This window comes from Oleiphilus sp. HI0067 (assembly GCF_001635735.1).
This window is the reverse complement of the sequence record NZ_LWFI01001033.1, coordinates 1-47,195: the sequence shown is the minus strand read 5'-3', so window position 1 is coordinate 47,195 and position 47,195 is coordinate 1. Positions and strand designations below refer to the sequence as shown.

General features: G+C 44.9%; 49 protein-coding genes and 1 pseudogene. 29 read left to right on the top strand and 21 right to left on the bottom strand.

Annotated features, from left to right (window positions below; genetic code table 11):
* The 4 genes from uca to A3739_RS14185 form a co-directional block, all read left to right on the top strand.
* A partial coding sequence (uca, locus tag A3739_RS14200) for an urea carboxylase (protein WP_068501835.1) occupies positions 1–2,819 on the top strand: 2,819 nt, incomplete at its 5' end.
* Between the two features lie 59 nt (positions 2,820–2,878).
* Positions 2,879–4,714: an allophanate hydrolase gene (atzF, locus tag A3739_RS14195; RefSeq protein WP_068501832.1), complete on the top strand. Its 1,836-nt coding sequence runs from the start codon at positions 2,879–2,881 to the stop codon at positions 4,712–4,714.
* Between the two features lie 156 nt (positions 4,715–4,870).
* Positions 4,871–5,503, top strand: a complete 633-nt coding sequence (locus tag A3739_RS14190) for an HAD family hydrolase (protein WP_068479009.1) — start codon at positions 4,871–4,873, stop codon at positions 5,501–5,503.
* Between the two features lie 137 nt (positions 5,504–5,640).
* Positions 5,641–6,237, top strand: coding sequence for a heme-binding protein (locus tag A3739_RS14185; protein ID WP_082878419.1), 597 nt, complete (start codon positions 5,641–5,643; stop codon positions 6,235–6,237).
* On the opposite strand, the gene A3739_RS14180 is transcribed toward A3739_RS14185, so the two are convergent.
* The 7 genes from A3739_RS14180 to A3739_RS14150 all read right to left on the bottom strand — a co-directional run bounded on the left by A3739_RS14180 (position 6,221) and on the right by A3739_RS14150 (position 11,343).
* Positions 6,221–7,354 (bottom strand): metal-dependent hydrolase, encoded by a 1,134-nt coding sequence (locus A3739_RS14180; RefSeq protein ID WP_068501828.1) that lies wholly within the window; start codon positions 7,352–7,354, stop codon positions 6,221–6,223. The two genes, A3739_RS14185 and A3739_RS14180, sit on opposite strands and share 17 nt — an antisense overlap.
* 63 nt (positions 7,355–7,417) lie before the next feature.
* Positions 7,418–7,807, bottom strand: a complete 390-nt coding sequence (locus A3739_RS14175) for a hypothetical protein (protein ID WP_068479003.1) — start codon at positions 7,805–7,807, stop codon at positions 7,418–7,420.
* A 10-nt stretch (positions 7,808–7,817) separates the two neighbouring features.
* Positions 7,818–8,351: a GNAT family N-acetyltransferase gene (locus tag A3739_RS14170; protein WP_068501824.1), complete on the bottom strand. Its 534-nt coding sequence runs from the start codon at positions 8,349–8,351 to the stop codon at positions 7,818–7,820.
* Positions 8,352–8,386: 35 nt separating this feature from the next.
* The gene (locus tag A3739_RS14165; RefSeq protein ID WP_068501820.1) at positions 8,387–8,836 is read right to left on the bottom strand and encodes an isoprenylcysteine carboxylmethyltransferase family protein; all 450 of its coding nucleotides are present in this window, start codon (positions 8,834–8,836) and stop codon (positions 8,387–8,389) included.
* Positions 8,837–8,948: 112 nt separating this feature from the next.
* Positions 8,949–9,992: a nickel/cobalt transporter gene (locus A3739_RS14160; protein ID WP_068501818.1), complete on the bottom strand. Its 1,044-nt coding sequence runs from the start codon at positions 9,990–9,992 to the stop codon at positions 8,949–8,951.
* Positions 9,983–10,669 carry a DUF1007 family protein gene (locus tag A3739_RS14155; RefSeq protein ID WP_068501814.1) on the bottom strand — a complete coding sequence of 229 codons (687 nt, stop codon included), beginning with the start codon at positions 10,667–10,669 and terminating at the stop codon, positions 9,983–9,985. Before A3739_RS14155 ends, A3739_RS14160 begins: the two co-directional genes overlap by 10 nt.
* The gene (locus A3739_RS14150; protein ID WP_068501811.1) at positions 10,660–11,343 is read right to left on the bottom strand and encodes a DUF1007 family protein; all 684 of its coding nucleotides are present in this window, start codon (positions 11,341–11,343) and stop codon (positions 10,660–10,662) included. Before A3739_RS14150 ends, A3739_RS14155 begins: the two co-directional genes overlap by 10 nt.
* A 144-nt stretch (positions 11,344–11,487) precedes the next feature.
* Here A3739_RS14150 and A3739_RS14145 point away from each other — a divergent pair, with 144 nt between their 5' ends.
* The 8 genes and pseudogenes from A3739_RS14145 (at position 11,488) to A3739_RS14110 (ending at position 17,318) form a co-directional block, all read left to right on the top strand.
* The gene (locus A3739_RS14145) at positions 11,488–12,609 is read left to right on the top strand and encodes a fatty acid desaturase (protein WP_068478987.1); all 1,122 of its coding nucleotides are present in this window, start codon (positions 11,488–11,490) and stop codon (positions 12,607–12,609) included.
* 45 nt (positions 12,610–12,654) lie between these two features.
* A complete protein-coding gene (locus tag A3739_RS14140; protein WP_068501809.1) occupies positions 12,655–13,296 on the top strand; it encodes a thioredoxin domain-containing protein in 642 nt (213 codons plus the stop codon).
* Between the two features lie 48 nt (positions 13,297–13,344).
* A complete protein-coding gene (locus A3739_RS14135; RefSeq protein ID WP_231877083.1) occupies positions 13,345–13,779 on the top strand; it encodes an OsmC family protein in 435 nt (144 codons plus the stop codon).
* Positions 13,780–13,808: 29 nt separating this feature from the next.
* Positions 13,809–14,186, top strand: coding sequence for an EthD domain-containing protein (locus A3739_RS14130; protein WP_068501807.1), 378 nt, complete (start codon positions 13,809–13,811; stop codon positions 14,184–14,186).
* 465 nt (positions 14,187–14,651) lie between these two features.
* Positions 14,652–15,902, top strand: a pseudogene (locus tag A3739_RS14125) (dicarboxylate/amino acid:cation symporter).
* Between the two features lie 209 nt (positions 15,903–16,111).
* Positions 16,112–16,447, top strand: a complete 336-nt coding sequence (locus A3739_RS14120; protein WP_082878418.1) for a hypothetical protein — start codon at positions 16,112–16,114, stop codon at positions 16,445–16,447.
* Positions 16,448–16,535: 88 nt separating this feature from the next.
* Positions 16,536–16,751: a TIGR02450 family Trp-rich protein gene (locus A3739_RS14115; RefSeq protein WP_068501804.1), complete on the top strand. Its 216-nt coding sequence runs from the start codon at positions 16,536–16,538 to the stop codon at positions 16,749–16,751.
* 42 nt (positions 16,752–16,793) lie between these two features.
* Positions 16,794–17,318, top strand: coding sequence for a dihydrofolate reductase family protein (locus A3739_RS14110; protein ID WP_068501800.1), 525 nt, complete (start codon positions 16,794–16,796; stop codon positions 17,316–17,318).
* A gap of 42 nt (positions 17,319–17,360) precedes the next feature.
* Here the strand turns inward: A3739_RS14110 and arfB are convergent, their stop codons facing one another.
* Both arfB and A3739_RS14100 read right to left on the bottom strand, forming a co-directional pair.
* On the bottom strand, positions 17,361–17,777 hold the full coding sequence (gene arfB / locus A3739_RS14105; RefSeq protein WP_068501797.1) for an alternative ribosome rescue aminoacyl-tRNA hydrolase ArfB: 417 nt from the start codon (positions 17,775–17,777) through the stop codon (positions 17,361–17,363).
* Between the two features lie 73 nt (positions 17,778–17,850).
* Entirely contained in the window at positions 17,851–19,041 is a 1,191-nt protein-coding gene (locus tag A3739_RS14100) for a DEAD/DEAH box helicase (protein ID WP_068501794.1), read from the bottom strand.
* Between the two features lie 301 nt (positions 19,042–19,342).
* Between A3739_RS14100 and A3739_RS14095 the strand changes: the two genes are divergently transcribed.
* On the top strand, positions 19,343–20,500 hold the full coding sequence (locus A3739_RS14095) for an endonuclease/exonuclease/phosphatase family protein (RefSeq protein WP_068501791.1): 1,158 nt from the start codon (positions 19,343–19,345) through the stop codon (positions 20,498–20,500).
* Positions 20,501–20,572: 72 nt separating this feature from the next.
* Here A3739_RS14095 and A3739_RS14090 read toward each other — a convergent pair whose 3' ends face one another.
* Genes A3739_RS14090 through A3739_RS14075 form a run of 4 tightly spaced genes read right to left on the bottom strand, consistent with a single transcriptional unit; the run spans position 20,573 to position 23,375 of the window.
* Complete coding sequence (locus A3739_RS14090; RefSeq protein ID WP_068478962.1) at positions 20,573–20,995, bottom strand: hypothetical protein; 423 nt, start codon at positions 20,993–20,995, stop codon at positions 20,573–20,575.
* Between the two features lie 49 nt (positions 20,996–21,044).
* Entirely contained in the window at positions 21,045–21,929 is an 885-nt protein-coding gene (locus A3739_RS14085) for a hypothetical protein (protein WP_068501788.1), read from the bottom strand.
* An 11-nt stretch (positions 21,930–21,940) separates the two neighbouring features.
* Positions 21,941–22,954, bottom strand: coding sequence for a PA2778 family cysteine peptidase (locus A3739_RS14080; RefSeq protein ID WP_068501785.1), 1,014 nt, complete (start codon positions 22,952–22,954; stop codon positions 21,941–21,943).
* 13 nt (positions 22,955–22,967) lie between these two features.
* Positions 22,968–23,375, bottom strand: a complete 408-nt coding sequence (locus tag A3739_RS14075; protein WP_068478953.1) for a PA2779 family protein — start codon at positions 23,373–23,375, stop codon at positions 22,968–22,970.
* A 214-nt stretch (positions 23,376–23,589) separates the two neighbouring features.
* Between A3739_RS14075 and rbsD the strand changes: the two genes are divergently transcribed.
* The 5 genes from rbsD (at position 23,590) to rbsK (ending at position 28,402) form a co-directional block, all read left to right on the top strand.
* Positions 23,590–24,009 (top strand): D-ribose pyranase, encoded by a 420-nt coding sequence (rbsD, locus tag A3739_RS14070; RefSeq protein ID WP_068501781.1) that lies wholly within the window; start codon positions 23,590–23,592, stop codon positions 24,007–24,009.
* Positions 23,972–25,555, top strand: coding sequence for a ribose ABC transporter ATP-binding protein RbsA (gene rbsA, locus A3739_RS14065; protein WP_231877082.1), 1,584 nt, complete (start codon positions 23,972–23,974; stop codon positions 25,553–25,555). Before rbsD ends, rbsA begins: the two co-directional genes overlap by 38 nt.
* Before the next feature lie 2 nt (positions 25,556–25,557).
* Positions 25,558–26,517 (top strand): ribose ABC transporter permease, encoded by a 960-nt coding sequence (rbsC, locus tag A3739_RS14060; RefSeq protein ID WP_231877081.1) that lies wholly within the window; start codon positions 25,558–25,560, stop codon positions 26,515–26,517.
* Between the two features lie 69 nt (positions 26,518–26,586).
* Positions 26,587–27,465, top strand: a complete 879-nt coding sequence (rbsB, locus tag A3739_RS14055) for a ribose ABC transporter substrate-binding protein RbsB (protein WP_068478945.1) — start codon at positions 26,587–26,589, stop codon at positions 27,463–27,465.
* Between the two features lie 10 nt (positions 27,466–27,475).
* Positions 27,476–28,402, top strand: coding sequence for a ribokinase (rbsK, locus tag A3739_RS14050; protein WP_068501778.1), 927 nt, complete (start codon positions 27,476–27,478; stop codon positions 28,400–28,402).
* A gap of 25 nt (positions 28,403–28,427) precedes the next feature.
* Here rbsK and A3739_RS14045 read toward each other — a convergent pair whose 3' ends face one another.
* Complete coding sequence (locus A3739_RS14045) at positions 28,428–29,774, bottom strand: hypothetical protein (RefSeq protein WP_068480967.1); 1,347 nt, start codon at positions 29,772–29,774, stop codon at positions 28,428–28,430.
* A gap of 223 nt (positions 29,775–29,997) precedes the next feature.
* The gene (locus A3739_RS14035) at positions 29,998–30,768 is read right to left on the bottom strand and encodes a hypothetical protein (RefSeq protein WP_068480973.1); all 771 of its coding nucleotides are present in this window, start codon (positions 30,766–30,768) and stop codon (positions 29,998–30,000) included.
* A gap of 481 nt (positions 30,769–31,249) precedes the next feature.
* Between A3739_RS14035 and A3739_RS14030 the strand changes: the two genes are divergently transcribed.
* A complete protein-coding gene (locus tag A3739_RS14030; RefSeq protein ID WP_068501775.1) occupies positions 31,250–32,260 on the top strand; it encodes an aldehyde reductase in 1,011 nt (336 codons plus the stop codon).
* Positions 32,261–32,299: 39 nt separating this feature from the next.
* Here A3739_RS14030 and A3739_RS14025 read toward each other — a convergent pair whose 3' ends face one another.
* Complete coding sequence (locus tag A3739_RS14025) at positions 32,300–32,653, bottom strand: hypothetical protein (protein ID WP_068501772.1); 354 nt, start codon at positions 32,651–32,653, stop codon at positions 32,300–32,302.
* Positions 32,654–32,758: 105 nt separating this feature from the next.
* The gene (locus tag A3739_RS14020) at positions 32,759–33,394 is read right to left on the bottom strand and encodes a MarC family protein (protein WP_231876520.1); all 636 of its coding nucleotides are present in this window, start codon (positions 33,392–33,394) and stop codon (positions 32,759–32,761) included.
* 171 nt (positions 33,395–33,565) lie between these two features.
* Between A3739_RS14020 and A3739_RS14015 the strand changes: the two genes are divergently transcribed.
* The 6 genes from A3739_RS14015 (at position 33,566) to A3739_RS13990 (ending at position 39,222) form a co-directional block, all read left to right on the top strand.
* Complete coding sequence (locus A3739_RS14015; protein WP_068480980.1) at positions 33,566–34,795, top strand: NADH:flavin oxidoreductase/NADH oxidase family protein; 1,230 nt, start codon at positions 33,566–33,568, stop codon at positions 34,793–34,795.
* Positions 34,796–35,059: 264 nt separating this feature from the next.
* Entirely contained in the window at positions 35,060–36,247 is a 1,188-nt protein-coding gene (locus A3739_RS14010; RefSeq protein WP_068501769.1) for an amidohydrolase, read from the top strand.
* A complete protein-coding gene (locus A3739_RS31175) occupies positions 36,231–36,593 on the top strand; it encodes an amidohydrolase family protein (protein ID WP_197472323.1) in 363 nt (120 codons plus the stop codon). The genes A3739_RS14010 and A3739_RS31175 overlap by 17 nt, the downstream gene beginning before the upstream one ends.
* A gap of 113 nt (positions 36,594–36,706) precedes the next feature.
* The gene (locus tag A3739_RS14000) at positions 36,707–37,324 is read left to right on the top strand and encodes a LysE family translocator (protein ID WP_068479993.1); all 618 of its coding nucleotides are present in this window, start codon (positions 36,707–36,709) and stop codon (positions 37,322–37,324) included.
* A gap of 19 nt (positions 37,325–37,343) precedes the next feature.
* Entirely contained in the window at positions 37,344–38,339 is a 996-nt protein-coding gene (locus A3739_RS13995; RefSeq protein ID WP_068479989.1) for a phosphotransferase, read from the top strand.
* On the top strand, positions 38,326–39,222 hold the full coding sequence (locus tag A3739_RS13990) for a 3'(2'),5'-bisphosphate nucleotidase CysQ (RefSeq protein WP_068479992.1): 897 nt from the start codon (positions 38,326–38,328) through the stop codon (positions 39,220–39,222). The genes A3739_RS13995 and A3739_RS13990 overlap by 14 nt, the downstream gene beginning before the upstream one ends.
* Positions 39,223–39,366: 144 nt before the next feature.
* Here A3739_RS13990 and A3739_RS13985 read toward each other — a convergent pair whose 3' ends face one another.
* On the bottom strand, positions 39,367–41,031 hold the full coding sequence (locus A3739_RS13985) for a GMC family oxidoreductase (protein ID WP_068480986.1): 1,665 nt from the start codon (positions 41,029–41,031) through the stop codon (positions 39,367–39,369).
* Positions 41,032–41,216: 185 nt separating this feature from the next.
* Here A3739_RS13985 and A3739_RS13980 point away from each other — a divergent pair, with 185 nt between their 5' ends.
* Positions 41,217–42,218 (top strand): AraC family transcriptional regulator, encoded by a 1,002-nt coding sequence (locus tag A3739_RS13980; protein WP_068480989.1) that lies wholly within the window; start codon positions 41,217–41,219, stop codon positions 42,216–42,218.
* Between the two features lie 34 nt (positions 42,219–42,252).
* On the opposite strand, the gene A3739_RS13975 is transcribed toward A3739_RS13980, so the two are convergent.
* On the bottom strand, positions 42,253–42,912 hold the full coding sequence (locus tag A3739_RS13975) for an OmpA family protein (protein ID WP_068480993.1): 660 nt from the start codon (positions 42,910–42,912) through the stop codon (positions 42,253–42,255).
* Between the two features lie 222 nt (positions 42,913–43,134).
* On the opposite strand from A3739_RS13975, the gene A3739_RS13970 reads away from it, so the two are divergent.
* Positions 43,135–43,464: a DUF1330 domain-containing protein gene (locus A3739_RS13970; RefSeq protein ID WP_068480996.1), complete on the top strand. Its 330-nt coding sequence runs from the start codon at positions 43,135–43,137 to the stop codon at positions 43,462–43,464.
* Here the strand turns inward: A3739_RS13970 and A3739_RS13965 are convergent.
* Positions 43,461–44,336, bottom strand: a complete 876-nt coding sequence (locus A3739_RS13965) for an alpha/beta fold hydrolase (protein WP_068480999.1) — start codon at positions 44,334–44,336, stop codon at positions 43,461–43,463. The genes A3739_RS13970 and A3739_RS13965 overlap by 4 nt on opposite strands.
* Before the next feature lie 187 nt (positions 44,337–44,523).
* On the opposite strand from A3739_RS13965, the gene A3739_RS13960 reads away from it, so the two are divergent.
* A complete protein-coding gene (locus A3739_RS13960; RefSeq protein WP_068481003.1) occupies positions 44,524–45,435 on the top strand; it encodes a DUF1295 domain-containing protein in 912 nt (303 codons plus the stop codon).
* A gap of 65 nt (positions 45,436–45,500) precedes the next feature.
* Here the strand turns inward: A3739_RS13960 and A3739_RS13955 are convergent, their stop codons facing one another.
* Positions 45,501–46,610, bottom strand: coding sequence for a polyamine ABC transporter substrate-binding protein (locus A3739_RS13955; RefSeq protein ID WP_068481006.1), 1,110 nt, complete (start codon positions 46,608–46,610; stop codon positions 45,501–45,503).
* A 171-nt stretch (positions 46,611–46,781) separates the two neighbouring features.
* Here A3739_RS13955 and A3739_RS13950 point away from each other — a divergent pair.
* Positions 46,782–47,195, top strand: a 414-nt coding sequence (locus tag A3739_RS13950; RefSeq protein WP_156502594.1) for a DUF3450 family protein, incomplete at its 3' end; no start/stop codon positions are given.

Sequence of the window (47,195 nt, the reverse complement as noted above, 5' to 3'; positions counted from 1 at the left end):
AGTTTCTTGTTGATGCCGATACGCACCAATTCTATTTCTTAGAAGTGAATACCCGCTTACAAGTTGAGCACGGTGTTACCGAAGAGGTCTTCGACATCGACCTCGTCGAGTGGATGCTAAAACTCGCATCTGGAGAAGACATTGATCTTGCCAATAAACGTAAGAATTTGAAGGCGCATGGGCATGCTATTCAAGTGCGTTTGTATGCGGAAGATCCATATCGCGACTTCCAACCTTGTCCAGGGTTGCTCAGCAAGGTGTCGTTTCCAGGCTACCCACATGTGCGCATTGATCACTGGATTGAGTCGGGCATTGAAGTACCTCCTTATTTTGATCCTATGTTGGCGAAAGTCATCGTTAAGGGGCATGACCGTCAGCATGCTTTGATTTGTTTACGCGATGCGCTCGATGATATTCGCTTGTACGGTGCAGAAACGAATCTTGCGTATCTAAAGCGTTTGTTACGCGACCCTGTTTTGGAAGGTGGTCTCGTTACGACACGTTATTTGAATGACTTTACATTCACACCTGCACGCATTGATGTGATCACTGGCGGAACGCAGACGACCATTCAAGATTTGCCAGGCCGAGTAGGGTATTGGGATGTTGGCGTTCCGCCATCTGGACCGTTTGATAGTTATTCATTCCAGTTGGGTAATCGCCTATTAGATAACCCAGATGATGCAGCAGGCCTAGAAATTACCGTTCAAGGTCCTGAGCTGCAATTCCAGACAAGCACACAAGTGGTCATCACTGGTGCCAAGATCGAGTCCACCCTTGACGATAAGCCCATTGAGCTAAATCAAGTATTAAGTATTAACGCGGGAGAAGTTCTAAAACTTGGCCGTATTACTGGTGCCGGCACGCGCGCTTATCTTTGCATTCAAGGTGGTTTGAATTGCCCAGCATATATGGGCTCTCGTTCGACATTTACCTTAGGACAGTTTGGCGGACATAACGGTCGTGCTTTGCGTATTGGTGATGTCTTACATCTAAATCAGATTGATCGCGCTGGGGATGAAAGTTCTTCAGATGACAATACTTCTCTTGATAGTAGCTCCCATGAGCAGGCGCCGATTGAACTTCTCCCTAGCATTGAAAACATGTGGGAGCTGCGGGTTATCTGCGGGCCTCATGGTTCGCCTGACTTTTTCACACGGGAAGATATTGATACCTTTTTTGAACATACCTGGGAAGTGCATTACAACTCAAGCCGCACGGGTGTTCGCCTAATTGGACCAAAGCCCAATTGGGCGCGAGAAAACGGCGGTGAGGCAGGGTTACATCCTTCTAATATTCACGATAACGCTTACGCCTTTGGTACGGTAGATTTTACCGGCGATATGCCTGTTATCCTTGGTCCAGATGGACCATCTCTTGGTGGATTTGTTTGTCCTGCGACGGTCATTCAAGCAGACCTCTGGAAATTAGGCCAGCTCAAAGCGGGTGCTAAAGTGCGCTTTAAGGCTGTTTCTGTCACGGATGCCGTCGAGTTGTACGCACGTCAGCAGCGTTGTTTGCGTTCTTTGCATTTTGAAAAAGAAGTGATCGAGCACGAGCCACAAACTACACCGATCTTAAAGACCTTATCTGCTGAAGAGTATGGCGTTGCGGTGACATATCGTGTCGCCGGTGATCAGTTCTTGTTGGTCGAATATGGTGAGCAGAGCTTAGATATTGCTCTACGTTTTCGAGCGCATGCTTTGATGCAATTCTTGCAAGATGCAGACATAGAAGGTGTGCTTGAACTCACTCCGGGAATCCGTTCTCTTCAAGTGCACTATGACAGTCAGACCCTGTCTTTAGGCGTGTTGATGCTGCACTTGCAGTCAGCAGAGGATGCCTTGAAAACACGACTTCAGTCTTTACGTGTACCATCGCGTACGGTTTATTTGCCGCTGTCTTGGGATGACGAAGCTTGTCGATTGGCGATTGAAAAGTACGATCAAACCGTTCGTGAAAACGCACCGTGGAGCCCAAGTAATTTAGAGTTTATTCGCCGTATCAATGGGCTAGAAAGCATTGATGATGTGAAGAAAATTGTCTTCGATGCCTCTTACTTGGTGATGGGTTTAGGCGATGTGTACTTAGGTGCGCCGGTTGCCACGCCTGTCGATCCCCGTCATCGTCTTGTGACCACAAAGTACAATCCAGCGCGCACGTGGACAGCCGAAAACTCTGTTGGCATCGGTGGCTCATATCTATGTGTTTATGGCATGGAAGGGCCGGGCGGTTATCAGTTTGTTGGCCGCACGCTTCAAATGTGGAATCGCTACAGGAAGACCGAGTTTTTCGAGAAACCTTGGCTTTTGCGCTTCTTTGATCAAATTCGATTCTATGAGGTTTCTCACGACGAATTGATGACAATTCGTGAGCAATTTCCTGTTGGCACTTACCCGATCAAAGTTGAAGAAGGCTCATTCAGCCTATCTGAATATCAAGCGTTTTTATCCGAGAATCAAGAATCCATTGATACCTTTAAGGGCAAACGCGAAGCCGCTTTTGAAGCGGAGTTGGCAGAGTGGCATCGTACAGGACAGTTTAACTTCGAAGTGGCTGAAGATAATCTCGATTTGAGTGAAACGAGCTGGGAGGAAGGGCAGATTGTTGTAGACAGCCCTGTATCAGGGAGTGTTTGGCAGAGCGAGATTACGTCGGATTCAGAAGTTGTTAAAGGTCAGGTCTTGATGATTTTAGAGTCCATGAAAATGGAAATTCCTGTTCATGCGACAAGCTCGGGCGTCGTCAAACAAGTGCTACTAGATAAAGGTCAGCGCGTGTCGCCAGGACAAGCCTTAGTAGTGATCGAAGAGCACTAAGGCGCAAAGGTGTGCCTGTCTAAAAAACGTGAACAGAATAATCAAAGAGAACAGTAGTAATGAATAGTTTAAACCTAGCGATTGCGGATCAAACCATCACACCATTAAGCATCGAAACACTCAAGCAGGCCTATGCCGCTGGAACCACAACGCCTAGACAAGTATTGGCAGATATTCGTGAGCGCACAGAGGCTTATAGCGATCGGAATATTTGGATTCACTTATTAAGCGACGCCGAGCTTGATCGCTACCTAAGCAAACTGGAAGCGGGTGACGTCAATTCTCTGCCTTTGTGGGGCGTTCCGTTCGCGATCAAAGACAATATTGATCTGGCAGGTATTCCGACCACAGCCGCCTGTGAAACCTTCGCCTACACACCCGATGAGTCTGCGTTTGTGGTCGATCAACTTATCAAAGCAGGCGCCATACCTGTTGGTAAAACGAATCTGGATCAATTTGCCACAGGGCTAAATGGCACACGCTCGCCCTACGGTGAATGTCGTAATGCCTTCGATGCGAAGTACATCAGTGGTGGCTCAAGCGCGGGTTCATCTGTGTCAGTCGCCTTAGGCCTAGCAAGCTTCAGTTTAGGCACTGACACCGCCGGTTCAGGACGCGTGCCGGCCTGCCTGAATAACTTATATGGCGTTAAACCAACACGAGGGTTGTTGTCTGCCAGCGGCATGTTGCCAGCGTGTCGTAGCTTAGATTGCATGACGATTTTTGCGCTGAACGCAGATGAATCGAACTTAGTTTTGTCGGTCGCAGAAGGGCTTGATGACAATGACGGCTATAGTCGTGCCAATCCTTATCCTAATCAAACACGGCAATATGGTGTGCGTGCAGGGGATTTGAAAATCGGAGTCATCCAATCAGATCAGCTCGAATTCTTCGGTGACGCAGCATACGAGCACGCGTATTTAGCGACTGTAGAACGCATTAAAGATGACGGTGCTCAGATTGAAGAGCTCGACTTCTCGCCCTTTGTTGAAGCTGCGAAATTGTTATACGAGGGACCTTGGGTAACTGAGCGTTACTTGGCAACACAACCTTTAATTGATGAGCAACCTGAAGCAATGTTCCCAGTTGTGCGAGAGATCATCGAACCAGGCAAGAATGCAAGTGCTGCGGCCTTGTTTACCGCGCAATATCGCTTGCAAGAATTGAAAGCAAAATGCGATGCGATTGTTGCACAATATGATTGTTTGCTAACGCCGACGGCAGGGCGCTTCTTTACAGTTGATGAGCTACTTGAAGAGCCTGTTTTGCGTAACAGTCAGTTGGGACATTACACCAACTATATGAACTTGCTAGACATGAGTGGCTTAGCCATTCCAACAGCCTTCACGGATCAAGGTTTACCTTTTGGCGTGACTTTAGTGGGCCCTGCCTTTGCTGATCGTGCATTGCTGTCCATCGCTAAACGCTTTGAGACATTGTTTGATCTTCCACTCGGCGCTTCAGATTTATCTCGCGAGCGCACAGAAGCCGCACAGGTATCGACAACACAGACGGTAGATGTACTTGTATGTGGTGCGCATTTGGAGGGCTTGCCATTGAACTGGCAGTTGAAGGAGCGCAAGGCAGTACTGAAGTTAAAAACACAAACCGCACCTGGATATCGAATGTATGCACTTGCTGGTGGGCCTCCATTTAGACCTGGCCTAGTGTTAGATGAAGAAAAAGGGGCTGCCATTGATGTCGAGATTTGGACTGTGCCCTCTGAACAGTTTGGGAGTTTTGTTGCAGGAATACCTGCGCCCTTAGGCATTGGTAAGGTCAAACTGGCAGATGGTTCGTTTGTTAGCGGATTCATTTGCGAACCTTACGGTTTAGAAGGCGCCGAAGAAATTACGCAGCTTGGCGGCTGGCGTGCTTACATGGCGACAAAATAAGCCTAGCCTGATCATTTTTTGATTAGGCTCTGGATGTTTTGGTATGTCAGGCAACCATTATGCAAGCTTCACGACAAGGCCAAAACTGTTATCTCATCGTAAGCTCACTCATACTAGTAAAAGTTCAATGTTCAATGCTTGGTGTGAGTGTGTTTTATGTCAGACAGTGTCAACGTCAAAGAATTACCTAAGGCAGTCATCTTTGATTTAGATGGCACCTTGGTAACGTCTAGTCTCGATTTTGTTCTCTTATGCAAAGAGACGGGATGTGTGCCGGGGCAGGATATTCTGCGATATGTCGAAGACTTGCCCGAGCATGAGCAATCTTCAGTCAAGGCAACGATTCATGACCATGAGATGCGCGACGCGCATAGCTCTGAAGTAATTGCTGGAGTGCCTGAGACGCTGCTCAAACTCAGTAATTCATCCATCAAAACAGGCGTTGTCACACGCAATTCGATTCCTGCAAGTCAACTGAAACTTGATCGTAGTCAGTTGCGAGTGGGAAGAGTACTTGCACGTGAGCACGCCCCTCCTAAGCCTTCACCTGACGCTTTATTGATGCTCGCCGACGAATGGCAAGTTGACCCCAAGCATTGTATCTACGTTGGCGATTTTCGTTACGATCTCGAAGCCGCGCACAATGCAGGTATGCATGCCGCTTGGTATGCCTCAGGGTATTCTTCTCAACCGGAATGGGCGCATCTCGCGCACTTTGATTTCTCTCATTATAACGATTTTATTCCTACATTAGCCGCGTATTGGCGAAAAGTTTCTGCGGGCGCGTAGCAAATTTAATAAGTCAGTCATCTGCAACTGATCACTTCAAACTTTCAATCCGTACACAATTAGGCATCGGTCGTTACGTCGATAAACTGGCTTTAGAGCTTAGCTTGATATTTTAGGTAGAGGACATAGATTGAACAATGGTTTGGAAAAACATTTTTGTTGCATTGATAGTAAGCACGTTTTTCTTAGCAAGCGGGTGTAGCTTGGTACGGCATACGATTGAACACGCACCGTATTCAGTTATTGAAACTAAGAACGCGGAAGAAGCGGAGTCTGAAAATATCGAAGTACGTGAATATCAACGTCTGTTGTTAGTGACTGCGCCGATGAACCCAGGCTCTAGAGAGGATGGGGCCTTTCGTAAGTTATTTGCTTATATCTCTGGCGAAAATAGCGAAGAGAAAGAAATTTCAATGACTGCGCCAGTGTTTATGGATCCGGCAAAGACAGAACAAATGTCTTTTGTGCTGCCCGAAAGTTTTGAGCTGTCGACTGCGCCGAGCCCGAGAGATGCTGCGGTCGAGGTTCAAGAGCTCCGTAACATGAAGATGGCGGTTATCCGTTTCAGTGGTACCTTGAGCGAGGAAAATATTTCAGATAACCGCACCATCCTAGAAGATTGGATTACAGAGCAGGGTTACGAAATGGATGGGCCTGTGCTGATTGCTGGCTATGACCCACCGACCTCCATTCCTTGGTTTCGGCGTAACGAAGTTCTTATTCCGATTCGCTAACTTCAGGCGCTGATCTTGCGCTTATTATAGGTTCTGGGTGCAAAGAGACTTCATTATCAAAGAAGCGATCCCAAAGTAGCGGTAGACGAGACATATCGCGCAGCGTTTCAGTACGGCGCGCGACCATCGGCTCGATGCTCACGTTTCCGTTCTCGCTACTCTCTTTATTCTCACTTCTATCAGTGGAATCGCTATCCGCACTTCTTTTTACTTGCTTTCCGACAGCGAAATTAAAGACATAACTATCTTCCAAACCCATACGAAGGTCAGTCATCACCACTTCATTATTGACGAGTTCCGCCCGGTAAAAGCCTTTGGTAAACCACTGTAGACGCTGCACGTTCCATTGATCTGCAATGTCGCTCAGTAGTTCTTCACCTTTTGGGTAGGCACGAAAATCAACAGACTCAGGAGAATCCCATACGGCGACGTGTGCGACATAATAGTCTTGGTCATTGATCGCCACTACGCGCCACAGCAAGGTGTTCAAGGGCATTGGCGTAGTCAGCACAGCGTATACGTTCATGTTTTGCTGAACGAGAGTCTCTTGCAAAATACTTTTCATGGTCGATTTTGCGACTAACGACCAAGCTAAATAACTCGAGCTAATAACGAGCGCACAGACACTGGCTATGCGTGCCTTACGGCTATTCCACCCTACATATGCAGCTATCCCTAAACCAATCAATAAAGGCAATGTGTAGGCTAGATCAATAATAAACAGACTAGAAATACCAAAAGGGTATTCGGTAATAGGCCAAAGCAGTTGCGTGCCATAAACGGTAAACGCATCTAAAAGTGAGTGGGTCCAAAAAATAGCCAAAATGGCTGCCCCCCATCGAAGTTTATGTTCGTGGGTTTGGGGGTGAATTTTAATGGCTAACCAAACTAGTAAAGGCGTTACGAGCGCTTGGACAAATAGGCTATGACTGAAACCTCTATGGTAGGTAAAGTCCTCGACGACTCCGCCATAAGGAATAAGTACATCTAGATCGGGTAGGGTGCCGAGCGCGGCTCCCCAAACGGGAGCTAGTCGACCGATCTTGCTCCCAACTTTCGTTCCAAGAATGGCATGACCAACGGTCGCCCCTAGTGCAGCTTGGCTAAGTGAATCCATTAAGTGTTCTCGTTGCTCTCGTTAGTTGCGTTAGTCGCGTTGATGCGGGTATCGAAGATAGATTTAATTGTTCCGCAAAGGTTCAGAATGGTTTTTGAAATACTGAATCACATCGTGGATATCAAAAACTAATGAGATGCTTAGAAAGCCGGCTAAGCCTACAAGGTAGCTATGAAACGCACCTGTGTAATCGCCAAGATAAACAAGAATGTAAGCGAGAAGAGGAACCCATAGAAGATGCGCTAAGCCTAAAATTTTCTGATAGCCGAAGTAGCAATACATACCAACCATAACGATGCCTTGGAACGCAAAAATACCAAGAATGGCTTGAGCCAGTTCATATTCTAAAAATGCAATGCTGCCCAGGTTGATCGCCATCAGCGCATTCACCCAAATAACGACCCAAGTTGGTTGTTGAAATAGCTCAATCATAAATCCGCTTGGTTTTTTCATGGAAAACTCCTCAGGCCTGTTTGTATTTTTCTAATTCGAGTAGGTAATAACATTTTGTGTAGGCTAAGCCTTCGAGCACTTCATCTTCTTGGTATTGGAATGTCGCGCCGAGCTTTTCAACCGCTCTACGTGAACGATGATTCTCACTACCAATATGGAACCAAATTTTATCTACGTAAGGCGCAATAAAGTTGATCATCAGATCCTTCATTTCGGTATTGGCGCCTGTTCCCCATTCTTCGCACGCGAGGAACGTGTAGCCAATCGCGATCTCTCTATGTTCTGGTTTGAAATCATAGAAGCGCGTTGAACCAACGACATTGCCTGAGCTCGTATTGATAATTGTATAGGCGCTATCGCTTGCTGCTGCACCATCGAAAAAACGCGTTTTAAAGCGCTCACGCTGATAGCGTTTTGAATCAGGATGTTGAGCCCAAACTTCTGGATTCGATGCGCTGGTAGCGAGTGCTTCGAAATCGTCGGCGGTGAGGGGTCTTAAGGTGATTTTTTTACCGATTAATTCAAGATCAAAACGAATGTTCATACTGCCTTATTAGAAGCCTTGCTCGCCCGATGAAGTTAGTAAACATAAGGCAGGATTAGTTTTGTTGTTTTTGTCCATTGTGCGTAAGGCTGAGGAAATTTGTCTGCAACCTGTTTGTCTTCGACTTTAGCTTGCATCACTAGTGCGAGAATGCCAAGCACAAAAATCAGTAAGGTAAGGCTATGCGCAGCAATCAGTACGTAACCCAACATCATGAACATCTCGCCGAAATACATTGGGTGACGAATACGTTTAAATAAGGCCGTTTGAGTGACGAGATATTCCATCTCTTCTAATCTTTTGTTATCGCGTTTGATGAGCCAGTAATGACTCAAAAAAATAGCACCGCCAACGAGTACAAGAATTCGCCCAGCCAGAGAATCGCTTGTGTTGATATCGGGTAGCCAGCTTGTGAACGCACTTATAATGATGCTCGCTATGAGCAGAATCGAACAAGTAAGCTTTGTAAGCCACCAATAAGACATGTTTCTTTCATCTTTTAATCATCTTAGAAGCAATACGTATTAAAGCTTAATAGGCGATTTACTTAGATGAGATCATTTTTTTATATGTCAGGGTACTTTTTGATTTAGTCTTTTAGCGACCAAGCAGTAATGGATGCTCCGCAACCGGAGTCAATGTGACAGATAATAATCCCCAGCCGAATGCAATAAGTAGTGCCCCGCCAGCTATTTGAAGATATAAGCCAAAATGACTAAACACCGCCGTCGAGCTCGATTCGCTAGCGTTTAGTAGGCGTTCAAAGAACCCTCTCGCGAATACGGTTCCTGCTGCAATGAGCGCGATAGAAATGCCAGTGCCTAGTCCCATCGCCAAGGTGGCGACGATCCCAAATCCATAGGCATTGACTAAATAGGCATAGGTCAAAACGATTAGTGCGCCAGAGCAAGGACGGAGCCCCATCGAGAACACGAGCGTTAGGTTCTGTAGCCAGGTGCTGTCGTCTTTGACTTCAATGGCATGGTTGCAGCCACAACATACATTATGTGCATAATGTTCATGGTGAGAATGATGTTCGTGCTCATGATGGTCGTGTTGGTGAGCGTGGGAGTGATGATCATGTGGATGGGCATGGTCATGATGCTCATGGTGCGAGTGTGCACTTGAATTTGAGATGCTCACTACTTTGCGTAATTTATTACCTGACTTCAGTAAAATATACAGACCCAAAGACATCACCAAGGCATAGCCTACTTGTGTAAGTTGTTCTCCCATCGTTTGCACTTCACCAAAGGTAAACTGGAGCATCTGGCCAATTACACTGACAAGAATAATCGCAACGATTGATTGCAGTAGTGCTGCGGCAAATGACAAAGCCGCGCCTTTCTTAACGCTCGCCCCTTGGGTACCAACGTAAGTCATGATCACAGCTTTGCCATGTCCTGGGCCAATGGCGTGAAAGACGCCATAAGCAAAGCTAAGGCTGATTAAGGCTAAGCCGTAAGTTTCAGGATGTTGCGCTACATTGGACATATGCTCTGATAACATACTGTGCAGCTCTTTCTGTTGGCTAGTGATGTAAATCATCCAGTCTGTCCAATTCAGCGTGGCCCAATAAATGCCGCCAGCAATGAGGCAAAGAAAGATTGCAGCTAGAAGCTTTGAGGGAGTTAAATGCATTGAATAACAGCTCTTTCAGCAAATTGATCGCCAAGCCCATCTGTGTCGCGACGTGACTGATCCAAGCTATTGGCGTAGGCGATGGTTTCTTCGGTAGGATTTGGAATCACGAGATCTTTACCGCACTCTAAGTTCAGTCCACCGACAATCGAGATATCGTCAACGGATTTGTGGTTCATCGCAATGTAATAGGTTGGATCGTACACAGACCAGACGACTTTTTTACCATCTAAATTAATGGGATTCTCGAAACGAATCGTAAAGTCGAGCGTCATAAAACTTACCGGTGGTTGAGGCTCAATACGCAGCGACGCTTGATTCGCTCTTGGTATATCGATGTTGTTTCCATCAACAATTAGGTTTGAGAAATAGTTGTGGCGAGCAAGGTTTTTGCGCATGTCTTCGGCCATCAGCTTTAGGCCGACAGTCTCGTCGTCATAAGCGTTTTTTAAACTTGCAGAGGTGATCATGGAGTAGATGGCATCGAACTCCCATGACTGTTGAATTTCGATTAAACGGTTGTCGGCATCCACTAAGAATTGTGTTTTTATACTGATCCAGTTGTGCGGGTGCGCGAGCGCGACAGTGCTACTCAGCGAACTAAGTAAGGCAAATACAAAGGCGCGTATCGAGAATGCTTTTAATCGGGTCTTATTATATTTTTGGACTAATTGCATTGTATCGTGACTCGTTCAGAAAATAGTTGTCCCAGACCATCACTATCTCGCTGCGTTTGATCAAGGCTAGCGGCATAGTCTATGTCTTCTTGTGTTGGCGAGGGCAGTTTAAATTGCTTCGCGCAACGCGTTTTCTCATTCGCAATCACATTGACTGCATCGGCTGAATGGTGATTCATCGCGACATAGTACGTCGGATCGAATACCGACCATGTGATTGCTTTTCCTGCTAATTTTACGGGAGTATCAAACGCAAAGATTTGCTTGAGTTTGAGTTTTCCTTGCTCTGAATATGGCTCAAACTTCGCGTAAACTGGCTTGCTCAGCGGTATGTCGATTTTGTCGAGCTGTAAACTCGAAAAATACTTGTATGGCTTAAGATTAGTAACCATATCTTGGGCCAACATTTCGAGTCCGAGCATTTCATTCTCGTATTCTTTCGTAACGGTTTCTAGTGCTATGCGTGAATAGACTTCATCAAACTCCCAAAGTTGCGTGATCTCAATGAGATTTCCGTCTGCATCAAGCGTGAGTGTTGTCTGCACATCTATCCAAGAGTGAGGGTGTGCATGTGCGACCGAAACCCAAATTACAGTGCTCAACAAAAAACGAAATACTACTTTCAACATGTCACGGCTTAGCAAGATAATCGTTAGGGGCACATCTTTACTCATGCCCTAGGCGGATGCAATCTCTTAAGTGGCCATGCAATGTGCATATTTAACAGTTCTAAACACTAAACATTTGTAAGCTGAATGTTATTGTCATCTTGCTCTGTTAATATGCGCATCGTCATAAATAAAACAAGCGGTATTTGAATGAGCGGTAAGCCAAAACTTCTTTGGGTGAATGTCCTGTTTTTCGTTATAACTGGGCTGTTTGCAGCAGTTGTTGTGCCTTGGTATGGCTTTGTTGAGGGCTACGATATATTCCAGGTCGTGGCAGCTCTCTTGTGTATGGGTTTTTGTGGAATGTCGATTACTGCGGGTTATCACCGTTTGTGGTCTCATCCTACCTATAAAACAAAACCTTGGATTCGTGTTGTTTATGCCATAGGCGGGGCTTTCTCGATTCAAAATAGCGCTTTGCACTGGGCATCTGACCACCGTATTCATCACCGCTATGTCGATCAAAACGATAAAGACCCGTATTCCGCAAAAAAAGGTTTCTGGTTCTCGCACATGGGTTGGATGTTGCGTGATTATAATCGCGAAACCTATAACGATTACTCTAACGTTCCTGATTTAAAGCGCGACCCTGTTGTGATGTGGCAGCACCGCAATTATTTGAAGTTAGTCGTGCTGACAAACTTCGGTATTCCTTTTGTAATTGGTGTTTGGCATGGCGATATTATTGGCACCATGTTGATCGTTGGCTTTTTACGTCTTGTGCTCTCTCAACAAGTGACTTTCTTTATTAATTCGCTCGCACACTATTGGGGTAGCCAACCTTATACTGATAAGAATACCGCACGTGATAACGGCATTGTGGCTTACTTGACCTATGGAGAGGGCTACCACAACTACCATCATTGTTTTCAAACAGATTATCGCAATGGCATCCGCTGGTGGCATTACGACCCAACTAAATGGTTCATATTTACCCTGAGTAAATTGGGTTTAGCGAGCAACTTAAAACGCTGTGACGAACATAAGGTCGCCAAAGCAAAAGCAGAAATGGCGATGAAAAATCTTAATGAGAAACTGCGTTTTCATGCCGATGCCGAAGAGATTAAAGCGAAGTTGCAAGCAAAGTTTGATGAACTAGTTGAAGTGATGCATCAAACCAAAATCGCACGACTTGAATGGCTTGAAGCTAAGAAGTGTGAAGTGCGCGAAGCCTACGAGAAGTCTGAAGCGATGAAGCGATATCAAGAACTTAAAGACGCGATGCAACAGCAACGTGATGAGTGGAAGTTACTTCTCGCACAATATGCGTAAACGCTCAGTTATTTTAGTCAAAGATGTACAAGGGAAAAATTGATCATGCTTATTTTGCGTAAACGCATTCGGTCTCTATGCCTATGCTTCGTTGCCTTGTTTGCATTGAGTGCGTGCAGTAATGATGAATCTACTTCTGCGAATACCTTACCAGAAGGTGCAGAGTTGGAGCGTGATTATTCTCCTAGTATGGGGCCTGCTGATGCGCCAGTGACGATCGTTGAATTTTTAGATCCCGCGTGTGAAGCCTGCCGAGCATTCTATCCATATGTAAAAGAAATTATGAAGCGCCATCCGCAAGACGTGCGTTTAGTGCTTCGTTATGCACCGTTCCATCAGGGTTCGGATACGGTAGTACGAATGCTGGAAGCTGCGAGTCAACAAAATGTATACGTTCCAGTTCTAGAGGCGCTATTGATACAACAACAAGAATGGGCATCACACCATGCACCTAATCTAGATCGCGCGTGGGAAATTGCTGCTGCCGCGGGGCTAAATATCGAGAAAACAAAAGCGATCATCGATTCGCCGGAAATGAATGCATTGATCGTGCAAGAGGGTAAAGATCTTCGCGCGTTCAAAGTAGATAAAACGCCAACCTTTTATGTAAATGGTCTCGCGCTTGAAAAGCACAGTCCAGATCATCTGTATCAGTTAGTATTAGATCAGCTTAAATCCGCTGAGTAATACGCCAGTTTTCATCTAAACTTCCAATACAAATCTTATTGGGAGTTTATGATGCAAACGATGCCTCATCACTATACGGTCTCTGCCAATTCAGAGTCTGATTCAACGGTAAATCTCGAAGCTGACGGTCTCAGCGCAATCGAATCGATGCCGCCGCCTGAATTTGGTGGGCCAGAGGGTTATTGGTCTCCTGAAAGCTTGCTAGTTGCTTCGATGGCGGATTGTTTCGTCTTGACCTTCAAAGCAATCGCGCGTGCTTCGAAGCTAGAATGGACTAATATCTCATGCGAGGTCGTGGGTACCTTAGGTCAGGTAGATCGCGTGACTCAGTTTACCCAGTTTGATTTGAAGGTTACGGTCGATGTGCCTTCTGGTACTGATTCTGAGAAAGTTGAGCGTATTGCCGAGAAGTCTGAAAAAGGGTGTTTAGTGAGTAACTCTTTAACTGCTAATAAAGTGCTTAACGTTGTGGTGAACGTATAAGTATTTAATTCAAGTGAAAGGAGATTCGCGTGATTAAGTTTATTTTCGTCGTTAAAAGAAAGCCTGATATATCTTCGCAAGAATTTCGAAAGTGTTGGCACGATGCAAACTTTGTCTCCTTAGTGACAGAGGTTGGCAAATTGTTGGGTGCAAGTGATTTCCACATGAGCTTGGTTTTGGATGTCGACTTTAATAAAGAATTAAACGCGGCAAGAGGCGTTGAAGAAACGGCCTTCGATGCGGTGATGGAATACGTGCTTCCTAGCTCGAAAGATCTGAATGCGATTATGGAGTCTGATGCATTTAAAGAGGTCTTTGCCGAGTTGGAAAAGATTGAAGCTGCATTCATTGATTTTCATCATTCGCAACGGTGTTTCATCGAACACCATGACCCCATCATTCCCTGATCAACAGAGAGGTAATATAGGCGCGTTTATAAACCATCTCGCCTTTCACGATGATTCACAGTCATCGACAATGTTTTACTATTGATTCCACTACTGAGGCGCTACATTCGCCACTGATTCATTTCCATTTATTTGTGGCATTGAGTAGGCAAGGAGAGACGCTCAGTCCTTCAGTTGCTTACTGCACTTATCTTATTTTGCTATCGAGTTTGAAGTAGTTTGAAGCTCGGGAAGACCACTACGCCAAAGGGCTCTTTATGCATCCGCAATGGATGTTTGCTTCGAGGGCGTACGTCAAAAGGTGCTATCAGCACTTTTTAAAGGAACACGAGAAATTATTCAGTAATGGCTCTGATGAGTTTTTCGAACTGCTTTATGTATTCATAAATTTCGATTGGCGCTGAACTGTCTGGCACGCAATGACCAGTCATTCTGAGCTAATTCCTTATTTCATGAGGTAAAGACGTGTTACTAAGCAAATATTTCATTGGGAATATCGGTGTTCAAGTGGTCATAGCGATGCTTGTCGGCACGATGGTCGGTATCGCAATGGGACCAGATGCCTCCATGTTTTCGCCGCTTGGCGCTATTTTTATTAATCTGATCAAAATGCTCGTTATTCCTTTAGTGGCGGTCGCATTGGTAGCCGGCGCAGCAGGTTTGGGTAAAAGTGCAAACGCGGGCAAAGTGGGCTTAAGTACGCTTGCATTTTTTGGTGTGACTTCAGCCTTAGCTGTGACATTAGCATTAGGCATGGGTGCGATATTTGGCCCAGGCTTAGGGATTGATGTCTCATCGATAGAAGGAATGCTTTCTTCCGAGTATGCCGATCAAGGTCAGTTGCCAACGTTCTGGGCAACGGTGATTGGAATGATTCCGACGAATATTTTCCAATCATTGAGTGATGCGAATATTCTTCAAATCTTGGTGTTTTGTTTGTTCTTCGGCATTGCTTTGTCAAAGCAAGAGGCCGAAAGACGCGAGCCCATATTGAATGGTGTGAATACAATTGTTGGTAGCTTGGTCTGGATGATTAACAAAATCATGCTCATCGCACCGCTCGGTGTATTTGGCTTGATGGCCGAAGCGGTTGGAACATTCGGCTTCAGTGCTTTGATGGTTGTGTTTAAACTGTTTGTTGTTTACGTGGCCGCGATTCTTATCTTTGGTTTTATTGTTTACCCATTGTTGGTGCATGTATTATCAAAAACGTCTGCTCGAAAATTCTTGGTAGCAATGAAAAAGCCCCAAGCGATCGCGCTATCGACATCATCCTCTATGGCGACTTTGCCTGTCACAATGGAGACAGTTGAAAACGAACTTGGCGTGAAAAATTCAACGGCATCATTTGTGTTGCCATTGGGCGCAACCGTGAATATGTCTGGTAATGCTATTTACTACGGCCTTGTCGCGATCTTCTTTGCGCAGTTATTTAATGTGGATCTTTCACTGACTGCATATGTGGCGATCGTACTCACATCTACCTAGGGTGCTGTTGGTCAAGCCGGTGTACCAGGGCCTTCATTCTTAGTGGTTGCGGTATTGCTAGCGGCGGGTATTCCTATCGAAGGTCTACCTTTGTTGTTCGCACTTGATCGCATCTTCGACATGATTCGCACTGCCTTAAACATAACTGGCGATGCGGCATGTGCATTGATTATTGATGCGATTGCGGAAGTAGAACCTTCAGCAGTAGTTGTCGAAGCATCTAAGTAATAAAACCTCCTCTGCGCTCTCATGCGAACATGGCTGTACAGTCTTGTCGTATGGGGCGCTTTTGCCTGTGATACATTTATTCTTATTAAATATTCAGATAGTGTTATCTACCTGATTAGATGATGATTTTTAATCTGGCGCATTTTTTAGCTAGACGGAACTGTTGGTATAAAATTTATACTCTTGTATAAAAAATAGCAGAGGAAGAGATGATGAAAGCACTAGGTATAACGGCGATGATTTTCGCGATAATCGCTATTCTCGTTCCAATTGCCGGTCCATACCTAACGTTAGTATGCGCATTGTTAGCTGCTTTTGCTGCAGGCCCAGGTTTAACTTTCGGTATTGTCGCTATCTTGCTTAATCTGTTGAACGTTATCTTTCTCTCTCCCTCTCTATGGCTCACCGCGGGTATGGTTAGTGCAGATCAGTCGAATAATAGCGACGCAGTATTAGCCGGTATCGGAGTGATTTTTGTAGGAGCTCAAGTTGTTGCGTTAATAATTTTATCGATAGTACATATGTTGTGGAAGAAATCTGTATAGAACTCAACATCACATTTATCAGCGATGTTGCTCGCCTTGAAAGTAGCTCGGTATTTTGTTTTTGATTTAATCCAGAGAGTTATTTATTTTGAATAAAATCGATCCCAAGAAACTTTTGAATAGTAAGTGGACAGCCGTCAGACCGTTAAATAAAGAGAAGCATTTTATGGTTGCGGAAGTTGAGTTTGATGAAGAGGGAGAAGTTATCCATTGTTTGCTAGAAGCTATCATTTCTAGGCGGACTGCAGCGATCGATTGGAGGCAGCTTCGAGATAAAACACTTTGGAAGCAGGGTTGGAAATAATCGTAGGGAGCCTTTTATGAGCGAGCAAAACATCACGGATTCATCGGTTTTATAGCAACGAGTTTGGATGGCTATATCGCACGAAAAGATGGCAATCTCGATTGGCTAGACAAGGCCAATGCTATCGTCCTCGAGGGCGAAGATTGCGGCTTCGTTGATTTTATTTCTACGGTTGATGTTTTGGTGATGGGTAGCAATACCTATGCGAAAGTGTTGTCTTTTGGTACTTGGCCTTATGAGGTCCCAGTGATTGTTCTAAGCCAACGAGATCTTAGCGTTCCTAATGAGTTATCCGACAAGATTACTATCAGTAAAGAAGCTCCAGAAGATCTGGTTCAGCGCTTATCTGCCGAAGGAAATCAGCGTTTATATATTGATGGTGCTTCGGTCATTCAAAGCTTTTTGTCTAAAGGATTAATCACAGATATGACGATCACAGTCGTTCCTGTATTAATTGGTGAAGGAATTAGTTTGTTCGGCCATACAGAGCAAGATATTGAGCTTGAGCATGTTTCGAGCAAGGCCTATGACTTTGGCTTTACCCAAATAAAGTATCTTGTGAAGTGATGAGTAGCTAAAAGGCTCTACATCAACTTTTCTTTTCAAATCTCAGTAATTCACTTTGCCACGCATGCTCTTCGTTTGTGAGCGTTGCGTTTTTTTATCCAAGCGTTTCTTTTGCGAGCTTCGTGTTGGCTTGGTGGCTCGGCGTGTCTTTTGAACTACTGTCGCTTTTTGAATGATAGCAAGTAGGCGGTTCAAGGCTTCTTGTTTGTTCTTTTCTTGGGTTCGAAATTCTTGCGATTTGATGATTAAGATGCCGTCTTTATTGATTCGGCTATCACTCAATGCGAGCAATCGTTCTTTATAAAAATCGGGTAGAGATGATCTTGGTATATCAAAACGAAGATGGATAGCGCTTGAGACTTTGTTGACGTTTTGCCCTCCAGAACCCTGTGCACGAATCGCCGAGAAATCGAGCTCGTAGTCAGGGATTTGAACATTGTGTGAAATGACGAGAGGCATAACTGAGCCATGAATTACTTGGGGTCAGAGCAAAAACACTCTGACCCCAATGCTGTTTCCAAGATTATAGGGTTTATTTTTTCTTTTTCTTCTTCTTTTTGCCTGCAGCTTTGCCCGAAGACTTGAGCTTTTTAGGGCCCTTATAGTTGCCTTCAAGATCTTTGATTTTGCGGCGATCAAAGCGTTGCTCTAGATAGCGTTCAATACTTGCCATAAGGTTGAATTCAGCCGCCTCAATGAGTGTCACGGCCGTACCTTTTTCGCCAGCTCGACCCGTTCGACCAATGCGGTGTACATAGATATCACCACGGCGAGGCATTTGGAAGTTGATCACTAAATCCATGCCTTCGATGTCTAAACCACGCGCGGCAACGTCTGTTGCAATCAGTACTTTGACTTGCTCACGACGCAGCTTGCTCATCACTAGATTACGCTGCTTTTGATCTTTATCACCATGCAGAATACCAGCACTAATATTTTGCTGTTGCATCACCCGATAAACTTGGTCGGCTTGTTCTTTTGAATTACAGAACACCACGCAGTGTTTGTATTCTTCGTTCTCGATTAGCCACTGAACTAGTTTAAATTTATGCGCCTTGTCGTCAGCAAAAATAATTTGCTGTGTGATGTCTTGGTGTTTGTCACTGGTTTGATATAGCTCAAGTGTTTCAGGGTTTGTTAGCAAAGCTTCGGCAAGACCGCGTAAGCTTTTGTTTGCGAGTGTCGCTGAGAACATAGAGGTTTGCATGCGCGCCAAACAATGTTCCGCAATCGATAGCACTTCATCGCTAAAGCCCATGTCGAGTAGTCGGTCTGCTTCATCAAGAATCAGCGCTTCAATACTGCTTAAATCAAAGTCGTCACGCGTGACAACTTCTGATAAACGACCCGGCGTCGCGATGATGATTTGAGGTGGATTTTTTACCAACTCAATTTGTTTATTGATGTCTGTTCCACCGCTGACGATACCGAAGGTAAGATCGGTAAAGCGGCCTAGCTGTTTAGCCTGACGAAGTACTTGCTGAGCAAGTTCGCGCGTAGGTACCAGAATTAATGCCAGCGGTTCGCCTTGGTCGCGTCCGAGCAAACGCTCAAATGTTGGGAGTAAGTAAGCCGCTGTTTTACCGCTACCGGTTTCTGCACTCACGAACAGGTCTTGGCCATCAAGGGCGGGTTCAAAACAGGCATCTTGCACCGCTGTCGGCGATTGAAAACCAGCTTCTTTTACTGCGTCGAGCAGTTGTTCGTCTAAGTCTAAAAACACGGTTAAAACTCACGTCATTGAAAGAAAGGCAGCGGCGCATGATGCGTTACTGTAGATGGGCGGAATACTAGCAGATAAACGGATCTGATGTGTGTTTAATCAAGATCGCGGTGCTCTTGATTCAATCTTTTTCATTGTTCGTGTTTCTCAAGACATTCTCCCATTTATTGTTCTGGTTGTTTTATGCACACCTTGTCGCAAAACATAAGCTTGCCTCTTCCATAACGTGTCCGCCCATTCCATTCTAATCATTGCTTTCTATTCGAAGGCTCGAATAAAAATAAAAGAATGGAGAATTATAATGAAGTCAAAACTATTAGCGGGTGTTCTCGCGCTAGGCTTAGCGGCACCTTTAGCCTTTGCTGACGACGAGAAAATCAAAGTCTTGTCTCGTAATGTTTACCTTGGTGCAGATATCTTTCCTGTACTCGCTGCAGCTCAAGATCCTGATCCACTTGCTGTACCTCTTGCGGTTACTGAAGTTTTTCAAACTGCACAAGCAACAAACTTCCCTGAGCGTGCTGGTGCATTAGCGGATGAAATTGTGAGCCGTAAGCCTCACGTCATTGGCCTACAAGAAGTATCTATTTGGAGTACGCAAATTCCGGGTGACTTTTTGATTGGGAACCCTGCTCAAGCTTCCGACGTAGTTTATGATTTTCTAGAAATTCTTATGGCGAATTTAGAAGCGCGTGGACTAAGTTACGAAGTGGCAGCGTCTGTCGACAATGCCGATATTGAGTTGCCATTCGTTGCGGGTATTACTGCGGAAGGCCCGATCTTGGGAGATGTTCGTCTACAAGATAGAGATATCGTTCTCGTGCGTAAGAAAGTTAGCTACTCAAATGCTTTAAGCGGAAACTTTACGGTCAATGGTGTGGTCGACATTAATGGCGTACAGGCCTCATTTACGCGTGGTTATAATATCTTAGATGTGAACGTGAAGGGCGCAGACTACCGTATCGTGAACACGCATTTGGAAGTCGGCGGTTCAGAGCCATTTAAGTCTTTGCAAGCCGTTCAAATGAATGAGTTGCTTCAAATTGTTGATGCGACAAGCTCAGACACTAACCCAATAATTATGCTTGGTGACTTTAATAGTGACCCTCGTGACACACCGTTTGTGTCTGCATCAGGTATTCCAGGCTTAGATGGATTGCCATTGGTACCTCCTTATCTTCAGGCTACTGGAACAGGCTATGGTGATACTTGGCTGATGCAAGATAAGATTCGTGGTGAAGGTCTTACGTGCTGCTTTGATGATGCTGTATCAGATGAAACGGCAACCTTATCATCACGTATTGATCATGTATTCTTGAAGCTTAATGGAAGTGAGCTTGAGCTTGAGCGTGTGAAGGTAAAAGTTTTGGGCGATTCATCGGCGGATATGACCGATACCAGTAACTTGTATCCTTCGGATCATGCGGGTGTATTCGCGAAGATTCGTTTCGACGACTAGCACCAATAAAGAGAGCGAGATTCCTCGCTCTCTTCTTAGCTTTCTATTTTTACCTTAATTTGATTAAACGCATTAGCCGATTAGCGTCGAGATTAGGGCGATCATCAAATACCCGTAACCTAGCGTGGCAGGAAGAAAACCCAGTAAAGTTTTGGCTTTGTCGGCAAAGGTTTTGGGGTTTGCGAGTTCAGGCTTAATCGCCAAAATGATAAAACCGAAAGGGTTGTAGAGTGAGCCAACACAGAGCAAGACGATGACCCAGCTCGGTAGCACTATCTCAAATCGTTCTTGTAAAAAGAATGCTGCAACTAACAGTATAAACATCAGCATGTAATCTATATGCGCACGAATGAGCTGATGGGTCGCAGGGAAGATCTTTTTCAGTGAGCTCATCTTGGCATAAAGAATCAGCGAGGAAAGCCATGCTAAGCCAAGAGACATGAGCATACAGATGGCGCCAGTGATGAGCAGTAAATTTGGATTGGATAGGTTCATTATTGTTATTCGCTTTTAGATAGGGTGCTTAGAATTTGCTTAGGGTTATTTACTCATACTCATCGCTTTTAGTTCTCTTATAAAAATTAATGAGCTGAGAAACGAAGAACGGTTTTTCAGAGATCGATATCAAATCGCCTTCCTGCGTAAAGGCAATGGCTTCAGCCTGTGGTTCAGGACTTGTGTCTAATAATTGTGGTGGAATCGTGAGTAAGCGTTCTTCAACACTCAAATCACTTACGGGCCAAAAATAAATCTGCGGGTAAGTGCGTAGGGCGATCTCACCATTTCGGATGTCTCCAGCCGTAATGTTTTTTATCGCGATCTTGCCAATGGATTCTGCAGTCAGCGACGAATTGCCCTTAAACTCAAAACGATAAAGAAGGTTGTTGTCTTCTCGTTTACTGAGTAGATACACGTTTTTTCCGTCGGCCATTAAGGTTTCTGCATCGCGCGGGCCCTCTTGATAAGAAAGCGTCATTCGCTCTGGCGCGAGCTGCATAATACTATCAGTCTCAAATTTTGGCTCTAGGATGCGGTAGATAAATAGCTCTGAGCGAACAGCGCGATTGTCGCCGATATCGGCGATCAAGATATAGGTTTTACCTTGGATCTGTTGGATCGCAATGTCTTCAAAGTCTTTGTTTTTTGTGTTTTTTAATTCAACCTCTAATTTGACTTCACCCGTTGAAGGATCAAGTAAATAGATACTTGGGTCATTGCCGCTATCGTTATGCGCCCAATAGAGCCCTTCATTTTTATGGCTTGCTACTAAACCTGAAAGCTCAGCCAACTTGCTTGATCGTACTTTCGAGAGCACCTTTGCCTTTTCAAAGCTCGGTGACCATTCAATCGTAGATTCATCCGCAAATGAATAAGCACTAAATACCAGTAAGGCGAGGATGAGTATTAAGGGTTTTGATGTTGTTCGCATATGAATCTTAACTACTGAATGGGACAGTTCGGAAGTACTGCGCACTGCACGGTTGGTTCAGAATTAGCGTTTAGCATCGCTTCAATGTCTTTGCTCGAGCTCTTGAAGTTCTGTTCTTTTGGCGCGAGTGCGAGAGCACATTGCACTGCTTGAGTTGCATTGTCGCAAGATAGCTCTGCCAAGGCATAGGCTAAGTTATTCCAATAACTTGCGATGTTCGGCGTTTTAAGGATGGCTTCTAAATACATGGTTTGTGCTTCTTCGAATTCATTGAGCTGGTAGAGCAGATTGGCCAAACCAAAATTGAATGTGCTTTGCCCGGGCCATACTTCCTTTGCATGGTAATACGCATCCACGGCAGTGGACGTCTGCCCAACTTCAATAAGTTCTTCTAGGGTCTTTTGATAAGGCAATGGTGACGCCGTGGCGGGGACTTTGTGCGGCGGCAAAATGACAATCGCCCAACTCGGCGCATTGTTGGCCCATGTGCGTTCAAATGTGCCAAGAGCAATAGTTGTGTTTGCTTCGAGCCCACTGTGCAAAGTCACTGTTTTATCATCAAGGTCATAACCAACTACTAAAGCGTAGTGCCATACAGGATGGCTTCCGAGCGCAAGGTTTTGTAGCACTAAAACTGGATTGCCCCTAGAAACCTCGTGAAATACGGATTTCATAGTTGGAGCGAGTTCGTAGGGAATTAACTCGAAGCGGCGAGCTGCAGCTTTAAGCTCTATTTGAAAGCTTCCTTGACGCTCTGGCACGTAGACCATATTCACAAGCGTTGAGAGTTCAGGGTTCAAGCCTTGAGCTTGTAGCATCATGCTCAGCGCGGCTGGGCCACAGAAATAATCTTCTTGGGTGACAAACGGCACATCAAGTTGATGCTGACGGGGAATGTCAGAGCTTATCTCAGACATAAGTGCGCGAGACTGCGGATAGCTAGCACAACCGCTTATTACTGCACTCAAGAACATAATCAAAAACGCCAGCTTTAAGCTGGCGTAAGAGGGGTGGCTTAAGGTCATTGGAGCCTACTGATTAATACTGAATCGTTTTAATTGCGGGGAAGAAATCGACTGTACCGAGTAAGTCCAAGACAATCATAAGCAATAAAACGAAGACAATTAAAGCGAATACACCAATGCCGCCAGCAGGTAATTCGTCAATTTGTGCATTAAATGCACTGAGTTCTTCTGCTGTCATGTTTGCGACGCGTTGCTCTAGTTCAGCCGCGTCGACACCAAGTGCCGCTAGCGCTTGTTTCGCATCATCTGCTTGAAGGCGATCTAGAATTTGGCTGCGCTCAATTTCCGCTGTTTGTAACTGAATAATTTGATCCGTTCCCACCATGCCTGCTGTTGCTGTGGAAAGCGGTAAAAACGAGACAATAAGAAGAAGGCATAGAGCCCGAACTGAGCGAACACTAAGAGAGCGAAAATACGACATAAATCACCTTGATAGACTTTTGTTTTGTTATAGCGTCCTAGAATAAGTCAGCTGAGGTGCGAATTAAAGATGAAATATGTTTCGTTGTTTTAAGGATCTTTCGTTTGTAACTCTCTCGAAAATTCTCTCAAACAAATTTTTACGTAAGAGCTAAGCAATACAAAAACTAACGACTACGCTTAAGGGCGCAAAAAAGCTTGCTTGGGAAAACATAATGAAGAAAAGCGCTCTTCTTAACTCTGACGTTTCACATCTCATTGCCAGTATGGGACATGGTGATGAAATGACGATAGCCGATGCCGGTTTACCGATCCCTGATGACGTAGAACGTATCGATTTGGCATTAACGCATGGCGTACCGAGCTTTGAGGATACAGTGCGAACGGTTCTATCGGAACTGCAAGTCGAGGCGGTGTTCATCGCGCATGAAATAAAAGAGCATAACCCTTCTGCCCACCAGATTTTGGAAGGCTTACTTGATGATGCAGAGCGTGATCAAGGCGCTGATATTTCTCGTCATTATGTTAGTCATGAGGAGTTCAAAGACATAAGTTGCGATAGTTTAGCGGTCGTTCGGACGGGCGAGTGCAGCCCATATGCCAATGTCATATTTCAATCAGGCGTTGTGTTTTGAGTGCAGCGCTCTTAGGGATGGGATGATGACTGAGGCTATTTTACAACTGAAAGATATTGAGAAGTCTTTCCCTGGAGTGAAAGCTTTAGATAAAGCTTGTTTGAGTGTTTACCCCGGGCGGGTGATGGCCTTAATGGGTGAAAACGGCGCAGGAAAAAGCACAATGATGAAAGTGCTAACTGGCATCTACCGCTCTGACGGTGGGAGCGTTCATTATCAAGGCGAAACGGTTTCTTTCTCTGGTCCACGTGAATCGCAAGAAGTGGGGATCAGTATTATCCATCAAGAATTGAATCTCGTTCCCGAGCTAACCATCGCCGAAAACATATTCTTAGGACGCGAACCGACCAATGCCTTTGGCAAAATTCAATGGAAGAAAATGTTTGAACATGCCGATCAGCTCTTGGCGCGTTTAAATGTTCCATACAGTTCCAAAGCCTTGCTAGGCACCTTGCGTTTTGGCGAACAGCAAATGGTCGAAATCGCCAAAGCGCTCTCGTTTGAGTCCAAGGTGATCATCATGGATGAACCGACGGATGCTCTTACCGATAAAGAAACCAAATCTCTTTTCAAAGTCATTGATGAATTACGCGCGCAGCAATGCGGCATTGTGTATATCTCGCACAGGATTAAAGAGATCTTTGAAATGTGCGACGACATTACGGTGCTAAGAGATGGCAAGTTTATTCGGGAACTTTTGGTGGTACAGACCAATGAAGATGAATTGATCGAACTAATGGTCGGCCGTAAGTTGGAAGAACAATATCCAAGGATTCCTGTACAGCACGATGGTGTTTGTCTTGAAGTTTCTGGTTTGAGCGGCGCTTATATCAAAGATATAAGTTTTCAGTTAAGAAAAGGCGAAATTTTAGGTGTGTCTGGTCTAATGGGCGCTGGGCGAACTGAATTAATGAAAACCATTTATGGTGCTGAATCTAAAAACGCTGGTGAAATGAAGCTCAATGGCAAAGTGGTCGAACCAAAGAGTCCGCAGCAAGCACTTGAGGCAGGAATTGCTTACATTTCTGAAGATCGAAAAGCAGACGGTTTAGTGTTGTGCCTATCGGTGAAAGAAAACATGACCTTGTCTTCTTTAAAAGACTTAACCAAAACAGGACGCATCGAAACGGCACAAGAACGTGCGCAAGTGGATGAGTTTATCAAAGCCTTCAATGTGAAAACGCCAAGCCAGTCGCAGATGATTGGTAATCTCTCTGGCGGAAACCAACAGAAAGTATCGATTGCAAAAGGCCTTATGACATCACCCGATGTGCTTATCCTGGATGAGCCGACACGTGGCGTAGATGTGGGCGCGAAGAAAGAGATTTATCAACTCATTAACCAGTTTAAAGAGCAGGGTATGAGCATCATCTTGGTGTCGTCCGAAATGCAAGAAGTACTAGGTATGAGTGATCGAATTTTGGTAATGCATGAAGGCAAACTGACTGGTGAGTTCAAGGCTGAAGAGGCTGATCAAGAGTTACTTTTGGCATGTGCGGTGGGTCAAACTCAACAGCAAGCGACAACAGCGGAAGTGGAGGCATAAACGTGGTCGATGCGGTGCGTAACAAAATTTTCAGCAAAGAATGGCTGATTGAGCAGAAGTCATTAATCGCTTTATTGCTCTTGATTGTAGTGGTGTCTTTTCTAAACCCGAATTTCTTTACGGTTGATAATCTACTCAACATCTTACGCCAAACATCTGTCAACGCGATTATCGCAGTGGGCATGACCTTTGTGATTCTGACCGCTGGCATTGACTTAAGTGTGGGCTCGGTACTCGCATTATGTGGTGCTATTTGTGCGAGCATGATTGGTTTAGAGGTGCCGGTAATGATCGCAGTTCCTGCGTCATTGCTCGCAGGTGCACTGCTCGGCGCTATTAGTGGTGTGATTGTTTCAAAGGGGAGGGTGCAAGCCTTCATAGCAACCTTAGTGACTATGACCTTGCTGCGCGGCGTAACCTTGGTTTATACCGACGGTCGACCCATTTCAACTGGCTTTACTGATACTGCCGATAGTTTTGCTTGGTTCGGTACAGGCTATGCGTTTGGTATTCCTGTTCCTGTTTGGATTATGGTCGTCGTTTTTGGTGCTGGTTGGTATGTACTCAACCACACGCGTTTCGGCCGTTACGTTTATGCCCTTGGCGGCAACGAGGCGGCAACAAGATTATCTGGTATCAATATTGATCGAATTAAAATCGGTGTATATGCGATCTGTGGTTTTCTCGCAGCACTTGCCGGCATCATTGTTACCTCGCGGCTATCTTCTGCGCAACCGACAGCTGGTATGGGTTATGAGTTAGATGCTATTGCCGCAGTGGTACTCGGTGGAACTAGCTTAATGGGAGGCAAGGGCCGAATTATAGGGACTCTGATTGGTGCCCTAATTATCGGTTTCTTAAATAACGCTCTGAATCTCTTAGATGTCTCGTCGTACTATCAAATGATTGCAAAAGCAGTCGTAATATTACTGGCGGTACTCGTGGATAATCGAAGTAAATAATCTGTTGTTAATGACGTAATAACGAGTCGAAATGTGCTGTCTCGATCACACAAGACCAAGGACATAAAGATGAAAAAACTGATTACTCTTGTTTCAACCTTATTGGTGTTGGCTTCTTTTTCTATGATGACAAAGGCAGCTGACACACTGGCTATTGTAGTCTCCACCTTAAACAACCCTTTCTTCGTGACGATGAAAGACGGCGCTGAAGCCAAGGCAAAAGAGTTGGGATATAAACTCATCGTGCTCGACTCACAAAACGACCCAAGCAAGGAACTATCGAACATTGAAGATTTGACGGTTCGTGGGGTGAAAGCAATCTTACTTAATCCAGCAGATTCAGACGCGGCGGCCAATGCTATTCGCATGGTTAATCGCGCCAAAATCCCCGTGTTAACCTTGGATCGTGGCGCTTCGCGCGGAGAAGTCGTCACTCATATTGCCTCTGATAACGTTGCTGGTGGCGAAATGGCTGGGCAGTTTATTGTTGATAAAGTTGGTGCAGACGCAAAAGTGATTCAGCTTGAAGGCTTAGCAGGTACTTCGGCAGCGCGCGAGCGTGGCGAGGGCTTTATGAAAGCGGTTGAAGCTAGCAACATTCAACTTCTCGCTAGCCAGCCAGCAGACTTTGATCGCACCAAGGGGCTGAATGTGATGGAAAACTTGTTAGCAGGCAACCCTGAAGTACAAGCAGTATTTGCTCAGAATGATGAGATGGCATTGGGTGCATTAAGAGCGGTGCAAGCGGCAGGCAAAGACGTATTAATTGTTGGATTTGATGGAACAGACGATGGCGTAGCGGCTGTAAACCGCGGCCTATTAGGTGCAACTGTCGCTCAGCAACCAGATTTAATTGGATCGCTTGGCGTTGAAATGGCGGTAAAAGCTCTTAACGGAGAGCAAGTAGAGAAAACCGTCGCGGTGCCATTAAAAATTATTTCTAAGTAAGGGATTACAGATGTCGCAGCTTGTTGTTCTGGGAAGTGTGAACGCCGACCATGTATTGCAAGTGCCTTCCTTTCCGCGCCCAGGTGAAACCTTGCTTGGGCGAAATTACCAAGTGATTCCCGGAGGGAAGGGCGCAAATCAGGCAGTTGCTGCGGCGCGCTTAGGTGCAGATGTTTGTTTTATTGCTTCGGTCGGCGATGATACGTTTGGTCAAAATATGTTGGACCGATTTCGTGCTGATGGTATCGACATTTCTAAGCTGCATGTCCAACTCCAAACACCAACTGGCATCGCGATGATTCAAGTGGCTGATAGTGGTGAAAATAGTATTTGTTTATCCGCTGAAGCAAATGATGCGCTGACCGAAGAACTTGTGAATCTGAATATTGAAACGATTACGCAAGCCGATACCTTATTGCTCCAATTAGAAACTCCGATGGATGGTGTTCGACGCGCTGTTCAAGCGGCACATGCTGCCGGAACACAAGTTGTTTTAAACCCAGCTCCTGCACAAGCGTTGGATGATCAATTGTTAGCGTGTGTCGATATCATTACGCCTAACGAAACCGAAGCAGAGGTGCTGACTGGCGTTAGCGTGACGGATGATTTATCAGCACAATTAGCAGCTAATGTGCTTCATGAAAAAGGTATTGATTGCGTGCTAATTACCTTGGGAGCAAAAGGTGTTTGGTTAAGCATGAAAGGTGATGCGGTGGTGAGTGAGTTGATTGCAGGCTTTCGTGTTCAAGCTCTTGATACCACTGCTGCGGGTGACACATTTAACGCGGGGTTAGTGACGGCCATGTTAGAAGGCAAAACGATCGATGAAGCGATTCGTTTTGCCCATGCTGCTGCAGCGATTTCAGTGACGCGTTTCGGCGCGCAAACATCGATACCTGAACGCTCTAAAGTAGACGCATTTATAGACGCGTCTTAATCACATCATCTCACCGCTGTATTAGTTAAGCGACAACCTCAGGTTCTTTTTCTTCGGCGTAGATTTTGACTTGTTCAGAAAATGCATCGCTCAACGAAAACAATTTGTGTGTAAATACTCCTGAGATGACTTCGTTATAGTGACTGAACGACTGCGTTTTCTTCAGAATTTCAATGAAGGTATCAATCGCAAATTGGATCGCTTCTCGTGACTTTTCCTCGGAACATATTGCGTATTGTGTACTAGCATGCAGCAATATCGTTGCGCATTGATGCGCGAGATAATTGAACTTCTGTTGAGGATGTTGGATTGAACTCAATGTGAGTGCAAGCACATTCAACTCTTGCAGCAGAGCATGCTGAAGGTCATACAGTTGTGCGCCAGCTGCAGGAGATTTTTTTGTATACCAACCGCACGGTATGGGGCTAATTCCTTCTTCGATAATCAAATCAGTGTTCGTCGGGAGCGGATGGTTCGTTTCAAAATCTTTAATCTGACAACGAATGTTATTGTTCGTTTGATTAATGTCTATTTCGCCAAGCGTATTGGTCAGTGATGGCTGTCCATGAGATTCGCCAATATCACTATGAAGCGTGTAGAGCTGCGAATATTTAGAGGCCAAATAGTCTAAGTAGTTTTTCTTTAGCTGCCCTTGCTCATTGACATAGATACCAAGATTCAACATGTAGTCCGGCGTTAAGTTACTACGATAAATAGTAAAACCAAATTTGCCATTTTCGTAATTGAGAATCTTTCCAGCAGCGATGAAGCTAGGACAGTTTAAGCCTTTCTCTTTTAGCTTTTCATTTTCTAGTGCTTTTCTCTCGGCATGATACAAGCCAGTGTTGTATTCCAGTGTGCCTACGATTGATCTGTTAATAGAACCTTTGATTCCTTCATCGCTGAAGTACTGTGTCCCGCCTGCGGGGTTCCCGCGTTCTTCTTGGTATTCGCCATAAAACTCACCTAATAAAGGGTCTTTAAGAACGAATGTGGTGTGATCTTCGGTGGGACTAATAAGGCCTAAACCACCAATAAAATATAACTGACCACTTTTAGGGTCGAAGATTGCGAGGTTCCGCGAAATATTATTCTTCTTAGGGCGATCACAAAGAATTAGTTCGGCCTTTTCAAGTAGAGACGGGTCGCCTGTTTTAACGAAAGATAAGAGTATTTCCTCAGTGCTTCCCGGTTCAAAATCAACGAAATCCTTGCTGAGCTCAGCGTATTCATTCAACCCGTATTCTTGTTCGATTTGATACTCGGAACGTTCGCTTTTTAGGGTGTAGGGAGCAAATTTAATGATTTCGTCTTGTTCATTGATTTTGCAGTGAAGCCAAGTCGCTTGGTTTTTCTTTTCTATTGAGAACATCTTATTTTTCGTCTTATTTTAAAAAACTGCATTATATGAATAGCTTTGCCTCGGTGATGGTACGAGTGTCCCAAAGTAACACCAAGCTTGCATTCATTCACATTTCAAAGCCAAACAATACTCGCCCTAAAACAAGTCAAAGCCTGATTTTTCCCTATCAGTTTACGAGCGCCTGTGGTGCGTTTGGTTCGATCTTGCTCTCACTTATATCTGTTCAAAAGTATTAAATTCGAAATAAACGTATGAATGATAAGGTAATGTCGATGCTGCCAAGGGCTGAGTCGTCATTCACTTTGTACACGTAGACCTTATTGTCATCTTTACTGCTTACATATAAATGGTTTGAGTCGACCGCAATGCCACCCGCTTGCACGGCAGGAATCGTGAAGAAGTTGATGATGCTTGAATTACTTTTGTCAATTCGATGAATTTCCGTATCGAGTATGCCGACCTCACCAACAGCGGCGATATATACATATTGGTTGTCCGCAGTGAATCGCCATTCAACGGCATTGATTGTTGTGAGTGTTTGGATGTTTGTGGTGTCTGATATTGGCATGGTCAGCAGACCAAATGGATCTTTTACATAGAGTTGATCGTGATCCATAAACACATCGCCAATAAATATAGAGCCGTTAACCGAGGCGACGTGATAAAAATTATCGGTAATTTGTCCGTTCGCAGTTTGATAGAAATTAAGATCTTCCATGCCATCAGAAGTCATGATCGCGCCGTTTAAATTGAAACCAGAGAAGTAGTTGTCGGGTTTTTTCGTCGAGACGACTTTTCGTTCTTTTAATGAGTAACTAATTAGTTCTGTATCGAAAGCGCTATTCTCGGCATAGGCGAACATATATTGGTTATCGATGCCGAAGCGAGAGACAGGAGAGCCAATATTGTATTCCACTGGATTAAGCAGCTGCACGCTTGTTGCAGATGCCGAACCATCATCGACGAAGTTAAACTGAGAAGTAGTAAAGCCAAAATTGCCCAAGGTGACAGCAGAGGTTCCATTACCGTTACTTGTGGATTGGTCGTGAATGCTATGCCCTGTTGATTGACGATCACCGGATCTAGATGAGCTTTAGCAAGCGGTAATGAACATAATGCTAAGTATTACAGAGATAAGTCGGGCAGTTGATTGGGTGAAATGCATACTGATTTACTTCTCACGACAAAATACAAAATAACCGTTTCTGGCATGCCAATGAGGGTAGTCGTTCAATAAATGCTCTGCATATATGGCTCTGTAAAATTTAGTAATGACGGAATTGCATACTGTGTAAGGAGTAAGTTAATAGGATTTTATAACTCCGTTCTAAAGCGCGCTGAATAATCGTTGCAGGCCCGCGTAAAGCAGCGATCAGCCGTTTCTCTCAATTTTCTCTTTTCTTCACCTACTTACTTATCTTTGTGTTTCGCCTTAGTATTAGCGCCAGATAAAAATTAAAACTCGCTTCAACTAGGGTAGTTTCATGCCACAAAAAATTCTTGTCACTGGTGCGTCAGGCTTTATTGCTGGGCACTGTATTCTTGATCTTTTAGAACATGGTTACCAAGTGCGCGGCACTGTGCGTAATCCCGATAAAGTTCCAGCACTTCGAGCCATGTTTGCGAAGTACACAGACAAGGCCGATAGCATTGAATTTGCGCAAGCAGATCTTCTTAGTGAAGACGGATGGACAGAGGCTGCGCAAGGCTGTGATGGTTTGTTTCACCTCGCGTCGCCAGTTCCGCTGCAACAGCCGAAGAATCATGAAGAAGTCATTCGTCCCGCTGTAGATGGCGCTTTAAATGCTTTAAAAGCGGCAAACAATTCCGGTATTAAACGCGTTGTGTTGACCTCATCGATTGCTGCGGTGATGTTTGGGCATAAGGAAAAGCATCGTACTTTCTCTGAGGCAGATTGGACCAATGTAGAAGCGACCGATGTGGCCTATTACAAGAGTAAAGCCTTAGCTGAAAAAGCCGCGTGGGACTACGTAAAAGATACCGATATTCAGCTATCAACTGTCTTACCTGCTTTTGTATTAGGGCCTGCACTGGAGAGTGACTACGGAACCTCGTTACAACTAATCGTAGAATTACTCAGCGGCAACTACCCAATGGTGCCAAAGATTGGCTTTGAGGCTGTTGATGTGCGCGATATCGCGACGTTGCATCGCTTGGCTTACGAAAAACCAGAAGCGGTAGGCAAGCGATTTATTGGCGCAAACGGTTGGGTGATGTTTAAAGATGTTGCCAAGACTCTCAAGGGCGCTTATCCCAACAATAAAGTTTCTACTTTTGAATTGCCTGAGCTACTGTCAAATCTATTGTCTTATGTGGTGAAGGACATGGAGATGGTGAAAGGAGAGGGGGGTAAAACGAAGAAGGCAGACAACTCTGCATCACTATCGCTTGGTTGGACGCCTCATACTGCAGAAGATGCGATTCTTGCTGGTGCCGAAAGCCTAATCAATTTAGGTGTTGTTAAAGCGAAATAGTTATTCCTTTGGCGGAGTGATTTGCTCCGCCTATTCTGATCAGGGTGAAGTGGAAACTATCGCAGAGACATGCCCCGACACGAGTGTAAATTCAACAGCGTCTCCCACCTTAAAGCCGTTCAGCTCAACGTAGCAATCGTATTCACTGCCGTCTTTGGCTTTTAAGAAAACATGATCGATGGTGTCGCCGTATTTGTCGTTCGCCAGCTCAATCCCTAAAAACGCACCTGTAACACCTGCAATCTCTTCGCCTGTGCCACCACCAATTTGTCCACCAATAAGCGCGCCTAAGAATGCACCACCAAAACGTTTTCCAAACGTGGCTTTCGTATTTACTTCTTTGATATTCACAACTGTCCCAGTGAAGCGTTCAATCTCAGGACCCGCTTCCAAATGATCGCTCGGAACAACTTGAGAACCAGTACTGCACGCTACAAGAAAAAGTGAGATCAGCAGTGTGATAAGAATTTTCTCATAATCGGATTCCTTGTTAATGAGCTATGCATGGATGCTCAAATAGCCATCGATAAACATTTGTATTCCGATGACACAAAGAATAAGCCCCATAAGCCGAGTGATAATGTTGAGCGCATCCTCGCCTAGTGCTTTTAAGATTTTGCTACTTGAAATGAAGCAAGCCAATGTCACGAGAGACAGCAGAAAAAAAGCGAAAACGGTAATAAGCGCTTCTTCCCAAGAACCCATTGAGTAATTCATTGCAGTGGCGATAGTGCCGGGCCCTGCAAGTATTGGAACTGCTAATGGTGAAATGGAAATGTCATCAAGGGACGCCTCTTCGTTGTTATGCAGATGAGAGCTTTGCCCGTTCAGCATGTGATATCCAATGATGAAGATTAGAATCCCCCCGGCCAGCCTGAAGGCCGTAATTGAGATGCCAAACAGCTCAAACAAAGATTGTCCGAGGATTGCAAATGCGCTCACAATGATGAACGCGAGCATAATCGCTCGTTTTGCAGAACCCACTCGTCTTTCATCACTCAAGTGCTCACTGAGTGATGCGAAAACAGCTGTATTGGCGATGGGGTTCATGATTGCAAAAAAGGCCATGAAAACCGATATCGTATGTTCTAGTAGCGCGCTCATTTCAGCCTCTTTTGAATTATCTTTATTCAAGAGTAAGAAGTTTTGGTCTTTAGATCTAGCCATGCTTAGCTGTTCTTTTGATCAAGTCCGTTGTTTGACCATAAAAATAAAACTTATGTACTTAACTAACTAACAAGGTGATTACGAACAGTAGTAACCTTTTTGCCTAGTTTTATAGCTTTGTTTTTAAGGTACTGTGTTTTGACTGAAACTATTTATTCTTCTCTAATTCTTCCTTGTGGCCAAGTGATCAGAAATCGCATTGCAAAAGCGGCAATGGAAGAAAACATGGCCGATGCCGATGGTAATCCAAGTAAACAGCTGTTGGGTTTATATAAACAATGGTCACTTGGCGGAACGGGTTTGTTGATAACAGGGAACGTGATGGTAGATGGTCATGCGATGACGGGACCAGGAGGCGTCGTACTAGACGCAAATGCGCCGCTTAAGCCTTTTAAACAATGGGCGCACATAGCGCAATTGAATGACACGAAAGCGTGGATGCAGATTAATCATCCTGGCCGACAGGTCTTTTCGGCTCTGAAAGGAAAAGCCTTGAGTCCTTCAGATATTCAGGTTGATTTAGGTAAACGCTCAAATATGATCGCGAAACCTAAAGCGCTCACCGAGGCTGAGATTGACGACATTATTCAACGCTTTGCATTGACGGCAAGTCGCGCTGAAGAAACGGGTTTTTCGGGTGTGCAAATTCACGCCGCGCATGGCTACTTGATTTCTCAGTTCTTATCTCCGATAAGCAATAAACGACAAGACCAATGGGGCGGCAGTATAGAGAACCGTTCTCGTATGTTGCTTGAAACCGTGCGTACGGTGCGTGCTGCTGTTTCTGATCAGTTTGCGGTGTCGGTTAAACTCAATTCCGCTGACTTTCAGCGTGGTGGCTTCTCTGAAGATGATGCACGCTATGTGATTGAACAGCTCAATAATGAAAAGATTGATTTAGTTGAGTTGTCTGGTGGTAGCTATGAAAGCCCTGCCATGCAAGGTCGTACAGCCGATGGACGAACACTTGCTCGTGAAGCTTACTTTTTAGAATTTGCCGAAGAGCTAAAACAAGTTGCCCAGATGCCATTAATGACGACAGGCGGTATTAAACGCAAACCAGTGGCAGAATCGGTGCTTGAGGCGGGTATCGATATGATTGGTATCGCGACTGGTCTTGCTCTAGAGCCGCGCTTGCCTGATATTTGGAAAACCGATCCGAATAAAACGGTCTCGATGCCTGAACCAAACTTTAGCGATAAGGCGATCTCCGCCTTGGCGACCATGGCGATTGTTCGCCGACAGTTGCAACGTCTAGGCAAGGGCAAAGCACCTAAAGCCGATGTTTCACCGCTGTTTACTCTAATCAAAGATCGAGTGCGTTTTGCACGCATGACGAAGCGTTATAACGCCAGAATCAGCGCTTAAAACCAAAGGTTTTATTGAAGCGTATGCTCTACATGACTGCCAATGATAATAAACTAAGGACTGGCCTCATGAGTTCATCGCATCTTAAGAGCATCTCGTTTTTCTTTTTCTGCTTGTGTCTATTTATATGGACCTCCACCACGGTAGCTGATGATCGTGGTGCGGAAGCAAACAAATGGATGCTTTTTAGCAACGGGCCGATTCTTACTATGGAAGGGAAGTCACCAAGCTTCGTGTAAGCGCTCGTCGTCAAAGATGGTGTGATTGTTTTCGTCAGGGGATCTTGAGCAAGCAAAGACAAACTTTCCCGAGGCCAGTTCACGAGACCTGAAAGGAAAGCTTTTGCTTCCTGGGTTTATTGATCCTCATAGTCATTTTGGAATGATGATTAGTGCGATAGGGCAAGCCAACGTGGCGCCACCTCCGGCAGGAACGGTCACTAATTTCTCAGACATCATTGTCGCCTTAGAAAACTACCGCGATGCATTCGGTATTAAGCTGAGCGAGTGGATATTTGCATGGGGCTATGACGAAACCCAACTAGCTGAAGGCAAGCACATCACCAAGATAGAGCTAGATAAAGCATTTCCGAATAATCCGGTGTATCTCCAGCATGTGAGTGGTCATATGGGTGTGGCCAATTCTGTGGCATTGGCACAAGGTGGTATCGATGAGAATACGAGAGATCCGATTGGTGGAAGAATTATTTGCTTCGACGATGGCAAAACGCCGACTGGCCTCGTTCAAGAAATATCAATGTACTATTTTGCAGGCAAGGCTATCGAAGAGTTTCAAGGCAAGAAAGCTGAGTTATTCCCAAAAGCACAGGAGCACTATTTGTCTTTTGGTGTGACCAGGGCACAAGATGGCATGACAGACCTTCTTAGCATGGCATTTTTCAGGAGTCTTGCTGCAGAAGAAAAGCTCGATTTTGATCTTGTGACACTGCATGGATATGCGAGCCTGAAGAACGATGATCTTGAATTTAAGACCTATAAGAATGGGCTCAAGGTTCAAGGTATAAAACTGATTGGTGATGGTTCGCGACAGGGCAAAACGGCTTACTTCACTCAACCATATTTAACGTCAGTATTTGGATGCGAAAAAGACTGTGTAGGTTTTCCTCATGGTCCACAGGATGAGTTGAATCGACTAATTGGCTTAGCCTATGAGAAGGGTATTCAGATCTTTGTGCATGGGAATGGCGATGCTGCCATCGACATGGTGATAAGAGCACATGAAGAAGAGTCGAAGCGTCTTGGTCAACCATTGGATGCCGATCGCAGACCGGTCGTTGTGCATTCGCAGTTTGTGCGTGAAGATCAGTTAAACAAGTATCGTGACTACGGTATGTTGCCTTCGTTCTTTACGAATCACGCTTTCTTTTGGGGTGATGTGCATCGCGAAAACTTAGAAGATGAACGCGCTTTTTTTCTTGAGCCCCATTCATAACGCTCACGAAAAAGGGATTCAGTTTACAAACCATTCAGATGAAATCGTTACGCCGATCAATCCAATGCTAGGTGTTCACAGCGCGGTAAATCGGGTAGCGCGTTCAGAAGCAGTGATCGGCAAAGATGAACGTGTTAGTCCTTATGTTGCGTTAAAAGGTGTGACTGAACATGCGGCATACATGTTGTTTCAAGAAGATACCAAAGGCACTCTTAGTGTCGGTAAACGTGCCGATATGATCGTCCTTGACCAAAACCCTTTAGAGCTTTCACCGGAAATTCTAAAAGACATTCAAGTTTTAGAAACGATAAAGGATGGTAGAACTGTCTACAGACGGGCCGAGTGATAGATAAAACCCTCTCTCCAAACGCATGATTTAATTGCGTGTCACCTAAGGTCTAACCGAGCTTTTGTGTTTTAATATCTTTTCTAAAGTTTTCGCTATATTGGAGTGAAGAGATGACGTTTGAAAGCGCATTGGCATTTTTCTTTGCGGTTCTTGTCTTTGGTGTCACACCAGGGCCAGGTGTATTTGCGTTGATGGCAAAGGCGCTTGCGCAAGGTTCTCGCTCTTGTTTTGCTATGGCTCTAGGCATGACGATCAGTGATATTTTATATCTAATTGCAGCATGTTTAGGTTTGGCAGTGATTGCTTCTAAATGGAGTGAGGTGTTTACCGTCATCCGTATCGTTGGTGCGGTGTACTTGGTATATCTCGGTTGGAAGATGTGGAATGCACCCCTTGTCTTAGACCCTGAAGATTCGACCGGTCAAAAACGGAATGCACTCGCAAGTTTTATTCAAGGCTTTTTGATTTCTGCCTCTAACCCAAAGGTGATTCTGTTTTACATCGCCTTCTTGCCAACCTTTATGGATTTGACGGTGTTAACCGGTGCAGATATCGCTCTGGCATCTGTTCTGACGCTTTTTGCGTTGATGATCGGAATGATGTCGATTGCGATCTTTGCGGCAAAAGCGCGCGAGTGGTTTAAGTCTGAACTGGCTGTTAAACGTTTGAATCGTAGTGCTGGCTCCATGATGATGGGTGCCGGTGCATTTTTGTTTGCGAAGAATTAGTTAGGGACTGACCGTTTACGTGGATGCCTTAGAGCAACAACTACTCACTATTGCTGGATCGCAGAGCGTTTGTTCTGTTGAAGAAGTACAGAGCCTATGGAGTGGCTATGGTGCTATCAAACGCTATCGATTTGATGGTGGAGAGCTACCCAGTTTGATCGTCAAACACGTCACTCTTCCCGATGATATTGCGCACCCGCGAGGATGGAATACCAATCGATCGCATGAACGCAAAGTGCGTTCTTATCAAGTTGAAACGAATTGGTATAAGCATTTTGCTGGGCAATGTGATGACTATTGCCAAGTGCCTCGAACGTTCCCTATTGATGAGTCGAAGCTTGATCCTGACGCTGAGTATTTGATCATTCTAGAAGATCTAAATGCCGTGAGTTTTTCGCGACGTTTTGACTCATTAACTTATCAACAAATGCAGCCATGTATTCAATGGCTTGCTAATTTTCATGCGCGATTTATGGGTGTTCAGCCACAAGGCTTGTGGCCGTCAGGTACGTATTGGCATCTTGAAACGCGTCCCGATGAATTAGATGCGCTGGATGATCTGGCGCTAAAACGTGCTGCTGGAGCTATTGATCAAAAGCTCAAAGCAAGCCCTTTTCAAACACTACTTCATGGTGATGCGAAGCTAGCGAATTTCTGTTTTTCTGAAGATGGGGCAAAGGTTGCGGCGGTTGATTTTCAATATGTCGGGGCAGGGTGTGGCATGAAAGATCTAGCTTACTTCATCGGTTCATGTCTCTACGAAGATGACTGCGAAAAGTATGAGGCAGCCTTACTTGATGATTATTTTTTGGCTTTGGCTGACGCGCTTGATCGATACTCTGCAATGCATTTGGCGCGATACTCTGTACAAGAAATCGAAGCTTCATGGCGTCCTTTGTTTAAGTATGCGTGGGCTGATTTTCATCGCTTTGTGAAAGGTTGGAGTCCCGGTCATTGGAAAATTAATTCGTACAGCGAACGCCTAAGTAAAGAGGTTGTAGATGAACTTAACTGAAGCTGATTTACTGCATTTACTTGAGGTCGCCTGTGATGCAGCCCTGGCTGCGGGAGAGGTGATTGCTGCGGGTGCTACGCGTGAAATCGATGTACAGCATAAAGACACAGGCGGGAGTTTGGCCACGCAAGTCGTGACCGAGATTGACCTTAAATGCGATGCCTTAATTCGAAGCAAGCTGGCTGCAAGTGCAGAACGCTATGATTTTGCACTGCTTACCGAGGAGACTGAAGACGATGGCGCTCGACTCGAGAAAGATTATTTCTGGTGTGTTGACCCTCTAGATGGCACGCTTGCATTTACTCGAAAAGTGCATGGTTATTCAGTTGCTATTTCTTTGATCTCTCGACAGGGCGAGCCAGTGATTGGCGTAGTGTACGACCCAGTTAAGCGAGACCTGTATTCTGCTGTTAAAGGACAGGGCGCATGCTACAACGGAAAGCCTTGGACGCTCAGTGCTAGTGCTCCTGACACAGGGCAAATCAAGACTTTAAATGTTCAATTGGACTGCAGTTTTATAGAGAGTGAGGCCTTCGCGCAGGCTTGGCAAAAGCTTGAACAGTGGGCGGAAAATAAAGGCTATAACGAGGTTGAGCGCTTTAGCGATGCCGGCGGTGTGATGAGCGCGATTGCTGTTCTGCAGACTCCATCATCGACCTATTTTAAACCGCCGCGTGTCAAAACTGGTGGTGGCAGCGCATGGGACTTCGCCGCGACTGCCTGCATCTTCAGTGAGCTGGGCGCTTACGCCAAAGACTTTTCTGGTAAAGACTTTTTCTTCAATCCTCCCGGTAGTACCTACATGCATCATTGCGGCGTCATGTTCGCATCGAATGAACAGATAGCAGAGTTGGCTGATTATTTAGGGAATGAACCGTATTAGCGGAGTAGTGGAGAACAAATCATGATGCAAGATTTTATTCTCGTTTAGCTTCCCTTAGTTAAGTCATCATGAGGAATATGGTCGATAGGCGTGTTGCCTATCGACTGATCAATTTGAAGAGCTACGGACATACTGACAACTTAATTAAAGAACCGGTTCTGCGATGGCTGCTTCACTATCCGCCGAAGCCTGTGTTGTCTTCGTTGCTGGTGACAAAATAATATCAGCCGCTTTTTCTGCAATTGCGATTACAGGAGCGTTGGTATTGCCGCTGGTGACGGTTGGCATGATTGACGCGTCAATGACGCGCAGGTTCTTAATACCGTGAACACGCAATTCACTATCTACCACGGCCATCGGGTCATGACCCATCTTGCAGGTTCCTGATGGGTGATACACCAAGCCTAAACGGTCCTTACATTTTTGCAGGAGCGCTTCATCTGATGTGACGTCTGCTCCGGGGTGAATCTCTTCACCTCTGTGCTCATCAAAAGCTTTGGCTTTGAGAATGTTGCGCGCTACTTTTATCCCGTTGACCAAGGTCTTAATGTCTTTCTCTTGGGTTAGGAAGTTGAAATCGATTTTGATTGGCATTCGCGGATCAGCAGATCGCAAACTGACAGTGCCGCGACTTTCCGGACGTAAAACACAGACATGCAAGGTATATCCATGCTGGCTGAGTAAGCGTAAGTCACGCCCGCAATCATCAAACAATAAAGGCACAAAGTGCATTTGAATATCAGGTACTTCAACTTCTGGGCTAGATTTCAAAAACGCGCCAGCCTGTGTGATTGAATTAGCTAGGTTTCCTTTCTTCGAACCAAAATACTTAAAGACATCGGGAAGCATTTTTAACAGGCCGCTTGGTGTGGTGGAGAACCCGTCTTTTTTCTTGCTCTTCACTAATACGCAAGCATCGACATGTTCTTGCAAGTTTTTACCGACACCAGTAAGGTCATGTACAACTGGGATGCCATGCTGCGCTAACTCTTCTTTATCGCCAACTCCAGAGAGCATAAGAGTCTGTGGTGAATTGAACGCACCGCCACATAACAAGACTTCTTTATTGGCTTTCACCTCATGACTCACACCATTTTTCGTATATGCGACGCCTACAGCAGTTTTACCTTCGAAGAGGATCTTATCGACAAAGGCTTCACATTCCACAGACAGGTTATTTCGATGAAGTGCCGGTTTTAAGTAGGCACGTGAGACGCCACAACGTTCACCATCCTTGATCGTAAATTGGTAATAGCCTGCACCTTCAAATTGTGGTCCATTGAAGTCATCGGTAACCGGATAGCCCGCTTGTTCAGCACCTTTTATAAAGCAGTCATTTAGCGGGTAGGCACTGTGAGTATTCGATACATATAAAGGGCCTTTGTCGCCATGGAAGGCATCGCCGCCGCGCTCATTGGTTTCTGATTTCTTGAAGTAGGGCAGCATATTGTCAAAGCCCCAGCCCGGATTTCCTTGGCTTTCCCAGTGATCATAATCAGAGCGATGTCCTCGAATATATACCATCGCATTCACTGCGCTGCTGCCGCCCAGTGTTTTGCCGCGGGGACAAAAAACAGGTTTACCATGTCGAATGTCCGGAACTGGCTCAGAGTCGTATAGCCAGTTATATTTGCGGCTATACATGAAGTAGGCAAAGGCACCTGGAATCTTGATCATTGGTGTTTTGTCTTCGGGACCGGCTTCTAAAACGAGTATCGAATTATTTGGGTCTTGAGATAATCGATGTGCTAACACACTCCCTGCGGATCCTGCACCGATGATGATGTAATCGAAATTATTGTTATTCATGTGGCTACCTCATTCGTGACGAAGTCGTCTTATAGGGTTGTATTCGTTTTTTCTCGGTTCTTTGATTAGATAGCTTAATAAATAGTTAGGCCTCTTAGACATGTTCGATCTGGAAAACTTGTTTGTTAATTTCGGACATAGGTCTTATGCTCTTAGCCAAATAATAATATTGATAGGTGTTCACTATGGATGTCCGTCATTCGATCATCGGCTTGGTGGAAATGCTGAAATGGATGGAGTCGAAGGGCCATGGTCGATCAACACTGCTAGATAATACTGGTATTGAAGAATCGCGTTTGGCGAATCCAAAAGAGACTGTTTCATCAAAAGAAGAGTTGCAGTTTTATCGTAACTTATTATCTGCAGCTGAAGATTCAAATGCTCTGCTTGAGGCAGGATTCAACTTAAATCTACCGAGCTATGGTGTATGGGGACTTGCGCTGATCAGCAGCTCTACGTTCGGCAAAGCAATTGATCTTGGAATCCAGTTTATTGACTTCACCTATACCTACAATCGCATTGTATTGGTTGAAGATAATCAATATTCCGGCTTGAGAATTTCACAGGCAAGAGATCTTGGTGATCTTCAGATGCCCATGATAGAGCGCGATATATCTGCGTCCTTCGTACTATTTCGTGTTTTGCTGCAAGATGAATCGCCGGTTGATGAAATTCGTTTTTCGGGCCCGATGACAAAACCCTTATCGTATTACGAGTCCTTGTTTTCTTGTCGCGTTTTGTTTGATCAGCCACATAATGAAATTCTGTTCTTCAGTGAAAAATTGCACAAAGAGCTACCCCAGCATAATGAATTGGCGATGCAGTTATGCATGGAGCAATTAGAGAAGATTAGACCTCAATTGAGAGAGGAGGTCAGCATCGCAGATCAAGTCTTGGCGTATTTGTCTTCTACACCGCTTTATCGCGCCGATATGGAAGAATGCGCGGCATCACTGACTATGAGTTCAAGAACGCTTCGACGAAAATTAACGAATGAAGGGGAATCGTATCAAAGTATTTTGGATACGTTTCGAAGTGAACTTGCTGCTAAATATTTGAACAGTACAAATATGACGCTAGAAGAAATATCAGAACGCCTAGGATATAGCGACGCCGCAAACTTTAGCCATGCCTTCAAACGCTGGCATGGCTATTCTCCAAAGTCATTTGGTAATAATAAACACTAGCCCTCAATCAACAGCGGAAGAGGGCACGGTTGTTTTAAATCGGAAGCAACTTTAATTCAACACGACGGTTCTCTTGTCGGCCTTGCGCCGTATCATTCGTTGCAATCGGAGCACGAAAACCTAATCCCTTTGAGTGCACGCGGCCACTCGAAATTTGGCGGGCTATAAGTTGTGCTTTCACCGAGTCTGCACGTTGTTCACTGAGGGTTTGATTAAACGATGCGGAACCTGTTGAGTCGGTATGACCAGTGATTTCAATCGCTGTTTTATCGAACTCTTTTAGCACCAACGCAATAGAATCGAGCACTTCAGAGAAGTTCTGTCGCACACTTGATTTAGATACATCGAAGGTGATCTTGCCGGGCATTATGAGAGTAATTTCATTCCCATTTCGTTGAACGCGTACTCCGCTGCGTTCGAGTTTTTTGCGCAATTGTTCTTCTTGCTGATCCATATAATAACCGGCACCACCTCCGGCTAAAGCCCCAGCAGTTGCCCCAATTAAAATGCCTTTCTTTCTATCACCTTTGCTAGACGTCGCAGCGCCGATGACTGCACCACTCACCGCACCAATGACACTACCTAATGTTGCGTTAGAGGTTTTTTCTTCACCCATGTAAGCATCGCGCGTTGCGCAGCCTGTGATGATGGCGAATGCCAATGAAGCGACGAACATTTTGAATACTACTTGCATACTTCTTCCTAGTTATCAGAGACCTATGTTTACCCTAGATTGCTCCAAACTGCTTTGCAGGACTTTTCTGGTTAATTTGAACGAATAGGTGTTCTATGGAGTATGTGCTTGACGCCACGATTTATCTGAGGTTTGAACGTTTCTCAAAACGCTAATCAAGTAGAGATGCTTAGTTGAGTTTGCAATACACTAAGCCAAAACAAATAGTAGGACGTGATACGTATGCCGGTTTATGCACTCAACCTTTTCAATATTAAAGATGCCTCTGAATACAAAGCCTACGCGCGACGATCAGCGAAAGAGATTCAGTCGCATGGTGGGCGTGTTGTCTCGCTCGGAAAATTTCGTGAATCTATACAGGGCGATATCTCTCCGCGCACGGCGATGATATTGGTTGAATGGGAAACTAAAGAAGCCTTTGATCATTATCGAAATGATCCCGCGCTAGCAGATTTACATCCACACAGAGTGAATGGAACTGATCAATATATCTGGCATTTGTTTGATAAGCTGGACGATTTAAGACCCTTGCTAAGTCATGATCAGACTTAATGACTGCCAAGCAATTCTTTAATTCGTCGCGCCAACCACTCAGGTTTCTCCATAGGAAAGAAGTGATTCCAATCTGTAAGTTGTTCGTCCGTAGCATTTGGCAGTAACTCAACAAGATCATCTCGTGTTGGGGAGAACTCAAAGCTTAGTGGATGGTCATCCTTGCGTTTAGCGCGAGCGCGAATAATCTGCGTCGAAGTGTTGATGTCTCTGATCTTATCTAAAAGTAGATCAGACCCTAAATTGCGATATACACAAGCTTCTAGGGATGGTGTGCAGGCGAGACTGTATCCGCTATCTTTTGCTACTGGCTTCAAGGCTTGATTGCAATAATCGATGAGTACTTGTTGATCCCAGCTAATAAAAGGCGCTTTCCCTGAAAATACCTCGTTCAGCTCTTCTGACGATTCCCATTCATTGCGACGTCTTGCAACGGGATGGTCTGTCATTGATTGTAGAAATTGCAGTGCGTTTTCATGCAGTACTACAGGGTCTAATAGCAGCAGTTGATCAAAGGCTGCAGGGTGGTCATGTGCGATAGAGAGCATTAACTGGCCGCCCATCGAATGGCCTACACCGAGTGCATTTTTAATCCCTAATGTGTCGATAATCTCTGCTAGCCAATGCGCAGTTCTATCCCATTGAAACTCATCATTTGGATGCTCGCTTTGCCCATGTCCGGGAGTATCAAAAAGGTAAACTGGGTTTTCGAGGTGTTTTACCACCTCATACCAAACCGCTTTGTTAAAGCCCGTGGCATGCAGAAACACGATGGGTTTACCTGTTCCCTCACGATAGTCGTAGCGAATTTTTAAGCCAACAATGACAGTGGTTCTGGTTGTTGGGGGTGCTAGCTCGATGATGCTCGACATAATGTTGTAGTTTTTGATTACATGTTATTCCAAACCGAACATTATCCTTATCACTTTGCTCGAAGAGCAAGTGATATCCCCATCTGGAATGGTCATTTTCATTTTTTAGGTCGTATTAGAAGCAGCTAAGGTTTAGTCTTAGTGCGCTTACGAAGCCTTCTAATAATTATAAAATTTGGAGTAGACAATGGCTGTTGGTCTGAATCTTCTTTTCTTTGCCTTCTTGGCGGTGATTCTCGGGACATCTCAAAGTAATCTATATGACATGCTGGTATCGAATGCGATTGCCCAGGGCGTGTTGTTTTTCTGCGTGGTCGTAATTCCATTTTTGATCACCAAGCGAATGTCTTTCGTTGATATTGCATGGCCTTTTGGGGTCGCTTTAATTGGCGCGCATATCTTGATGATGGGCGATGCAGACCCTGTGCGAAAAACTGTGGTCGGTGCGGTGTATTTGTTTATCGGATTGCGTATGGGCTTAGGTGCTCTAACCATGGCTAAAACCACGGGTGTGATCTTCAAATATGAATTCCCGCGTTACGATTATCGCCGCACTATGCTTGATCAGAGCGGTTCCAAATTCACGAATGCACACATGCTGGGTGAGGCCGTCGTACAAGGCTTTGCCAATATGACTGTGTTGGCGGTTCCCGGTTTCTTAATTGCGACAAGCACAATTGAAGGAATTAGTATGTGGGAATATGTTGGGCTCGGTCTTTGGGGCTTGGCTTATCTTTGCGAATCTGTCGCTGATGGGCAGAAGATGTATTTTATCTCAAAGAATCCAAAAGGCGTTTGCAATATAGGTTTGTGGAAGTATAGCCGTCATCCTAACTACTTTTCTGAGTGGTTAGTTTGGACGGGGATTGTCGTTGCGACTGTGCCATCTTGGTTGGCGATTCAAAGTGTAGAGACGCCGTTAGTTTGGATTAGCTTAGGTATCTGCGCATTGTTTGCATCGGTAATGTTGTACATCACTTTGGTATACCTGACTGGCGCAAAGCCAGCGGAGTATTATTCTGTACAACGCCGAGCGGGGTACAAGGAATACCAAGACACAACCAACATGTTCTTTCCGTGGTTTCCTAAAAATAGATAGACTTTAAAAAGTTGGGGGCAAAAAATTAGGGTCAGAAAAGTAGTCTGACCCCAGTTTGATACAGCTTATTTCGCGGCTTTAAATGCTGACCACATGCGTGAACCTGCGCGGTCATAACGCGGGCCATTAATCGGTGCAGGGAAGAGTTTGTCGAGCACCGCTTGTGGTGGGTAGATTGATTCATCCTCTACGATTTCAGGATCGATAAATTCTTTTGATGCCGGTATCGCATTCGGGTACCACACATAATTAGTGATATCCGCCATAACCTTTGGATCGATCAAGTAGTTAATCAGTGCATGAGCGTTATCTACGTTGGGTGCATCTTTAGGAATCAGCATTAAATCAAACCAAATTGGAGCACCTTCTTTAGGAATGATATAAGCGATTTCAACACCATTTTCTGCTTCTGAAGCGCGATCCATGGCTTGCAGAATATCGCCTGACCAACCAACAGAAACACAGACATCACCATTTGCTAGGTCATTAATATAAAGAGAGGAATGAAAGTAGCGAATATTTGGGCGAATCTTTTTCAAAGCAGGCTCTGCCACAGACTTCAAAAGTTTAGCGTTTTGGTTCTGAGAGTCTTCACCAAGGTAATTCAAGACGGAAGGAACAAACTCATCCCATGCATCTAAAATGGTGATGCCGCAGTCGGCCAACTTGCTCGATACTTCGGGATCGAGAATCAAATTCCAGCTATCTAAAGGGAAGTCTTCGCCTAGGCGTTCTTTGACCATATTTACATTAATGCCGATCCCTGTGGTGCCCCACATATAGGGAATCGCGTGTTCGTTGTTTGGGTCTAGGCTTGAGATGATTTTCATGGCTTGAGGGTCGAGGCCTTTTGCATTTGGGATCTTCGAAAGATCTAGCTTTTGATAGATGCCTGCTTGGATTTGACGCGCCATAAAATCGCCAGATGGTACAACAATATCATACCCAGTTCGTCCCGCGAGAAGCTTTGCTTCGAGCACATCGTTGCTATCAAACACGTCATATACAACTTTAATACCACTTTCTTTCTGAAAATTTTCTATCGTATTTTCGGCGATGTAATCCGACCAGTTATAGAAAAATACGTCTTTTTTCTCGGCTACAGCCGACGATGCGAAAATGCCTAGAACGCTAGCGGCAGTCAGTGTTTTTAGTACGTGTAACTTTGCGATCATGTGAGTGGCCTCTCTTTAAATATCACTACAGCATAGTCAAGTTCAGACTCTTGGCAATTACGACAAATAGGTATTGAAGGGCGACCTGAAACATTAGTGAAAAGTTTCTGTAAGAAAAATGTAAATACTGCTGCTTAGACTTCGACTTTTCATAAAAACAGAGTCAGTCCAGTGAAAGTCATTAATCATATTCGCTTCGCAGCATGCGGTGTTTTCATGGCGGTAAGTTCAGGTCTTGCCGCAAATACCGATATTCAATCCTTAGAAAACCTATCGCAAGAACTCGTGGAGATTCGTCAGCAGATTGCTAGTTTGCACGATGAAATAAATTTTTCTAAAGCAAGTTATAACGACCAATTGCACGCGTATTCAAATCAGAAAGCGGATATGAGTGTGAAGATCAGTCGCGCAGATTTGAACCTCAAAGACCTTCAACGTGAGCTTCATAAGTTAAAGGTCGAAAACGAAGAAAAGTTTTCTACAAGTGATCAACTTGCTCCAGTGATGCAGCGTGCCGTCCAAGATCTTAACGATCAAATTGCTCAATCGATACCGTTCAAGCGTGAAGAAAGACTTCAGGCTTTA

Coding starts and splice junctions, on each gene's coding strand:
- atzF (WP_068501832.1), top strand. CDS start 2,879: ATGAATAGTTTAAACCTAGCGATTGCGGATCAAACCATCACACCATTA.
- A3739_RS14190 (WP_068479009.1), top strand. CDS start 4,871: ATGTCAGACAGTGTCAACGTCAAAGAATTACCTAAGGCAGTCATCTTT.
- A3739_RS14185 (WP_082878419.1), top strand. CDS start 5,641: ATGGTTTGGAAAAACATTTTTGTTGCATTGATAGTAAGCACGTTTTTC.
- A3739_RS14180 (WP_068501828.1), bottom strand. CDS start 7,354: ATGGATTCACTTAGCCAAGCTGCACTAGGGGCGACCGTTGGTCATGCC.
- A3739_RS14175 (WP_068479003.1), bottom strand. CDS start 7,807: ATGAAAAAACCAAGCGGATTTATGATTGAGCTATTTCAACAACCAACT.
- A3739_RS14170 (WP_068501824.1), bottom strand. CDS start 8,351: ATGAACATTCGTTTTGATCTTGAATTAATCGGTAAAAAAATCACCTTA.
- A3739_RS14165 (WP_068501820.1), bottom strand. CDS start 8,836: ATGTCTTATTGGTGGCTTACAAAGCTTACTTGTTCGATTCTGCTCATA.
- A3739_RS14160 (WP_068501818.1), bottom strand. CDS start 9,992: ATGCATTTAACTCCCTCAAAGCTTCTAGCTGCAATCTTTCTTTGCCTC.
- A3739_RS14155 (WP_068501814.1), bottom strand. CDS start 10,669: ATGCAATTAGTCCAAAAATATAATAAGACCCGATTAAAAGCATTCTCG.
- A3739_RS14150 (WP_068501811.1), bottom strand. CDS start 11,343: ATGAGTAAAGATGTGCCCCTAACGATTATCTTGCTAAGCCGTGACATG.
- A3739_RS14145 (WP_068478987.1), top strand. CDS start 11,488: ATGAGCGGTAAGCCAAAACTTCTTTGGGTGAATGTCCTGTTTTTCGTT.
- A3739_RS14140 (WP_068501809.1), top strand. CDS start 12,655: ATGCTTATTTTGCGTAAACGCATTCGGTCTCTATGCCTATGCTTCGTT.
- A3739_RS14135 (WP_231877083.1), top strand. CDS start 13,345: ATGATGCAAACGATGCCTCATCACTATACGGTCTCTGCCAATTCAGAG.
- A3739_RS14120 (WP_082878418.1), top strand. CDS start 16,112: ATGATGAAAGCACTAGGTATAACGGCGATGATTTTCGCGATAATCGCT.
- arfB (WP_068501797.1), bottom strand. CDS start 17,777: ATGCCTCTCGTCATTTCACACAATGTTCAAATCCCTGACTACGAGCTC.
- A3739_RS14095 (WP_068501791.1), top strand. CDS start 19,343: ATGAAGTCAAAACTATTAGCGGGTGTTCTCGCGCTAGGCTTAGCGGCA.
- A3739_RS14090 (WP_068478962.1), bottom strand. CDS start 20,995: ATGAACCTATCCAATCCAAATTTACTGCTCATCACTGGCGCCATCTGT.
- A3739_RS14085 (WP_068501788.1), bottom strand. CDS start 21,929: ATGCGAACAACATCAAAACCCTTAATACTCATCCTCGCCTTACTGGTA.
- A3739_RS14080 (WP_068501785.1), bottom strand. CDS start 22,954: ATGACCTTAAGCCACCCCTCTTACGCCAGCTTAAAGCTGGCGTTTTTG.
- A3739_RS14075 (WP_068478953.1), bottom strand. CDS start 23,375: ATGTCGTATTTTCGCTCTCTTAGTGTTCGCTCAGTTCGGGCTCTATGC.
- rbsD (WP_068501781.1), top strand. CDS start 23,590: ATGAAGAAAAGCGCTCTTCTTAACTCTGACGTTTCACATCTCATTGCC.
- rbsA (WP_231877082.1), top strand. CDS start 23,972: ATGCCAATGTCATATTTCAATCAGGCGTTGTGTTTTGAGTGCAGCGCT.
- rbsB (WP_068478945.1), top strand. CDS start 26,587: ATGAAAAAACTGATTACTCTTGTTTCAACCTTATTGGTGTTGGCTTCT.
- rbsK (WP_068501778.1), top strand. CDS start 27,476: ATGTCGCAGCTTGTTGTTCTGGGAAGTGTGAACGCCGACCATGTATTG.
- A3739_RS14045 (WP_068480967.1), bottom strand. CDS start 29,774: ATGTTCTCAATAGAAAAGAAAAACCAAGCGACTTGGCTTCACTGCAAA.
- A3739_RS14030 (WP_068501775.1), top strand. CDS start 31,250: ATGCCACAAAAAATTCTTGTCACTGGTGCGTCAGGCTTTATTGCTGGG.
- A3739_RS14000 (WP_068479993.1), top strand. CDS start 36,707: ATGACGTTTGAAAGCGCATTGGCATTTTTCTTTGCGGTTCTTGTCTTT.
- A3739_RS13990 (WP_068479992.1), top strand. CDS start 38,326: ATGAACTTAACTGAAGCTGATTTACTGCATTTACTTGAGGTCGCCTGT.
- A3739_RS13985 (WP_068480986.1), bottom strand. CDS start 41,031: ATGAATAACAATAATTTCGATTACATCATCATCGGTGCAGGATCCGCA.
- A3739_RS13980 (WP_068480989.1), top strand. CDS start 41,217: ATGGATGTCCGTCATTCGATCATCGGCTTGGTGGAAATGCTGAAATGG.
- A3739_RS13975 (WP_068480993.1), bottom strand. CDS start 42,912: ATGCAAGTAGTATTCAAAATGTTCGTCGCTTCATTGGCATTCGCCATC.
- A3739_RS13970 (WP_068480996.1), top strand. CDS start 43,135: ATGCCGGTTTATGCACTCAACCTTTTCAATATTAAAGATGCCTCTGAA.
- A3739_RS13965 (WP_068480999.1), bottom strand. CDS start 44,336: ATGTCGAGCATCATCGAGCTAGCACCCCCAACAACCAGAACCACTGTC.
- A3739_RS13960 (WP_068481003.1), top strand. CDS start 44,524: ATGGCTGTTGGTCTGAATCTTCTTTTCTTTGCCTTCTTGGCGGTGATT.
- A3739_RS13955 (WP_068481006.1), bottom strand. CDS start 46,610: ATGATCGCAAAGTTACACGTACTAAAAACACTGACTGCCGCTAGCGTT.